Below are 57,671 nucleotides of genomic sequence, written 5' to 3'. Positions count from 1 at the left end.
CACCTTACCAACAAGGAGATTCCACATCATGGCGAAGATCCTCTGTGTTCTGTACGACGACCCGGCGACCGGTTATCCGAAGTCATATGCCCGCGATGACATCCCGGCGATCACCGCGTATCCCGGCGGCCAGACGGCGCCGACCCCGAAGGCGATCGACTTCACACCGGGCGAATTGCTCGGCAGCGTTTCCGGCGAACTCGGCCTGCGCAGCTTCCTGGAAAGTCAGGGGCACACGCTGGTCGTGACGTCGGACAAGGACGGCGACGATTCGGTTCTCGATCGAGAACTGCCGGATGCCGATGTGGTGATCTCGCAACCATTCTGGCCGGCCTATCTGACGGCTGAGCGGATCGCGAAGGCACCGAACCTCAAACTCGCGATCACCGCCGGCATCGGCTCCGACCACGTCGACCTGGATGCGGCGATCCGGCACGGCGTGACCGTTGCCGAGGTCACCTACTGCAACAGCATCAGCGTCGCCGAGCACGTGGTGATGATGATTCTCGGGCTCGTGCGGAACTACATCCCGTCGTACCAGGTCGTGGTCGACGGTGGCTGGAACATCGCGGACTGCGTACAGCGGTCGTACGACCTCGAGGGGATGCACGTCGGTACGGTCGCCGCCGGACGGATCGGTACGGCGGTACTGCGGCGGCTCGCGCCGTTCGACGTGAACCTGCATTACACCGACCGGCACCGGCTGCCGGAGTCGGTCGAGCGCGAACTCAACCTGACGTTCCACGCGAGCGCGGCCGAGATGGTGCCGCACTGTGACGTGGTGACGATCAACGCGCCGCTGCACCCGGAGACGGAGGGGCTCTTCGGGGAGAAGCTGCTGGCGACGATGAAGCGTGGTTCTTACCTGATCAACACCGCCCGGGCGAAGATCGCCGACCGCGACGCGATCGTCAGCGCCCTGGAGAGCGGGCAGCTCGCCGGGTACGCCGGTGATGTCTGGTACCCGCAGCCGGCCCCGGCCGACCACCCGTGGCGGACGATGCCGAACCACGGCATGACCCCGCACATCTCCGGTTCGTCGCTGTCCGCCCAGGCCCGGTACGCCGCGGGTACCCGCGAGATCCTGGAATCGTGGCTGGCGGGGACCCCGATCCGCGACGAATACCTGATTGTTGACGGTGGGCGACTGGCGGGTACCGGAGCGCATTCGTATTCGACCCGTATGTAAGGCGCATCACGTGAGATGCGGGCATAACCGGTCAGTACACCTGGTTGAATGTATACAGAAGCCAGAATTCAAGAAAGCTCCTCTCGGGAGCAGGAAGGGAAAGCAATGATCTTCACCCGTAGGTTCGGTGCTCTGGCGGCGCGCCCGCAGTTTCCGGATGCCCCGGAGCTGCAGCATGAACTGGACACCCCCGTGGACCTGGATGCCGAGCTCGCCGAGCTGACCAGCACCGACGAGAAGAAGCGCGCCGAGGAATCGGCCGCCTGAATCGCTTGACCCAAGGCTGCGACGAAACACTATGTACGGTCATGGCACTTGGTAGACTGTCTACCAAGTGCCATGCTGTTGCCCCAGGCAAACCGGAGGACCTCGATGACGACCATCAGCACAGGAGCGGAACCGGCCGGCGTACGGCACGTCAAGCGGCCGCAACCGTTGCGCGAGTCGGTGTACGAGGCTCTGACCGAGATGATCATCGACGGCACGCTCGAACGCGGCCGGCACCTGGTCGAGGTCGAGCTGGCCGGTCTGCTCGGTGTTTCCCGGCAGCCCGTGCGTGAGGCGCTGCAGCGGCTCAACAACGAAGGCTGGGTGGACCTGCGGCCCGGCTTCGGCGCCATGGTGCACGTCCCGGCCGAAGACGAGGTCGACCAGCTCCTGGCCGCCCGCGCGGCACTGGAGTCCGAGTCCGCTCGCCTGGCCGCTCGGCACGCCACCAAGGAAGACCTGGCCAAGCTCAAAGAGCTCTGCAAGGTCGGTACGGCGTTCCACGAGTCCGGCGACACCGACGGCGCCGTCCGCACGAACGGCGAACTGCACGCCTTCATCACCCAGATGTCCGGCAACCGCTTCCTGATCGACTTCGCCGCTCAGGTCGACCGCCGCGTCCGCTGGTACTACACCCCGCTGGCCCCCGTCCGCGGCGCCGCCTCCTGGCGCGAGCACAGCCGCCTCGTGAAGGCCATCAGCGACGGCGACGAGGACAAGGCCGCCCAGACCATGCGCGAGCACACCGAACACACCCGCAAGGCCTACCACGACCTCCGCGCCGCCGAAGGCCCCACCGAGCCAACCCCCGAACCCGAACCCCGCCGCCGACGCCGCACCCTCACCTGACACGCGGTGTGCCCGCGCGCCGCTTCCTTTTGACTTAAGTGTACAAACGCGGGCGGCGCACCCGGGAAGGTTATCCACAGGCGATCGCCCGCAGGCCCTGGTGGGGTCGGCGGGCGATCGGCAGGGGATGCGGCGTCAGAACTTCAGGGCTACGCCGCGCTTCTTGCGGCCTCGGCCGGTGGCGGCTTTGCGGGCCTCCATGGCGTTGGCGAGGTGGACGTACTGCTCGACCGTACGGCGGGCGTAGCGGTTGTGCTCGAGGATATGTGGCCACCAGTGGCGGCCGATCTGTTCGTGCATCCAGAGGAAGCCGATCGCGAAGCCCATGCTGAGCAGGGCGCGGAACGCGAGGAACTTCCAGGGTTCTGCGGGCAGGCCGGGGGTGCCGGCGATGACCCATTCGGTGGCGATCGCGTGCACCAGCAGGGAGAGCGGGAACGCGACCACCCAGTAGACCGCAGCCGGGGCGAACACCCCGGCCGGGACTTTGCCTAGGGCAACGAGTACGGCGTACCCGGTGCCGAACACGATCAGCGGCAGGCCCAGGCCGAGGCCGGTGACCAGGGCCACGCCGAGGGACTGTCCGGCGACCGAGCCGAGCAGGCCGGCGACCAGCCCGGCCGCGGCACCCACGACCGCGGCCGGGGCCGTGAACTCAGCGAGTTCCTTGACCGAGGTCATGTCAGCCCACTGCCACGCCGAAGCGGAACAGGCAGTAGAACAACATGCCCAGGTAGAACACCGCGCCGAACCCGATGATCACGTTGCGGATCGGACCAGGCCTGATCGGTTTGGGCAGCAGCTTGTTGTTCACCAGGAGCAACACGATGCAGTAGGCGCCCATCGCGAACGTGGACAGGAAGGCGAGCGTGTCCAGGATCCCGGCCGGGCCGTCGGCCGGTCCGAACAGCAGGATCAGGATGCCGAAGACGATCACGCCCCACAGGAACCCGGCGTAGATCCGGGACATCGAGAACTTCTTGGCGCCCGGGACGAAGTAGTACGTCATGTCGGCCTGGCCACGGGAGAACGAGTCGAACAGACCCAGGGTCGCGTTCAGTCCGATCAGCGCGATGAAGGCGAAGAACAACGTACCCAGGATCGGCGAACCCGCGGAGGCGAACGCATCCGACATCGCCTGGAGCGCCGCGGACCGCGAGTCGTCCTCCTGGATGATGCTGGCCAGGTTCGGGTTCGTCCGGGCCGCCGACATGGCCAGCACGGTGAACGAGATCGTCACCAGCATCGTGATACCCCAGAAGAGCAGCAGCGCGTCGAACGTGACCCACTTGCGCCAGCCCTTCCACTTCGCCATCTCGGCCGGGTCCTCGGTGTCGAACATGAAACCCCGCGACGGCATCGCCTCGGCCTCGCCGGAGGCCCGCAGACCGCGGATCTTCGGGATGTGCGCACCCATACCGGCACCGCTGTCGCGCAGTTGCAGCGTGTACCACATCTGCTGCATACCCGACGGTCCGGCAAACGCGATCGATCCGACCACGACCGGGAACCAGACACTCGTCATCGCCTGGTCGGGGAAGTACCCGAAGGCGAACATGCCGGAAATGGTCTTGGCCAGATCGTCCCAGCTACCGACGAGTGCCGCGATGACCGACGTACCGACGACCAGGAAGCCGATCAGCAGGCCGAGGAGTTTCTCGAGGAAGTTGTAGATGACCGACAACATGCTGAACAGGACGCCGACGAACACCAGAGCCACGCACGCCGACACCTGCCAGGGTATTCCGCTCACTTCCTCGAACGCCGCGGCGCCGGCCGACAGGTGACCGGGCCACATGTAGATCAGGATCGCCGCGACGTAGAAGAACCACATCAACGGTTTGAAGATCCGGGCGGCGCCGAAGAAGATGCTCTCCCCGGTCGCCATCGCGTACCGCGCCATCTCCAGCAGCACGAACGCCTGCAGGGTGACGCCGACCATGAACAGCCAGCGGATGTCCGGCCCGAACACCAGGACGAGCCGGGGCCACATGTACGACTCCCCCATGCCCACCCCGAGCGCGACCAGGAACACGGTCGGCCCGAGGATGTGCAGGGACGGTGGTGCGTCCGGAAGTTTCCGGATCGGCATCGGTTCGAGCCGGCCGGCTTTCCAGACCTTCTCGGTGACGGCCGCGGCGGGCTCGTCGGGGACTTCTGAGGTCTTGCTTGTGACGTCCAAGGCGGACTCCTTAGATCGACGCCAGGCACCTGGAATATGAAAAACCCCCGCTGACTTTCCTCCTCGGAGAGTTACGAACCGAGGGGTCCCGCGTTGCGGGCCCAGCGGTACTTGGCGCCGAGCACCTGAACCGGTGTCTCGGTGGTGTACGGATAGGCGACCACGCCGTGCTCGAACAGGTACTGAGCGGCCTCTTCGACCTCGACGTCACCCGACAGCGAGGCGACGACGGGCTTGTCGATACCCTTGGCCCGGTACTCCTCGACCACCTCGGCGACCAGCTTCGCGAACACCATCGGCGGTGTCACGATCGTGTGCCAGTAACCCAGGATCAGCGCATGGATCCGCTCGTCTTCCAGACCGAGCGCGACCGTGTTCCGGTACGTCGACGGTGGCTCACCGCCGGTGATGTCGATCGGGTTGCCGGCGGCACCGAACGGCGGGATGAACTTCTTGAACGCCGCGTCCAGATCCGCCGGGATCGTCATCAGCTGCAGGCCGTTGTCGACACAGGCGTCCGAAAGCAGGACACCGGAACCGCCCGCACCGGTGATGATGACGACGTTCTCACCCTTCGGAGTCGGCAGCAGCGGGATCCCGCGGGCGTACTGGAGCATCTCGTTCAGCCCCGGTGCCCGGACCACACCGCTCTGCCGCAGGATGTCGTCGTACACCTTGTCGTTGCCGGCCAGCGCACCGGTGTGCGAGCTGGCCGCCTTGGCGCCCATGGCGGTGCGGCCGGCCTTGAGCACGACGACCGGCTTCTTCTTCGACACCCGGGCCGCCGTCTCGGCGAACGCCCGGCCGTCCTTCAGATCCTCTAGATGCATGGCGATCAGGTTGGTGTTGTCGTCGTTCTCGAAGAACGTCAGGAGGTCATCCTCGTCGATGTCGGCCTTGTTGCCTACCCCAACGATCGCGGAGACGCCCATCCGGCTGGACCGGCTGAAGCCCAGGATCGCCATCCCGATCCCACCGGACTGTGACGACAACGCAACACTGCCCTGGACGTCGTACGGTGTGCAGAAGGTCGCGCAGAGCTTCTCCGGCAGGTAGTAGTAGCCGTAGATGTTGGGCCCGAGAATCCGGACGTTGTGCTTCCGCGCGATCGCGACGATCTCGTCCTGGAGCTCCTGTTCACCGGTCTCGGCGAACCCGGACGGGATCAGGATCGCCCCGGCCACGCCCTTCTCGCCGCACTGCTCGAGCGCTCCGCCGACGAACTTGGCCGGTACGGCGAACACCGCCACGTCCACGTCACCCGGTACGTCGAGGATGCTCGGGAAGGCCTTGAGCCCAAGGACTTCGCCGCCCTTGGGGTTGATCGGGTAGATGTCGCCGGCGTACCCGCCGTTGACCAGGTTCTTCATCACCGAGTTGCCGATCTTGCCGTCCTCGTTGGACGCCCCGATCACGGCCACTGCCCGCGGTTTCATGATCCGCGTCATCGCCGTCAGGATCTCCTCCTGGCTGTACCGCTCGACCGGTTTGCCGGCCTCGGCGTCGACGATGATCCGGAAGTCCACCGCGGTGGCGCCGTCCGGCCCGGCCAGCACCGGGTTCAGGTCCACCTCGGCGAATTGCGGGAAGTCGGTGACCAGGTCGGACAGTCGCTTGACCAGCTCGCCCAGCGCGTCCTTGTCCACCGGCTTGGCGCCGCGAACACCTTCGAGCATCTCGTGGGCGTTGATCCCGTCGATCATCTCCCGCGCCTCGGCGTCGTTCAGCGGCGCGAGCCGGAAGGTGACGTCCTTCAGCACCTCGACCAGGACTCCGCCGAGGCCGAAGGCGACGATCTTCCCGAAGGTCTGATCCGTCACCGCCCCGACGATGACCTCCTGGACGTCACCGCCGGTGACCAGCATCTTCTGCACCTGGACACCGCTGATCTGCGCGTCCGCCTTGTACGCCTTGGCGTTCGCGATGATCTGCTCGTACGCCGCCTGGGCCGCCTCGGGACTGTCGACCCCGACCACCACGCCACCCGCGTCGGTCTTGTGCAGGATGTCCGGCGAACTGATCTTGAGGACGACCGGGAACCCGATCTCGGCCGCGAGACCGGCGGCTCCCTCGGCAGTCGTGGCCAGCCCCTCACCCGGCGTCGGGATCCCGTACGCGTCCGCGACCAGCTTGGCCTCGGGCGCGCTCAGCGAGGTGCGGCCGTCCGCCAGAGCCTGGTCGAGGATGGTCTGGACTGCTGCCTTGTCATAGGTCATGCCCTGCACTCCATTTCAGAAGATGGTGGCGTCAGACGACGCCGGCGGCCTTGAGTTCGGAGAGTTCGGCGATGTCGATCCCGAGGGATCCGTAGACGGCGGAGTTGTGCTCACCGAGACCGGGTGAGGTCTCGATGTCGACCGGGGAGTCGGACAGCTTGATCGGGCAGCCGACGGTCTTGAAGCTGCCGCGCTGCGGGTGCTCGACCTCGACGACGGCACCGAGCTCGGCCAGCGTCTCGTCCTCGATCAGTTCCCGGGTGGACATGATCGGCCCGCACGGCACGTTCAGCGCGTTGAGCTTGTCCATCACTTCGAACTTGGTGTGCTGCTCGGTCCACTGCTCGATCAGCGCGAACATCTTGTCCAGCTTGTCGAGGCGGGACGCGGGCGTGGCCCAGTCCGGGTCCTCGGCCAGCTCGGGTTTCCCGATCAACTGAGCGATCGGCGCCCATCCCGGCGGCTGGACGATCACGTAGATGTAGTCGTTCGGCCCACCAGGCGCCGTCCGAACCGCCCAGCCGGGCTGGCCGCCGCCGGAGGCGTTCCCGGACCGCGGCACCTCGGTGCCGAAGTTGTCGTTCGGGTACTCCTTCAGCGGGCCGTGCGTGAGCCGCTGCTGGTCGCGCAGCTTGACCCTCGTCAGGTTCAGCACGGCCTCCTGCATCGCCACCGAGACCCGCTGGCCCTTGCCGGTGTGCGTGCGCTGGTAGAGCGCGGCGAGGATGCCGGCGACCAGGTGGATCCCGGTCCCAGAGTCGCCGATCTGGGCGCCGGTCGCGGTCGGCGGGCCCTCTTCGAAGCCCGTCGTACTCATCGCGCCGCCCATCGCCTGGGCGACCACCTCGTAGGCCTTGAAGTTCTCGTACCGGCCCGGGCCGAAGCCCTTGATCGAGGCGAACACCAGCTCTGGGTTGATCTCCTGCAGGCGCTCCCAGGTGAAGCCCATCCGGTCGATCGCGCCGGGGGCGAAGTTCTCCACCAGGACGTCGGAGTTCTTCACCAGGTCGACGAAGATCTCCTTGCCCCGCTCGGATTTCATGTTCAGCGTGATGCTGCGCTTGTTGCAGTTGAGCATCGTGAAGTAGAGGCTGTCGACGTCCGGTACGTCGCGCAGCTGCTGGCGGGTGATGTCACCGGTCGGCGCCTCGAGCTTGATCACATCGGCGCCGAGCCAGGCAAGGATCTGGGTGCAGGAAGGTCCGGACTGTACGTGCGTCATATCCAGTACGCGGACGCCGTCAAGGGCTTTGCTCATGGCGGTCTCCTCTACTTGTACATCGTCTGGTTCATGGTTCCGGGGGCGTAGGCGTCCGGGTCGACCCAGACGTTGATCAGTGACGGCAGGCCGGACTCGCGGGCGCGCTGCATGGCCGGCCCGATGTCCTTGGGGTCGCGGACCTCCTCGCCGTACCCGCCGAGGTTGCGCGCGAACTCGTCGTACTTGACGTCGCCGAGGGTGTTGCCGACCCGGCCGCGGTCGTGGCCGTACTTGACCTCCTGGCCGTAGCGGATCTGGTTCATCGACGAGTTGTTGCCGATGACACCGACGAACGGGAGCTTGAAGCGGACCAGGGTCTCGAAGTCCCAGCCGGTCATCGAGAAGGCGCCGTCACCGAACAGCGCGACGACCTCCTTGTCCGGCCGGGCGTACTTCGCCGCGAGCACGAACGGGACGCCGACACCGAGCGTGCCCAGCGGGCCCGGGTCCATCCAGTGGCCGGGCGACTTCGGCTGGACGACGCCACCGGAGAAGGTGACGATGTCGCCGCCGTCGCCGATGTAGATCGAGTCCTCGGTGAGGAACTCGTTGATCTCGTGCGCGAGCCGCAGCGGGTGGATCGGGTTCGCGTCGGACAGCTGGCGGGGCAACCGCTTCTGGTACGCCGCCTCCTCCTCCGCACGCAGTTCCTTGAACCAGGCCTTGCGATCCGACTTCCGGACGCGACCCGTCGAGGCCTGCGTGACCGCGGCCAGGATGGCACCCGGGTCGCCAACCAGGCCGAGGTCGACATCGCGGTTCTTGCCCACCGTGCGGTAGTCCATGTCGATCTGTACGACGGTCGCCGACTTGGGCAGCCGCCGCCCGTAACCCATCCGGAAGTCGAACGGCGTACCGACGATGATGATCAGGTCGGCGTTGTTGAATCCGTACCGCCGGGACAGGTGGAAGTGGTGCGGGTCGCCGGGGGCGAGCGTGCCGCGGGCGGCGCCGTTCATGAAGGCCGGTACGTCGAGCGCCCGCACGAAGTCGGTGGCCGCGTCGCTGCCGCGCGAGGTCCACACCTGACCACCGAGCAGTACGACGGGCTTCTCGGCGTGCGCGATCAGATCCGCGAGCGCCTCGATCGCGGCCGGGTCGCCGACGCTCTTCGTGGAGGCGCGGTAGTGACCGGCCTCCGGTACCGTCGCGGACTCGACCGGAACCGAGCCGTCCAGGATGTCGCGCGGGATCTCCAGGAACGACGGGCCGAGCGCGCCGTTGTAGCACTCGCGGAACGCCATCGAGACCATGTCGGCGGCACGCGCGGTGTGCGGCACGGTCGCGGCGAACTTGGTGATCGGCGTCATCATGTCGACGTGCGGCAGGTCCTGCAGGGACCCCATCTTGTGCTGGTTCAGTGCGCCCTGGCCGCCGATCAGCAGCATCGGGCTCTCGGCGCGAAAGGCGTTCGCGACACCGGTCACGGCATTCGTCGTACCGGGGCCGGCGGTGACGACCGCGCAACCGGGCTTGCCGGTGATCCGCGCGTAGCCGTCGGCCGCGTGCGCGGCGACCTGCTCGTGCCGGACGTCGACGACCGCGATGCCCTCGTCGACGCAGCCGTCGTAGATGTCGATGATGTGGCCGCCGCAGAGGGTGAAGATCACGTCGACCCCCTCGGCCTTCAGGGCCTTGGCGACCAGGTGACCGCCCGAGATCGTCTCCGGCTCCTTCACCTGCGCGACGGACTGGTTCTCCGACACTGTCTGCGCCATCTGCAGTCATCTCCTCGGAAAGAGCCGGGGTTCGGCTTTTGGGGTCAATGTAGATTGCATACCGTATGTGGTAGTCGTAGTCTTATCCCACGCCACGGTGGTTGTCCAGAGGGAGGACTGCATGACAATTCACGAGGAGCTGCACCGAACCCGGACCGCACTGCTGGCCCTCGAGAAGTCCCTTATGTCGTTGAGGAATCACCTGGGTGAGCATCTCGACGTCCTCCGCCTGCTGGACGATCTCGAACGTTGTACGTCGGACCTGCGCCGGCTCGAGGACCAGGTCCAGGTGCCGGTCCGCGGCGAGCTGATGGTCATCCCCGACGACGACCGCGACCATGGGTTGTGGGGCGCCGGAGATGTGGATCATGAGGGAGTCGGAGCTCCGGGGCGCAGAGCGCCGTGAGCCGCCAGGCACTGCTTGAGCAGCTGCCGTAGTCGTAGATCGCGGTCACCGTTCGCTTGGCGAGCGGTGACCGCGATTGCTTCGGCGACGTGTTCGGTGGCGACGAAGGTCCGGTAGAACGGTTCACTGCAGCCGAACCGGCCGAGGAGAGACAGCCACCAGCGTGGCTCTCCCCGCCCAGTCAGGAGATGCAGCGCGGTCTCGTGCGCTTTGCCGAGCCGCGCTGCCTCGTCTCCAGTCATGTCACCGCCGGCCAGCGCGGTGGATACGCAGAGCGCGACCACGCGGGCCGACACCTCCAGACCGGGGCGAGCGGTGTCGATGAACTTCGGCGCCAGCGGCAGCAGCGCTCGCCGCCCGGCCCGGCTGGAGTGGTCGTGGACGGCCCGGGCCGCCGCGCTCAGAGTCGGATGCACGCAAGACGGCCGATCCGTCCACGGCTCCCGGGCCAGCTTGGACACCAGCTCCATCACACAGGGGTCGGGCCGCACAACGCGCCCGTACTCACTCACTCGTTCGACCCGGCGACCGGCGTACCTAGTTGGGGCCGCACCGGTAGCGCAGGTCGCCCGGGCTGCTTCAGCAATCGCACACTCAGTGCGGCCAGTACGCCGAGCAGTCCCGCGCCGAGGAACAGCGGCCGGTAGCCGACCACCGCGATCACCGAAGCGGCCACTCCGACTCCGACCAGACCGCCGACGGCCTTGGCGGAGTACAGGATCGCCTGGTTCTGAACCAGGCTGTTCTCGCCGAAGAACTCCAGCACCAGGTTGGCCATGATCGCGTAGAACGCGCCACCGCCGAGGCCGGCGAACATCGCGCAGACGACGAACGCCCAACCCACACCCGCCTCACCGGCGACGACCAGGCCGACGTGGGTGAAGCTCTCAACCATCAGTACGGCGGCCAGTACGCGGCGCCGGCCGAATCGGTCGGAGAGCGTGCCGGCGAGTGAGCGACCAAGACCGTTGACTGCGGCAAGCAATCCGGCTGCGAAGCCCGCGACTGCCATCCCGAGTCCGGTCGCTACTGCGAAGCTCACGACGAAGGCGATGCCGAACAACGACAGTGCGGCGCTGATCGCGAGCATGAGCCACATCAGCGGCAGCGCACCGGTACGCATCGCCTCGGCCGGACGGTAGTGCCGTACAGCAGGTGCGTTGTGCGGGATGCTGCGGTTGAGCTTGCGGTCGATTGCCCAGGCCTGCGCGTCAATCGCGGCCGGCCACCAATGCCGCGGCGGATCCTTCAGCAACCCACCGCCGATCGCAGTGGCCAGCACCGCAACAACCGCAGTCAGGTCGAAGACGAGCCTCCGACTACCAGGGCTGTCGGCCAGCGTCAGCAACACGATGCTCGGTACGGCGCCGATCGCGAACCCGCCGGTGACGAATCCGATCGTCGAGGTCCGCCGATCGGGGAACCACCGGGCCGAGGTGGTGATGCATGCGGCGTAGACGATGCCGGCGCCGGTTCCACCGAGCAGGGCGTAGCCGATGACCACGACCGCATAGCTATCCGCGTGCGCGAGGGTCGCAAGGCCGACGGCGGACAGCAGGCCACCGAGAACCACGAGCTGGGTCGGCGATGCCCGCCGTACCCGCTGCACCCAGGCGGCCGGGATGGCGACCAGGGCTTGGCAGGCGACGAAGATCGCCAGCAGCCACAGGGTTTGCACTGCACCCCAACCGCGGTCGGACTCGAGACCGAGCGCCGCCGTACCGAACGAGTACTGCAACGGGCTGATGGCGATCATGCAGGCCCACGCGGCCCACAACTGCCAGCGGCGCGAGTGCCCGGTCAGGTCTTGGGCGTCCTCACCGACCCGGTACCGCCGGCCGTACACATCACGAATGTCCCGAGCGTGATCCATCTCGCGCCTCCTGACTACTGCATACCGTATGAGATCTGTGGTACTCCTCTCCGCCGTCGGTTGTCCAGACCTGGCGTGTTGCAGCTGCCTCTTGTGACCAGATTGCATACCGCATACAGTCGGCACACGACCGCTCGGATCGGAAGGACTGCCCCTGTGGACCTGATGGAGTACCAAGCCAAAGAGCTGTTCGCACGGCACGGCGTCCCGGTGACGCTCGGCCGGGTGATCGAAGATCCGGCCGACGCGGCCGCAGCCGCCGCGGAACTCGGTGGCCGGGTCGTGGTGAAGGCCCAGGTGAAGACCGGTGGCCGCGGCAAGGCCGGCGGGGTCAAACTCGCCGCCTCCCCCGACGAAGCGGTGGCCCGGGCCGGCGAGATCCTCGGCATGGATATCAAGGGCCACACCGTGCACCGGGTGCTGCTCGCGCCGGCCGCCGCGATCGCCGAGGAGTACTACTTCTCCTTCCTGGTCGACCGCGCCAACCGCACGTATCTCTGTATCGCCAGCACCGAAGGCGGTGTGGAGATCGAGGAGGTCGCGCACACCAACCCCGACGCCATCGCCAAGGTGGCTATCGATCCGGCGGTCGGCGTCGACGAGGCGAAGGCTGCCGAGATCGTGGCCGCGGCTGGATTCCCCGCTGGCGCGGAGGACGTCGTACGGCGGCTGTGGGACGTGTTCATCGCCGAGGACGCCACGCTGGTCGAGGTGAACCCGTTGGTGAAACTGGCCGACGGATCGCTGGAGGCGCTGGACGGGAAGGTGACGCTGGACGACAGTACGGCGTACCGGCATCCTGATCATGCCGCCTTCGAGGATCGCGCCTCCGCGGATCCGCTCGAGGCGGCCGCGCACGACAAGGGCCTGAACTACGTCAAGCTCGACGGCTCGGTCGGCATCATCGGGAACGGCGCCGGGCTCGTCATGTCTACCCTCGACGTGGTCGCGTACGCCGGTTCGCAGTACGGCGTGAAACCCGCGAACTTCCTGGACATCGGCGGCGGCGCCTCGGCCGAGGTGATGGCGAACGGGCTCGGGATCATCCTGAGCGATGCGCAGGTGCGCAGCGTGTTCGTGAACGTCTTCGGCGGGATCACCGCCTGCGATGCCGTCTCGAACGGGATCGTCCAGGCACTCGAACTGCTCGGCGCTGCCGCCGACAAGCCACTGGTGGTTCGGCTCGACGGGAACAACGTCGAGGAGGGCCGCCGGATCCTTGCCCAGGCCAACCATCCGCTGGTGACCGTGGTCGACACGATGGACGGCGCCGCGGCCAAGGCCGCCGAGCTCGCCGCCGCTTGAGAGTGAAAGGACATATCTGATGGCGATCTTCCTGACCGAGAAGAGCCGCGTCGTCGTCCAGGGGATGACCGGCGCCGAAGGACAGAAACACACCAGCCGGATGCTTGCCGCCGGCACCGACATCGTCGGCGGTGTGACACCGGGCAAGGGCGGCCAGTCGGTCGACTTCGCGAAGCGCTCGATCCCGGTCTACGGGTCGTGCGCGGACGCGGTCGCGGCGACCGGCGCCGACGTGTCGGTGGTGTTCGTGCCGCCGCGGTTCACCAAGGGTGCGGTGATCGAGGCGGTGGATGCCGGGATACCGCTGGTGGTGGTGATCACCGAGGGCGTGCCGGTCCACGACACGGCCGCCTTCTTCGCCCACGCCCAAGCTGCCGGGGTGCGCGTGATCGGGCCTAACTGCCCAGGGATCATCAGCCCGGGACAGGCGAACGCCGGCATCATCCCGGCCGACATCGCCGGGCCCGGACGGATCGGGCTGGTCTCGAAATCGGGGACGCTGACCTACCAGATGATGTACGAACTGCGGGACTTCGGCTTCTCCACCGCGATCGGGATCGGCGGTGACCCGATCATCGGGACCACCCACATCGACGCCCTGCAAGCGTTTCAGGACGACCCCGACACCGACGCGATCGTGATGATCGGCGAGATCGGCGGCGACGCCGAGGAGCGGGCGGCGGCGTACATCGCGGCCCACGTCACCAAGCCGGTGGTCGGGTACGTTGCCGGCTTCACCGCCCCGGAGGGCAAGACCATGGGGCACGCCGGCGCCATCGTCTCCGGCTCGTCCGGTACGGCGGCGGCCAAGCAGGAGGCGCTTGAGGCGGCCGGCGTTCGCGTCGGCAAGACCCCCACCGAGACCGCCGAACTCCTCCGCTCAGTGCTGGTCGCCGTATGACCGCCATCGGGTTCATCGGCCTCGGGATCATGGGCTCGCACATGGCGGCGAACCTGATTGCCGCGGGACACGCGGTGACCGGGTACGACGTCGTACCGGCTGCTGTGGATCGCCTGGCTCAGGCCGGCGGGAAGCCGGCTCCCGACATCGCCTCGGCCGTCGCCGGGGCGGAGGTCGTGATCACGATGCTGCCGGACTCACCGCAGGTCGCCGAGGTCGTACTCGGCCCGGACGGCGTGCTGTCGGCGATCGAGTCCGGCGTACTGCTGATCGACATGAGCTCGATCGCCCCGGAGACCTCGATCGCGGTCGCCGCGGCCGGTGCCGAGCGCGGCGTACAGGTCCTGGATGCGCCGGTCAGCGGTGGCGAACAAGGAGCCATCAAGGCCTCGCTGTCCATCATGGTCGGCGGTTCGGCCGAGGACTTCGAAACCGCCCGCCCGATCTTCGAGGCCCTCGGCCGCACCATCGTCCACGTCGGCCCGCACGGCTCCGGTCAAACGGTGAAGGCCGCCAACCAGCTGATGGTCGCCGGCATCATCTCGCTGGTGTCCGAAGCCATCGTCCTGCTCGAAGCCTCCGGCGTGGACAGCACTCGGGGTCTCGAAGTCCTCGCCGGTGGCCTGGCCGGCAACCGCATCCTCGACCTCAAGTCGACCACCATGCTGGCCCGCGAGTTCACGCCCGGCTTCCGCATCGACCTCCACCACAAGGACATGGGCATCGCCCTGGCCTCAGCCCGAGCCGCCGGCGTCGCCCTCCCCGTCACCGGCGTAGTAGCCCAACTAGTAGCCGCAACCCGCGCCCAAGGCCACGGCTCCCTGGACCACTCAGCCCTCCTCAAAACCATCGAGTCACTGTCCCGGTGAGGTGGTGCTCGCCCGGATGATCAGTTCGGTCGGTACGGCGATCGGCTGTGGTTCGCCGTTCGCCAAGGTGGTGAGCAGGGACTCGACGGAGTAGCGACCGAGTTCCGCGAAGCACTGGCGGACTGTGGTCAGAGGTGGCCAGAAGTGCGCGGACTCCTCCATGTCGTCGAAACCCACAACACTCACCTGGGTCGGGACCTGACGGTTGTGTTCGTGGAGTGCGCGCAGAACACCTAGCGCCATCTGGTCGTTCGCAGCAAAGACGGCGGTGACCGACGGGTCGGCCGCGAGCGCGCCGCCGGCCTCGTAGCCGGACTGCGCGGTCCAGTCGCCGAAGTGGATCGGGGGCAGCTCGCGACCGTGGTCGATCAGCGTCTGCTCCCAACCATGACGACGATGAGCAGCCGGGTACGACGTCCGCGGGCCACCGACGTGATGAACCGTCTGGTGGCCCAGCTCGAGCAGGTGGACCACGGCCTGCCGAGCGCCATCGAACTGGTCGGTGTCGACGACCGGGTAGTCGTAGTGCGCGCTGGAGTCGACGATCACCACGGGCAGCCCGTGCGGTAGCTGCACGCCGGCCTCGTCGAGCAGGTAGGCCTCGGTCAGGATGATGACGCCGTCGACCGCCTGCGCGCTGAGTCGGTTGAACGCGTCGTTGACCGCGCGCTGGTTGATGTCCAGGACCGGCATCAGGTTGACCGAGTAGCCGCGCTCGGTGGCGGCGGTCGCGATCGCGTCGAGGACGCGCGTCGTACCGAAGGTCGAGAGTTCGAAGACGATCACGCCGATGCCCCGGAACTCGCCGTTCCGCAACGCCCTCGCAGCCCCGTTCGGCCGATAGCCGAGCTCTCGCATCGCCGCCCGGACCCGGGCTCGCGTGGTCGCGTCCACGTTGGTTCGGTTGTTCGCCACTCGGGACACGGTCTGCCCGGAGACGCCTGCGAGGGCGGCGACGTCGGCCATCGAAGGCCCGCGCCGCGGTCGTCCCGTCGTACCCAAACTTCCCCCATCCGGCCGTGTTTACGTGAACACTACGACCGGACAAGGACGTTGAGAAGTGACCGGCGGTTCCGGAACTTGGTGGGTGGTGCAGGTCCGCCCCGGCCGTCGCTGTGGGCCGGAGCGGACCTGATTCAGGAGCGCACCGGGGCGGGTGCGGCAGTGGGTGCGTGGGCGATGGCCGGGCCGGTACCGATCTTGCGGGACAGCAGGTCGGCGACCGCATGGACGGCGCGGAGCGTCGGCGCCGGCGTACCGGTGAGGTCGGCGAGCTCGACGACGGCGGCCAGGATGACGTCGAGTTCGAGCGGCTTGTCCTTCTCGAGGTCCTGCAGCATCGACGTCTTGTGCTCGCCGACCCGCTCGGCGCCGTCGATCCGCTTGTCCACCGAGATCTCCGGCGTGCAACCGACCGCGGCCGCGATCTCCAGCGACTCCTCCATCATCAGCCGGATCATCGCCCGGGTGCCCTGATGCGTCGCGATCTCGACCATCGTCGCCCGGGCCAGCGCGCTGATCGGATTGAACGCCGCATTGCCGAGCAGCTTGATCCAGATGTCCTTGCGGATGTCGTCCTCGACCGGGCACTTCAGCCCGCCCGCGATCATCGCGTCGCTGAACTCCGTGCACCGAGCGGAGATTCCACCGCCGGGCTCACCGATCGAGAACCGGGTGCCCTCCAGATGCCGGACCAGCCCCGGTCCTTCGAGCTCGGTCGAGCAGTACACGACGCACCCGATCGCCCGATCGAGCGAAATCACCTTCGTCACCGAGCCGTCCGGATCCACGGACTCGATCCGGCGACCCTCGTACGGGCCCTTCAGTCCATGGAAGTACCACCACGGGATGCCGTTCTGCGCTGCGATCACCGCGGTCTTGTCGTGCAGCAACGGCTCCAGCAGCGGTCCGGCCGAGGCGTACGAGTTCGCCTTCAAACCGAGGAACACGAAGTCCACCGGCCCGACCTCGGCCGGGTCGTCCGTGGCCGGGGTACGCGCCTCGAAGTCGCCACGTGGGCTGAGGACCCGAACACCGTCGCGCCGGATCGCCTCCAGATGCGCACCGCGCGCGATCAGGTGCACCTCGGTCCCCCCACGGTGCAACGCAGCGCCGACGTACGCACCGATCGCCCCGGCGCCGAGAACCGCAACCTTCATCGTCATCACTCCCTCGGCCCGGACGCCGTCGGCACCGGGTGCCGTACGTCGGTCAGTTCGTCGAACTCGACCACCTTGTCGATCTCGGTGCCCATGGCAACGTTCGTGATGCGCTCGAGGATCACCTCGACGACCACCGGCACCTTGTACTCGGCCAGCAGCTTCTTCGCCTCATCCAGTGCGGGCTGGATGCCGTCGGGTTCGAACACGCGCAACGCCTTGCAGCCAAGGCCCTCGGCCACCTTCACGTGGTCGACGCCGTACCCGGCGAGCTCCGGCGTGTTGATGTTGTCAAAGGCAAGCTGTACGCAGAAGTCCATGTCGAAGTTGCGTTGCGCCTGCCGGATCAGCCCGAGATAGGCGTTGTTCACCACCACATGGATGTACGGAATGTTGAACTGGGCACCGACCGCCAGCTCCTCGATCAGGAACTGGAAGTCGTAGTCGCCCGACAGCGCGACCACCGGCGTCTCCGGATCCGCCACCGCGACGCCGAGCGCGGCCGGCCCGGTCCACCCCAGCGGACCGGCCTGGCCGGCGTTGATCCAGTGCCGCGGCCGATACACGTGCAGCATCTGCGCGGCCTGGATCTGCGACAACCCGATCGTCGACACGTAGCGCGTCTCCGGCCCGAAGGCGTTGTTCATCTCCTGGTACACACGCTGCGGCTTGATCGGCACATCATCGAAGTCGGTACGGCGTCGCAGCCGCGCCTTGCGGTCCCGGCAAGCGGCCGCCCATTCGGAGCGATCATCCAGCGGCGCCTGTTGCCGCGCGACATGGATCAGCACCTCCAGCGCAGCCTTCGCGTCGGACACGATCCCCAGATCCGGCGCGAACACCCGCCCGATCTGCGTCGGCTCGATATCGATGTGCACGAACTTCCGCCCGGCCCGATAGGTGTCGAGCCCACCGGTATGCCGATTGGCCCAGCGGTTTCCGATCCCAATCACCAGGTCGGCCGCCAGCATCGTCTGGTTCCCGTAGCGATGCGACGTCTGCAGACCGACCATCCCGGCCATCAGCCGGTGGTCGTCCGGAATCGTCCCCCAGCCCATCAGGGTCGGTACGACGGGCACGTTCGCCAGCTCGGCGAATTCCACCAGCAGGTCGGCCGCATCCGCGTTGACGATCCCGCCACCGGCCACGATCAACGGCCGTTCCGCCTGCGCGAGCATCTGCAGAACCGCCTTCGCCTGCGCGACGCTTGCCCGTGGTGTTGCCACCGGCAACGGTGTGTACAGCTCCGGGTCGAAGTCGATCTCGGTGAGCTGCACATCGAGCGGCAGGTCGATCAGCACCGGCCCGGGCCGGCCAGACCGCATCAGCTGGAACGCCTTCTGAAACGCGCCCGGTACCTGCGCGGCCTCCATCACCGTGACCGCCCACTTCGCTACGGGGGCAGCGATCGACGAGATGTCGACGGCCTGGAAGTCCTCCTTGTGCAGCTTGGCCACGGGTGCCTGGCCGGTGATGCAGAGGATCGGGATCGAGTCGGCGCTGGCCGAATACAGTCCGGTGATCATGTCGGTTCCGGCCGGTCCCGACGTACCGACGCAGACGCCGATGTTTCCGGCCTGGGCCCGGGTGTAGCCCTCCGCCATGTGCGAGGCGCCCTCGACGTGCCGGGCGAGTACGTGGCGCAACTCGCCCTGGGCGCGGACGGCGGAATAGAACGGGTTGATGGCCGCTCCGGGCAGGCCGAACAGGTGGGTGACGCCTTCGCGGCGGAGGATCTCCACGGCAGCGCGGGCAGCGGTCATTCGGGGCATACCAGCTCCAATCGAGCGGAAGACGCTGTGCTTCAGGCAGACGAAGGGCGATCCGGCTCAGCGGATCCAGTCGAAGCTCTCGGCGGTCGAGCCGGACGGCTTGTACTCCAGGGCGATCCAGCCGTCGTACCCCGCGGTGGCGAGGTCGGCGAGGTGCTGGTCGACCGGGATCTTCCCGGTACCGGGTTCGTTCCGGCCGGGCGCGTCGGCGATCTGTACGTGCGCGATCCGGTCCGCGAACCTGGTGATCGCCGTACTCACGTCGTCCCCGTTGACAGTGAGGTGGTAGATGTCGAGCAGCAGACCGATCGCGCCGGACTGCCGCCGGACCCGATCGACCACCGCGACCGCGTCGGCCGCGGTCTTGAGCGGGTAGCGGTCGACGCCACTGACCGGCTCGACCAGTACGACGCCACCCAGCGCGCCGGCGGCAGTTGCGGCCAGCGCGAGGTTCTCGGCGGCGAGCTCGTCCTGCGCCTCCGGACTGAACCCGTCCACGCGATTGCCGTAGAGCGCGTTGAACGCGCGGCAGCCGAGCCGCTCCCCGATGCCGAGGGCGACCGGGATGTTGTCGCGGAACTCGCGGGCCGTGTCCGGCGACGAGAGCAGACCGCGGTCACCGGCCGGCAGGTCACCGGCCGCGAAGTTCAGCCCGATCAGCTGGACACCGGCGTCGGTGATCGCGCGTTCGAACGCGTCGACCTCGGCATCGCCCGGCAGGTGGGTGTCGAACGGCCACCAGAACTCGACCGCCTCGAACCCAGCCGCCTTGGCCGCCGCCGGGCGCTCCAGCAGCGGCAGTTCGGTGAACAGGATCGAACAGTTGACGGCGAACCGGGCAGTGTTCATCGATCCCACCTTCCCGCAGGGCGTTGTATACCGGATACAGTAGGCCGCCACTGCAGTGCGGTCAAGATCACATTCGACGCCGGATGTTCACGTCGTCCGCCGGTTGCGGACCGGTACCGTGTGCTACTGTCGTTACCGGTTGCAGTTTTTGCAGTTCCTCGATCGTTCATTGACGCCCGCGGATTTGTGATCCGCTGGGCGTTTTTTCTGTCCCGGGCCGGATGACCGCAACCAGTTCATTAATTTCTTTAGAAAGCGGTACATCATGGCCAGCGGTACAGTGAAGTGGTTCAACGGCGAGAAGGGCTTCGGCTTCATCTCCCCGGACGGCGGCGGCGCCGACGTGTTCGTGCACTACTCGGCGATCGCGACCGACGGCTTCCGTAGCCTCGACGAGAACCAGAAGGTCGAGTTCGACCTGACCCAGGGCCAGAAGGGCCCGCAGGCGGAGAACGTTCGCCCGGTCTGAACGACTTAGAAAGGCCCCGGTTGCTTCGGCGACCGGGGCTTTTTCTTATCTATAGCGGTACTCGCCGTCGACCATTTGATCGGTGCGGCTGAGACCGACGGCCGCGGCGACTGCGGCCGAGGCCAGGTGGTCGGGGTGAATGTGGGCAATGATCTGAAGATCCTGAGCCCTCAGCCAATCGGCCAGCCCGATAGCCGCTTCCTTGGCGTAACCGTGGCCATGCCAGGCAGAACCGATCACCCAGGCGATCTCCGCCGTACTGCCGGTCACAGTGCTCTGCACGAAGCCGATGAGCTCGTCACCGGCCCGGATCACCCAGTTGAGCCAGTGCTCGTCCGCACGGCCTGATCCGGCGACCTGACGCTCGTACCGGGCCCGGAGCGCGTCCACGGTCGGCGGCTCACCACCAGTGAAGGAATACAGAGCCGGGTCGGACAGTACGCCGGCCATCTCCTCGGCGTACTGGGGTGTCAGCGGGAGCAGCGTCAGGCGAGACGTGCTGAAAGCGGTTGCGATCACGTAGTCACGGTAGCGCCGGGCGGTTCGGCAGATCCCTCCACTGCCGACTCACCCGGCGCCACCACCCGCATCCGGGCGTTGGTGTGCGTATCGAACTGGGGCTTGCGGTGATCGCCGGCCTGGTACGGCGCGACCCGCTCCTCGTAGTGCAGTGAGGAGTCGGCGGCGCACCCCAGCAGTTCACCCGTTTCGACGGTCTCCCCCTGGCTGACCGTCGGTTCGGACAGCGGCCGGTAGAGGTGCCAGATCGCGTTCGACTCGACCACGACCTGGTCACCGTCCACGTGCACCACCACACCGGCCAAAGTCGCCCGGACCGTTCCTCCGGGCTGGGTGCGGTAGTCACGACCTGAATGGTCCGCGGACTCGTACTCGCGAACCACCACTGGCTTGTGCACCGGTGCTGCCATGACCAGATGGTGCTGGCGGACCTTCAGACAGCCTTAAAGCCGAGCCGGTACGGCGGGGTAGGGTGCGGGCTCGACCTCCAGCTCGCCCATCCGCTGCACGTAGGTCCGGTACGCCCGGTGCGCTTCGCCGTGCGCACCACTCGCCTGGAACGCCGAAACCAGGCCCAGGTGCGCGCGCTCGTCGTACTGGTCCCGCTGGAGGATGCGGAGCAGGTATCCGGCCGTCGCGTCCGGGTCACGCCGTCCTCGCTCGGCCAGGACCCGTGCCACCCGGACATAGAGCGCCCGGGCCTCCTCACGCATCCCTGCGGCCCAGTCGGCGTACACGTCCTCTTCAAGGAAGTCACCGCTGTACGCCGCCTCTGCCGCCCGCAGCAACCGCAGATCGCTGGCGTTGAGCCCCTCACGGGCATCGCGCAGGAACAGCTCGACGTCGACCGCCGTCTGGTCGCCATCGAGCCAGATAGTCGCCCGATCGGCGCCGACGAAGCGGTCCGGCGGGTACTTCTTCTCCGGGTCGAGCACGGACCGCACGGTCGACAGGGCGACCGACAGCCGCGGGGACGCGACCGTTTCGTCCTGGTCCGGCCAGAGCAGGTCCAGCAACTGCACCCGCGCGACCGGTCGGCAGCGGCGGGCGACCAGGATCTTCAGCAGGTCCCGGGCCTTCTTGGACGGCCACTCCCCCAGCTGGACCGCCTTGCCGGCGCGCAGCACCCGGAAGCCGCCCAGACACTCCACCTTCACCGCAGCAGGACCGGTCTGGTCGCTCGTAGCCAGTGCTGCGGCTGCATAGCGCGTCGCACCGGCCGCCAGGAAGCGTTGGTGCGCTCGCATGGCGAGTTCGCGTCCCTCTGCACCACTGGTCCGCTTGGCCAGCATCAGCTCCGCGCGGGCCTCACCCAACTGGTCGCCCAGCTCGCTGCGAATGTTCAGCACCTCGTGGAGGACCGATGCGCCACCAGCCTCGGCGTACAGCTCCAGTGCGTCGGCCAGACCGGCACGGTCGCGCCGCTTCCGACAGAGAGCCGCAGCCTCCTCTGCAGTCGCCGCAGCGTCAGCACGGTTGCCGGCGTGCAGCGTGACCCAGCCCAAGGCGACCAGCGCACCGGAGAGCCCCAGAACCGGGCCATAGGCAACGGCCTGCCTGGCCAACTCAGCCAGCTCCGCTGCGCGCTGCGGCTCCTCTACTGCCAGGACTCGCGCCAGGCCAGCCAGCGACGGGACCAGCGACTGCATGTCCTTGGTCGCCTCACCGATCGCTATGGCCTCCTCAAAACACGCCCTGGCCATCGCACGGTCGCCACGCTGGCGGTAGACCTCGCCAAGCACCGAAAGCGGTTGGGCGACTCGCTTGGAGTCCAGCTTCTGGTAGAGCGCACGGGACGCTTCCAGCTCCCCGATCGCCTCATCCAGCCGGCCACGACGCAGCAGCGCCTCGCCACGGTTGTTGAGGGCGAGTGCACGGAACACTGCGAAGCCGGCGCGATCCGCGAGCTCCAACGCGATGTCCAACTGCTGTAGACCGAGTTCGTAGTCGCCTTCGGCGATGTGGTGCGACGAGCGGTTCACCCGGATCCGGATCGACTGCAGGAGATCACCAGCACGCTCTGCATGGTCCAGCGCATACAGATAGTGCGATGAGTTGCCACTGGGGTCGCTGTCGACCGCAGCCAGCATCGCGAGCACAGTGTGCGAGATAGCCAGGGCCCTGTCATCACCGGACACTTTGGCCGTCTCGTAGGCCGAGTTGATCAGCGCCCTGCACTCTTCGAACTCACCACGCAGCCAGTGCGCACCCGCCCACCACGCCTGCAGTAGAGCCTCGTCAGTCGGCTGCTGACCGTCGATGCGACCACGCTGGTACGTCGCAATCGCCACATCGGTCTGACCACGCAGATGGTGGATGAGCCCCAGCCGCCAAGCCACGCCCACCGGGATCTCGCCGTCCGGCTCGATGATGCGGTCGAAACACTCGACTGCCCCCTGCCAGTCCCCCAGCACCTGTCGGGCTTCCCCTTCGAGCTGGTCCAGCGCGGCACCGCGCAGGTCGGCAGGCAGCGCGGCCACCGCTGCGACCACTACCTCGGCCAGCCCGCCCGCAACCATCGAGTGACCGGTCTCAGTGAGCATCCGAGCCACTCTGGTCGGGTCGACCGACTGATAGCAGGCCAGCGCGTCACGGTGCTCACCGACCGACTCGAACCACTTCCCTGCTCGCAGCGTCAGCTCAGCAAGCTCCGGCTCGTCCACGACCAGCCTGTCGTTGGCGAAGTTCTTGACGAGCGGATTGAGCTCGTAGCCATCCGCCTCACCCGCTGAGACCAGAAGACCCCGGGTCCGCAGTTGGTGCAACGTATCGGCGCTGTCGGTGAGGCCGATCGCCTGACACAGCACAGATCCGAACCTGGGCAGTACCGCAACGCCCGCCACCAGACGACGTACCAATGGAGGCTCGGCGGCGAAGACCTCCTCAGCCAGGTAGTCATAGAGCGGACCGTCCGACCGCAGCGCCCGCCGCAGCCGACCAGCCCGCTCACCCGCCGGTGCAGTCCGCAGTGCCTCAACAGCCAGCCGTACGGCGGCCGGCCAGCCCTGCACCGCCGCCTGCAGCGGCTCAGCGAGGTCCGCCGTACCTTCACCGAGCACCTTCTCCAGTACGGCGACAGTCTCGGGGACTGTGAACGCCAGAGCGGTCGCGTCGATCTCCAGCACCTGCCCCCGGCCCCGCAACCTGTCGATCCCGAACGGCATCGAGGTGCGGGAGGCAACAACTAGGTGGACGTTTGCCGGCGCTATCCGCACCAGGCCCTCGATCAACCGGGTCGCTGGTGCATCTGGGCCCAGCTCGTGCAGATCGTCGAGCACCAGGACCAGGTCCTCGTTGAGGTTGTGATCAAGGGCGTCTGCCAGCAGAGCGGCGTACGCGAGGGCTCTGGTCTCCTGCTCGGCGTCCGCGTCCGGACCGCGCGGGCTCTGCAGCTCAGCCGGGATAGAAGCGAGCGCTGGCACCTGACTGCGCAGAGCGGCCACCAGACGCGCCACCATGCCGGCCAGCGACGCGTCCTCGGCCCGCACGGTGTGCCAGGCGCAAGTGCGTCCAGCCGCCCAGGCGGACAGCAAAGTCGACTTGCCGAAGCCCGCGTCGGCCACCACGGTCAGCAACCGCCGGTGCACGCCCTCGTCCAGCAACGCCGTCAGCCGCGGCCGGCCCACCGTCCCCGCCCCAGGTTCCATCAGCCCCGCACCTCCTCCCCAGCTCCCCGCAACAGGACAGCACCAGCAGCCTCCGGAGCGCAACCAGGTTGTCACCCAACCGTGGTGAATAGTCTCGGATTCTCGCCGTACCGGCAACGGAAACAGCCGCCCCGCGGCCAGCCGGTCACGGGACTGTCCACGGTCAGCCGTAAGGTGGGTGCCCATGAATGACCGGCTGGTGTGGATCGACTGCGAGATGACCGGCCTCGACCTGGCGGCAGACGCCCTGATCGAGGTCGCGGTGCTGGTCACCGACTACGAACTGAACGTGCTCGGTGACGGGATCGACCTGGTGATCAAGCCGCCCGCCGCCGCCCTCGAGCAGATGGGCGACTTCGTCCGCGACATGCACACCGGCTCCGGCCTGCTCGCCGAGCTCGACCAGGGCATCGACCTCGCCGACGCCGAACAACAGGTCCTCGACTTCATCGCCGGCTACGTCAAAGACCCCCGCAAAGCCGCCCTGGCCGGCAACTCCGTCGGCACCGACCGCACCTTCCTGGTCCGCGACATGCCCCGCGTCGAAGCCCACCTGCACTACCGCAACGTCGACGTCAGCTCCATCAAGGAACTCGTCCGCCGCTGGTACCCCCGCGTCTACTACGCCACCCCCGCCAAGACCGGCAACCACCGGGCCCTCGCCGACATCCGCGAAAGCATCTCCGAACTCCGCTACTACCGCCAGACCGTTTTCGTCCCCCAACCCGGCCCGGATTCGGACACCGCCAGAGCCGCCGCAGCCGCCGTCTCGGAGTCCTGAACCCCCGATTTTTAGTAGCAGCACATCATCGCTATGATTACCCAGCCGCCGCAGTACTGAGCGGCAATGGTGGGTGTAGCTCAGCTGGTAGAGCACCTGGTTGTGGTCCAGGTGGTCGCGGGTTCAAGTCCCGTCACTCACCCTCAGGCGAAGGCGACCTGTGTCCGCGGAAAGCGCGGACCGGGTCGCCTTCGGCATTTTGTGCGCCTGCGCTTCGCTTGGCGCGGGCGGGGGCTTCGCCACCCGCACCCCCTTCGCCTTCGCTTCGCTCGGCTGCTGTGGCTTGGGCACGCTTTCGGGCTTGCGCCTTCGCTTCGCTCGGCGGGCAACTAGCTGGTGATCAGCCGCCTAGTTCGGTGACGAGGTTGCGGGCGGCAGTGAGGTGGCCTGAGTAGGTGGGATCGGTTGCGGTTAGTTGTTCGTAGAGCGCTACGGCCTCGCGTGCCGCGCTGAGGGCGGCCGGGCGTTGACCGGCTGCCTTTAGTACGCCGCCTAGGCGGTAGGCGGCATCGGCTGTCAGCGGTCGGTATGCCGGGTTGGCCACGGTCAGTTCCGCGTAGATGTCGCGTGACTCCTGTGCGGCGGCAATCGCCTCCGGAAGCCGGGTGGCGGCCTGAGCCACTGTGCGGAGATTGCCCAGTGCCCAGGCGAGTTGCGGCCGGTCCGCTGCGGACCGGTAGATGTCGATGCCCTCCTGCGTCGCAGCAATGGCTTCGTCGTACTGCGGGATGTGGATCAGCAGTCCGCCGAGCACCACATTCGTCGAGGCCAGGATCGGCCGGTACTTCGGGTCTGTCGCGGCCAGCTCGCGGTAGATCCGCCGGGCCTCGGTCTGTGCGACCACCGCGTCCTGATAGCGGTTGGCCGCTGCACAGTGGCTCGCCAGATTCGTGTTCGCCCAGGCGGTGAGATCCCGGTCGCCAAGTGCCTGGTACAGACCGATGGCGTGCCTGGTGACGGCGACCGCTTCGTCGTACTGGGCGGCACGTGCCAGGTACACACCGAGGAAGACCTCGGCCCGCGCGAGGGTTCCGCGGTACGTCGGGTCGCCGGTGGCGAGATCCGCGTAGATCGTCCGGGCCTGTCGCTGGGCCTCGACCGCGGCGGCCGGTCGTCCCGCGCGGTCCCGGATTGCGGCGAGATTGCCTGCTGCCCAGGCCTCGCGGGGGCGGTCGCCGACCTCCCGGCAGGCCTCGATCGCAGCGATCACGGAATCGGCCGCCTTGTCGTGCTGTCCGGCGTACGAAAGGTAGACGCCGAGGAACACCGCCGAATGTGCCCACCGCCAGGTGTAGGTCGGCGGCTTCGCCCGGCGCAGCCGCAGGAAGAAGACCGCGGCCTTCTGCTCGGCAGCCACCGCGTCTGCTTCGCGTTTCTCCGTGTGATGCACGGCCGCCATCCGTGACCACTCCTCACCCAGCCGGAGCCAGGTATCCAACTCGTCCTGGGTCGGCGGTTGCGGCTCCTGATACGCCCCGAAGGTCTCCGCAGTCACCAGCATCGCGTCGTTGCCTGGTACCGGCAGCGCCGAGCCGGACGACTCGACACCACCGATGGCCAGCGCGCGTCCGTCAGCGAGGGCCAGTAGACCGAAGCCGAACCGGCCGGTGCTCATCGCGGCAACCTGCGTCCACGTGCGCAATCGAGCGTCGTACAGAAGCGTGCTGGGATACCCGGTGACCACATTCGCGGCCTCTGTCCCACCGGTCAGCAGGACCTCGCCGGACTTGAGCCGCACCGCCCTGTGCTGAGCGCGGCCGGCAGGCAAATTGGTGTCCGGTGACCACAGGCCCGTCGCCGGTTCGAAGCGCTCGGCGGACCACAGGCTGTACTCCTGGAAGTTCCAGTCGATCGGGACCTTCGGCGGCCAGCCGCCCGTCACCAGGACCGAACCATCGGCGAGCACTGTCGCCGTATGGGAACCACGCGGCACGGCGAGACTTCCGGTCGGCGTCCATCGACCGGTCCGCACGTCGTACAACTCGCAGAAGCTCAACGTGACGCCATCCCCGCGCTCGGTGGCCAGGAACCCACCTATCACCAGTACTCTGCCGTCGGCCAGCTGCACTGCGGAATGCGAGGTGCGCTGATCGACCATGTCAACGGTCGGCGTCCACTTCTCTGTCTCCGGATCGAAGATCTCCGCCGACGCGAGACTCCGGTACGACTGGGACGTCCGGGCGCCGGCGCCACCGGCGACCAGGACCGTCCCGTTCGGTAGCAGCGTCGCCGTGTGGCCCCAGCGCGCGTCGCGGAGCGAGCCTGTCTCGGTCCAGCTCTCGGATGCCGGGTCCCAGAGCTCGGCGGTCGCGAGTCCATCGAACGGGAACGTCAGGGCGCCGGTCTCACCACCGACCACCAGCACCTTCCCACTCGGTAGAACTGTTGTGGTGTGACTGCGCCGGGCGGTGACGAGTCCGCCGGTCGCCGACCACTGATTCGTGTCCGGGTCGTAGATCGCCGCGTCGTCCAGCGCCGTACGGCGTCCGTCCGCCCCGCCGACCACCATGACGCGGCCGTCCTTCAGGACGGCTGCCTCGTCACCGAACAAGCCGCGGGCGACCGGCAACTCGCCGGCCGGATACCAAGAGGCTGTCGAAGTCTGCATCGCAGTCTCCTCAGATCGTCAGGAGTTCCGACGTCGCGGTCGCGACGTCGGCTCCAGGGTCGAAGGCCGCGGCACCCGAGCGCTTCAGACCGCCGGCGATCAGCACCTTGCCGCCGATCTCGGCGGTGGCGAACCCGAACCGGCCGACAGCCGGCGCAGGTGCTTCACTCCACTCCAGCGTGCCTGGATCGAACATCGCCGCGGTGCGGTAGCCCGTGTCGAAGGTACCGTCGTCCGTCCCACCCACTTGCAGAACCTTTCCGGACGGCAACAGCACATCGCGATGGTGGCTGCGCCCCGACGTCATGTCACCGGCTTGCTTCCAGGTGCCCTGGCCGGGCTCGTACACCTCGGTTGCGTACTGGCTGTAGCGCTCGTACTCCCAATTCACCAGGCCCCGGCCGTCGCCGCCGCTGACCATCACCCGGCCGTCGATCAGCCGGGTCGCCTGATGCCCCTTGCGGGCGACCGCGAGATTCCCGGTCGGAGTCCACTTGCCGGTGCGCGGGTCGTAGAGCTCGCACATCGCCTGAGCGCCGTACGATCCAGGGCCGATCACGACACCGCCGCCGACCATCAGGATCCGGTCGTCGAGCAACGGTACGGCGATCTGCCCGAACCGCGGGTCGGTCATCGCATCCGTCGTCTCCCACAACCCTGTCGACGGTGTGAAGATCTCCACCGACCGGACGGCGTGATGCGAATCGGCAGACCGCCGCGCGATCCCACCGGCCACCAGGACGCGGTCATCGGGCAGCAGCGTCGCCGTGTGCGCGAACCGTCCTTGCCGCAACGATCCGGTGCCCTTCCAGGTCCGTGGTCCCGGATCGAAGATCTCGGCCGTGGCGGTCCCGGCGGCCGGTCGGGCCGGTGGCCCGGTCAAACCGCCGACCACCAGCACGCGCCCGTCCCTCAGCTTCGTCACGCTGCACAATCGGCGCGGCACCACCACCGGACCGGTCTCGGTCCACGTTCCGTCGTACACGAAGCTGCGACCGAGGGGCTTGCGGCGTCCGTCCTCGCCACCGGCCAGCAGGAACTTGCCGTTGCCGAGCGCCACCAGGGAGTACTGCCCGGCCCAGTAGCCAGGGATCGGCAGGTCCGGTCCCGGAGTCCAGGGCTCAGCCATTGGTTGTCGTCAGCTTGTAGTTGCAGACGATCAGCAGGTCCTCGACGACCTCCGGCCGCAGCAGGTTGTCCGCTGTCCGCAACGACGCCGGAAGCTTCGCGACAGCGGTCCGCGGAATCGTCAGCACCCAGTCGGCGCCCGCATCGGTGACAGCCACAGTGAACGCGAACTGGCCACGGGGCTGACCGTCGGCTCCGACCGACAGCGTCGTACTGCCTGGCCCTCCTGGTGCAGCCAGGCTCGCGGTCAACGCCGTACCGGTTGCGTAGGCCTTCAGATGTTCGCGGCTCAGCACCAGAACGGCTTCGGGCTTGACGACATCGAGCTTGTGTCCGTGGAACAAATAGGGGAAGCGATCCTTGCCGATCCGCAGCGTGACGGAGGGGTCGGCGCTCCCGGCCGGGAGCACGAACCGGCTCCACTGGTCGGCGAACTCACGCCGTACGGAGAAGGTGCGGAACAGACCTTGACCACCACCCGCGTGCACCCACTTGTTGAGCGCCTCGGTCAACTGACCGACGGCGTCCTCCGCGAGGCCGCTGCCACCTTGGCGTGCCGTGTAACGCAGGTTCAGCACGACGTCGGTGATCGACTCGTAGTCGAACTGCCGGAACTTGCCGGGCAGACTCAGCTCCCACTCGCTGATGGCACCGGCGCCCTCGAACGGCAGATACCGCTCGTCCCTCAGATTGACCTCGAACAGTCCCGAGTCCTCCTGGCCGGCACTGGTCACGATCGACTGCACGGCTCCGGCCTGGTCGCGGAAGCGCGGATCGGATGGCTTCCGCGGATAGTTCCCGGCCCGCGGATCGACCCGGACCGAGCTGCGCAACAACGTCGCGGTCAGATGAACGCCGGTGTACGGGCCGGCCACGCACGGCACCGTGACGCCGAGACTCTTGATCCGCCGCAGGTAGTGGCCCGGGTTGTCCAGGTCGAACAATGCCTCCGGCAACGAAACGAAACATCGGCCGGTCTGTTTGAGACTCTGCAGCGCCTCGGGGTCCAGCTGGGCGATCGAGATCCGCTTGGTCAGCTCGAACTCGCGCGCGTTCGCCTCCAGGTAGGCCGCATCCATCCGGTTCAGGTCGACCCCCAGCCGCTCGCCGGCCAGCAACCCCTTGTGCAGGCTGTCCCAGTACCCGAACTTCACGAAGTTCGAGTCGTCGACACCGAGCTCGTGCCGGTAGGCCCGCTCGGCCCGCTTGGCCACGTCGTACGCCAGTTGGTAGGCCTGGAAGTAGCTGGTCGACAGCTGCCCGGCCATCCAGTCGTAGAGCTCCTTGTTGGTGAACTTGCTGTGCAGCAGCTCATCGGTCGCCTTCGCGTTCGCGATCTGCAGGTCCTGGTTCTCGACCTCCCGCTGCGCGATCTTCAGCTTGATGATTCCGGCCTGGATCTGCTGTTCCAGTTGTTCGGCCTCGAGTTTCGCCTGCGCCGCCTGGAACTGCCACTCCGCGAACCGATGGTCGTAGCCGCCCAGCGTCGCGGAAAGTCCGGCCTTGCTCTGCGTGATCCCGGCTGCGGTGGACAGCGCCTCGGAGCTCCCCCGGAGACCGGCGATGACGTTGGTGCTTCCCCAGGTCGCCCCGATCGTGGTCGGGAAGCCGATCTTCAGATCGGGGAGCAACGCAATTACGCTGGCGGTTTTGTTCAGCCCACGGGCGGCGTAGAGATCCTCGAAGGTCTCCGTCGTCAGCCGCTGGTGCGCATCTTCCTTGTCATTGGTGAGCTTCTTGTCCTGGTAGTACTGGTGCTTCGCCTCGACGGTGTTCTTCGACTTCATCAGCGCCTCGAGTGACGCTGCGGCCTCGTCGACCCCCTGCTGCTTGACGTCCCGGATCGCCTTCAGCACGGCGACCTCCTGCGTCGACCGCAGGCGGGCCATCACCTCGGCATCGCGCTTGTCCAGCGCGGCGGCCAGCGCCGTACCGAAGGATTTGACCTCGGCCGTCAGTTCCTTGGCCTTCGCGACCATCGAGCCGAACCGGTAGTGCGGCAAGGGCGCGTTGATGTCATCGAGGATCGTGGCGAGGTCGATCCCGGCCGCGGCCGCCTGGGCCAGCAGACTCGGGTCGATCGGAGCCCCGAACAACGGCACCTGCCGGGTGACGCCGTCGATGTTCTGGCAGTGCCTGATCTTGAACAGCCGATCGGCCACCGTGTCCCAGTACCCCAGCAGCTTCTCGTTCCGAGGCAGCCGGAAGTACTTCAGGTACGTCGTACTCACACCCGGCGCGATACTCGGCGCGACGGAACCGGCCACGGGCACCAGCGCCTCGGCCAGCGTGACCGGATCCCGCCCCGGTGGTGTCGCCTCGCGAACCTCCCAGAAGGACTTCGCTGCCGGCTCGGCACGGTCGTCGACCTCGACGGGCTTCGGACCGAGCAGCTCAGCCGCCAGCAGGTACAGCTGGGTCGCCTGGTTGATCGACTCCATCGTGTCCCGCCGGAACTGCTGATCGCCCCACGCGATCAGGTTGTCCAGGTACTTCATCACCACGGCCTTCTGGTACGCCGTAGTCCGCAACCGAGCGACCACATCGGGCTGGAACGGATTGTCGATCCACTCCCGCAGAGCGTGCTGGTCGTCGCTGTTCCGCGGATCGGCAAGCCTCTTGAGAATCTCCTCGATGCGCTGCTTCTGATAGTCCGGCTTGGTCTTCTGCACGAACGGCTTGGTGCGCCAGTACCGCTGCGGCCCCTCTCCCTTGCGCGAGGTCGGGTCGAAGATCCGGTGGAACCACTGCTGCGCTTCCTCGAACCGCTGGTTCGCCGACAACCGCTCGGCAACCATCAGCGGAATCTGGAAGAACAGCTCCCAGTTGTACTCGGCGTACGCGTCGTCCAACTCGAAGGCCACCGGCTCGTCGGGGTACGGCTTCAGCACGCCGCCACCGTCGGCGCCGTACACCGAACCAGGTTCGGTCCCGAAATTGAACCGGGACCCGTAGATGCTCTCCGGGTTCGCCTGAACGATCGGATCGAGCAACGCGTCGATGCCGGAGTTGGCCAGCCTGGAGAGGAACAGTTCGATGTGCGGGTGGTAGAACCTGACGAACTCCGCGTACCAGGTCGGCAAGGGGATCATCAGGTCTGCCCTGGGGGCCTCGGCCCGCGCCGAGCTCGGCACGACGACGGACGTCCCGGTCACCGGCCTGCCGGCGAGGGCAGGCCGCTGCTTGACCGGCAACGGCGGAGGCGTTTCCACCGTCCCGGTGGATCGAGTGGTCAGCTCGTTCGGACCTGGCGGGTCCGGGATGTTGGGGTCGACCAGGCGGGGCTTGATCAGGTAGGTCCGGGTCGCGTCGGTAAAGAACATCATGAAACGTGCGGCATGGTCGACGTACTGATGTGGATACAGCACCCGGAACGGCGTCGCCCCCGGCGTACGTTGCAGCCGGCGTACCATCTGACCCGGGTAATTCTGTGACGGCAGGTGGAGCTGACCGTCGCTGTCCGCGCTCTCCACGAACTCGTTGTTCTGCACGACCGTATTCGTCGGCCACGGAGCAATCGGCGGCATGCGACTCTCGTGCGTCACGACCAGTGACGCGGTGGACACGGTCCCACGCCGGGCACTCAGCTGGAACCCCCCGGCCACACCGAACGTTCCGACCGGGAGCTCCGGGTCGCCCCATCTGTACACGTAGGTCTTGTTCAGCATGACCCAGAGAACCAGGTCTCCGCTTGCCGGATCGATGACAGGTCGGCAGATGTACAGCTCCGGCAGCTTCGCATCATCGTCCGGTGGCAGCAAGTAGATGGGCACCCCTTGAGCGCTGACCCACCAAGTGCCGGAGACCACGGTGGTCAAGGACTGCTGGGACATCTTCTTGGCCTGCCAGTGGCCGTTGACGTACTGGCTCCAGTTGAGCTTGATCTCCCAGTGGGTCTTGGCCGGATGGATCTTCCCGTCGGCAGGCGGATACGTCATGGTCTCCGGTACGGCGACCTCGACGAAGCTCAGCCAGAACACGTAGAGCCGTTCGTTCCACACCATCGGAACGAGCGTCTCGCCCTCGACGTCGAGTTCCACGTGCTCCCACGGCGTCCATCGCCAGCCGTTGATCAACGTGCGGAAGTAGTACTGCCGAGGGGTCGAGTCCGTCCGCGCGAAGATGTAGAGCGTGTGCTCGGATCGCTTCTCGTTGTAGTAGCTGTACATCCCGCACGGCTGAAGCCGGGCGACCTGGTTGAGCTTCTCCAGGTAGGTCAGGAACGCCGTCTCGACGGCCGCGCCGGTCACCTCACCTTGCAGGAGCTCGTTCTCCAGGTCGACGAAGAACGGTGACTTGGTGGCGCGCAGCTCCGGCTCGGTGTAGTTCTCCGGGTAGAGGAAGATCTTCTGGTTCGCCTCCCAGAGGCGGTACTCCTTCAGCCACTCCCAGCGTTTCCAGTAGTACTCGGGGATGTCCCGCACGTTGGGTTCGAGGTTCAGGTGGCATCGCTGGATGAACAGCTGCACGCTGTAGATGGCCTGGGCCAGTCGCGTCGTCTGCTGGCACGGCCCCATCTCGACGTCGAGCAGGAAGTGGTTGTGGATCCCGATCTCGTCGTACCAGGCTCTTCTCCCCTTCCGGTCCTCCAGCGGGTTCGCGACCAGGTACGCGAGCAGAGCCTTGCGCTGTTGCTCGCGAACCTTGTCCTGCAGCGGACCGCCGACCGCCGGCCAGTCCTTCAGCGCGTACTTGGCCTTCGCCGTCTGCCAGGCCGCTTCGGCCGCTTGCGGAGTCGGCTCGGCAACGAGCCAGGTCGCGACCCGGTTGGCCGACACCCCCAGTCGCTGAATCATCCGGACGGCACCGGCCAACGCCAGCAGATTGCGTTCGTCCGCGAACTCGGCCGGTTGGTCAAGGCCGAGAACGCGGGCCAGGTCGGTGATGTCAGCCTGATCCCAGCCGGTGCGCTTGTGCAGCTCGGCCATGACCTTGTCGACTGTCGTCCCAGTGGCGCGTGCCTGCGCGATGACCGGTTCGATCTCCGGTACGGCGCTCCGCAGCCGCAGCACGCCGAGCATCCGGACGAGCGGCGCGAACAACGGCGAGACCCCGCGGACCACGCTCGCCGGGAGTGCGTTGAGGTCCAGCCACCCGGAAGTTGCCGTGTACTTGAACAGCAGGGGCAGGTCCGGAGCGGTGATCCGCGCCCGGATCAGCACCAGCGCGACGCGGTGCAGCCGGGTGAGCGCGGCGAACTGGTTCGGGAAACCGTTCCGGCTGACGACGACAGCGGGGTCACTGCCGACGAACGCGGAATCGAGGAACGTGCCGATCGGGACGGACCGCAACCAGGTCCCCAGCAGGGCCTCGACGACGCCCGCGTCCAGACTGGTCGCAGCGCCGACATGTTGCTTGACGGTGGTATCGGTCAGCAGTCCGTGGATCACCGGGCCGAGCTTCGCTTGCGCCAGCCGGAAGCGACCGGCCGCTCCGAGGTCGGTCGCGAACATCGCTTCCGCCTCCGGCCGCGTGAAGAACTTGTTGCCCTCCGCAACGGGAGTGACCGATTGCAAGCGGCGCAGCTCGGCGACGACGACGGGGAAGGTGAGATCGCCGGAAGCGGCCTGCAGGGCGTCGGCGTCGGCCGCCGACAGGTAGCCCCGGCTGCACAACGCACGGGTGGTGACGTCGTAGTAGACCCGCCCGGTCAACGACTTCGGCAGCACGAAATCGGCCGGCAGAGTCGGCAGCGAGGTCGAGTAGGTCGGCAGCCGCAGTGCCTTCATCCGGCCGGCGACAGCGTCTCGCGGCGCATCCCACAAGGCCAGCACGGCGGCCCGGTAGGTCGCATCCGTGCTCAGGGCCTCGAGTGACTGCCGGACGGCGTCGGTGATCGGCCCGGTCGCGACGAGCTGCTGCTCGACGGCGTCGTACCGCACCGGGATGGTCGGCGGGATCGGCTTCGGCAGCGTCGCAAGGGACACGCGGTAGGTCGTCGTACCGCGCAGTGTCGCGAGGGCGTCGTCCACCGCGGCCGCGCCCCAACCGAGCAGGCCGAGGTTCTTGCGGGTCAGATCACCTTGGTCGTCGTCGGTGCGCGTCGTCTCCTGATAGACATCCCGGAGAGCTGAACGCAGCGCAGTCAGGGTCGATGTCAGTTGTGCATCGTCAGGCAGCCCGGCAGGGGCTCCGGCGATCACCGACTCGACGTCACCGACACCGAAACCGGCCACCGACAGCTCCTGCACAGCATCAGCGAGCCGAACGATCCGGTCCACGACTACGTCGACCGGGAGTGCAGCCACCGCCGCGACCGGTGGGGCGGGCAACCGCGGTAGTGCGCCGGCAGGCAACTCTCCTTCCTGGCCGCTGGGCAAGGCGGGCGGTGGCGGCACCGGGAAGCGCATCAGGTCGCCACCCATCAGCTCCGACTCTGCCGGTGTGACCGCCTGGAGCGCGGCTGTCTGCAGGGCCAGTCCGGACAGTTCTGTCACCCGGAGGAATTCGGTCACGCTCAGCTCGAGCGCGCGGGCCAGTGTCACCGTCCGGAACAGCGAGGTCAGGTTCGCGACCGTCGTCATGCGGTCCGGCGTGACCGAGGCCGGACCGTTCACCATCAGCTGCAGCTCGTCGTCGGTGATCTGCAGTACGGCGAGCAGCGCTGCCGTCACCGTCGATTGCAGCAACGGCCCGACGACCTTGACCTCCGTCCGCGCCTCGTTGAGCTCGAACGGGTTCGGCACGCCGGGCTGGGTGACAACCACCGTCGGGTCGAGGAAGAGCCGATCGTACAGGGGCACTTCGTCCTCGTACCGGAACAGATCCAGCCGTCCGACCAGAGCAAGGACGCGGTCCAACGGCAGGCCGAACCGCGCCTGGAGCTGCCGGACCGCCGCCAACTGCGTCAGGGTGGCACGGTTCAGCCGCCCACCGAGAACGAAGATCGCACGGTCCACATCCCCGGGCGACCAGCCCAGCGCCCGCTGCAGCCTCGCGAAACGGTGCAGCCGGTCGATGGAGTCGGCGGTCAGCCCGTCCATGCGCATCTGCGAGGTGTTGCAGGGTTCGTCGGGATTCACGCTGATCGACAGGTTGACGAACCGGGTCGCCACGATCGCCGTCAGCTCGGCGTAGTCCAGCCCGGAGCGCTGGAGCATGGCCGGCAGCGGAAGGAGCGCTTCGATCAGGTAGTCGATCGGATGGTTCGCGGGGAGCCCCCAGAACTCGGGGAGGGTGCGTGCCGGCGTCAGCGGCTCGCCGGCAACGATCTGCGCCGAGACCTTGCTCAGGTTGAGTGTCTCCTCGACCACGGGCCCGGTCACCGCCCCCGGCACAGACGTTGCCCGCAGCAACGTCTCGCGCGGGATCCCGAGCTGACCGAGCGCAGTGTTCACCTGCTGCCGCCACAGGTCGAACGGGAAGTCCCACGGGTAGACAGCGGCCCGGAGCTTGTCGTACGCACCCTGGTTCACGTGCTGTGGACGGACCCGCAGCTGATCGGCGTCTCCACTCGTCTGGCGCTCGGTGTCCGGGATGGCCGTCTGCGGCGAGACGGCGTTCTCGAGTAGCTCGTTCACCAGGTCGACATAGGGCAGGGCCAGATTCGTGTTGTCGCAACTGAGCTTGAGATCCCACAGATCCGGCCGGCGCCAGTACAGCGGTTCGATCACCTCACTACCCATAGACGTGCCGCCCATATCGACGCCGGTGTCCCACAGGAAGTCCAACAGGTCGGCCAGGTAGGCCGCCTGGCTGTAGAACGAGCGGCACTCCGAGCAGGCGCAGTAGCTGGTCGATCCGAACATCTCTTCCCAGTTCGGGATCCGATCCGTCAGCTCCTCGGCCGGGGCGAGCCACGGTACGTCGATCTGACCGGCGGTCCGCAGATCGGCCACCAGGTTCACGGCCGTGGCGTGGACCTGAACAGCCTGGGCGTGAATGTCCGCGGCCTCGTCGGCGGCCACCGCGCCGGCGACAGCACTGGCGAAGTCCTCCGGCGATCGCGCGGCGACGGCCGCGGCGGAGGACAGTCCTTGCGCGCGCAGTTCCTGCATGGCTTCGAAGCGCGGGGCGATCTTGAGCGTGCGCTGGATCCCGGCCAGCTCGGTCCGTGCTGCCTCGTCGGGCACCGATCGGCCGTCGACCGGCGTCCCGACCAGGTCGAACTCCGGATTGGCGCGCAGGAACTCGACCGCCGGATCGGCAGCTTCGGTTGGCTGACTCGTCAGCCGGTGCGTCGCGTAGGGGCCTGGGTACCGGGCGGCGATTCGATCGCGGACCTCCGGCGGCAGGTCGTCGGCGATCCGGGCCAGATCCTTGGTCGCTGCGATCTCACCGGCTTCGAAGCGCGTCAGGACGTCGTCGAGCACGCCGGAGTCGCCGTTGCTCAAGGCACCGACTTCGAAGGTCAGTCGCAGCCTCGGCACGTACGGCGCATCCCCGGCTGCTGCCCAGAAGTCGGCAAGGTCGCCGCCGCGGGACAGATAGGCCCGAACGGCTGCCGTTCGTTCCTGATCATCCGGGACCCCACGGCTGAACAACTCCCCCAGCGAGCCTGCCCCGGAAGCAACCGAAGCCACCTCGCGCGTCCACAATTCCGTCGCGAACTCGTCGCCCGCCAGGGCCGGGATGACCGCACTCTCCGTGGCTGCGCTCAGCGACTCGGCGATCTCCGCCTGCGGCCTGCGTGCCAGCGCCGACAGTTCGGCAGGTTTGCCGGCGCGCAGCAGCGCGAAGAAGCCGTCGGCAGGCAACGAAGTAGCTTCGGCATGTCGCGATGCCACTGCCAGCGCTTCGACCTGTGCGACGTCCAGAGCGGTTGCGCGGGCCAGGAACTCGTAGTCGGCCGGATCCGTGAGCGAGCTCAGCCGCTGACCATCCAGCGCCGGCTCGACCGCGGCGAGAACGCGTTCGTACTCGGTTCGGTCGTCGCCGAACACCATCAGGTCGACCCGCTCGTGCTGCTGAGCATCCTGCCGGACGACCGCGGCCGGACGACCGTCGACAGCTGTGCTGACGACGAGATCGAAGCTGCGGTCCGGTGCGGTGAACTCGATCCGGTAGCCGCCGGACGCATTGGTCGTCGAGGTCCCGAGTTCGTCGGCGGAACGCAACCGGCGCACCGATGCCTGAACTTCGAGTCCGGTGACACCGGACCCGTCCGGCCGAACGACCCGACCCTCAACGGAGTAAATGACGGACACAGTGCTCCCAGTGGCTATGTGACGACGAACGACCGAACAGCGGCGGCCCAGCTGCCTCGGGCAAGTCTTGTGCGCGGTGGTGGAACTCACCATCACGTCGCGTCAGATGTGCCCTTTCAGGACCGTGGGTGGGCACTTACGAGCGGTAGCAGTGACAAGGGCCGCCGGGATGCCGGACGCTTCCTCCAGTAGCTCAGCCACTGAGGGAGACGTCCGTCGCGTGTACAACGTCGAGCCGAACGCAGACGCGTTCACCAGTTCAGGTCAGCCTGCCGAGCCGCCGGCCCATCGCGACGAGCCGTCGCTGTCGCTGCCGAAGGCCGGTGGCTCGGTCCGTGGAATGGGTGAGAAGTTCGCCGCCAGCCCGGTGACCGGCACCGCGTCGCTGACCGTTCCGATCGTGCTGACTCCGGCCCGGGACGGTGGCAGCCCCCAACTCTCACTGACCTACGACTCAGGAGCTGGGAACGGGCCGTTCGGTCTCGGCTGGTCGCTGGACGTCGCCTCGGTGTCCCGGCGAACCGACAAGGGCGTGCCTCGGTACGTCGACGACGGCCCGGACGCCGATGTGTTCCAGCTCAGCGGCGCCGAGGACCTGGTGCCGGTATCGGGCACGGCGAACTACCGCCCGCGCACGGAAGGACTCTTCTCCCGGATCGAGCGGGTACGGGATGCGGCCACAGGTTCCTTCTCGTGGCGCGTGACCGCGAAGGACAACACCGTCAGCGTCTTCGGGACCAGCAGCGCGGGACGAGTCTCCGATCCGGATGACCCGAGCCGGGTTTTCCGGTGGTTGCTCGAGGAAACCCTGGACGAACTGGGCAACAGGATCCGGTATGAGTACAAGGCCGACGGCGCCCAGCGCTACTTGAAGCGCATCCACTACGGCAACCGCACCGACGTCGGCGACTACTGCTTCGAGCTCGCGCTCGACTACGGCGACCACGACGACACAGCGCCATCTCCGGCCGAGACCCGGACGTGGCCGACCCGACCGGACCGATTCTCTCACCGCCGTTCGGGATTCGAGGTCCGCACCGAACGTCTGTGCCGACGGGTACTGATGTTTCACGACATCCCCGAACTCGGTGCCGGCCCGGTCCTGGTTGCCTCGACCGATCTGGAGCACGCGCTCGACCCAGCCATCACGAAGCTGATGTCGGTCACCCATCGCGGCTATGTCGCCTCGGGTGACGGCTACACCAGCGATCACCTGCCTCCGCTGGCCTTCGGGTACAGCCCGCGGACAGTAGCACCCGTTGCAGGGGTGCTGAAGGGCGCCCGTGGCGACGCGCCACCGCGCGCCGACGGTGTCCACTCCTGGACCGATCTGGACGGCGACGGTGTCGCCGGAATCCTCGCCGAAGAAGGTGGCGCCTGGCATTACCGCCCCAACCTGGGCAACGGAACGCTCGCCTCTCCACACGTCGTCGATCCCCTCCCGGCCGGCACGAGGCTGTCTCGAGACAGCAGGCTCCTGGATCTGGGTGGAGACGGCCGCCAATCACTCACCCGGCTCGGCGGCACCGCGCCCGGCTACCACCGCCGTACCGACGATCGCGGCTGGGCCGGCTTCGTACCGTTCCGGCAACTGCCGCGGGTCGACTGGAACGACCCGAATCTGCGCTTCGTCGATCTGACCGGCGACGGCCTGGCCGACATCCTCAGCACCGAATCCGAGGGCTTCACCTGGTTTCCGTCGCTCGGCCTGTCGGGCTACGCCGACGGCCGCCGGGTTGCCGCCGGGCGTACCGAGGACCACGGCCCGCGGCTCGTGTTCGCCGACCCGGCCCAGAGCATCTACCTCGCCGACCTGACCGGCGACGGTCTGACCGACCTCGTCCGGATCCGCAACGGGGACGTCAGCTATTGGCCCAACCTGGGCCACGGCCGGTTCGGCACCCGGATCACCATGGCGAACGCACCCGTGTTCGACCACCCCGACCGGTTCGACCAGCGCCGGATCCACCTGTCCGATGTGGACGGTAGTGCGCCCGCCGATCTGCTCTACCTCGGCGCCGACGGCGTCCGGGTCTGGTTCAACCAAGCGGGGAACTCGTGGAGCGCCCCCGAGATGCTCGACCACTCCGGTGTTCCGGAAGCGGACGGCGTACAGGTCACCGACCTGCTCGGTACTGGAACGGCATGTCTGGTGCGATCCGAGCAACGGCCCGACGGTGAACCGCAGGTCCGCTACCTGGATCTGATGTCTGCGGGCAAGCCACATCTGCTGACCACCGTGACCAACAGTATGGGACTGACGACGACCGTCCGCTACGCCTCGTCCACCACCCTTTCGATCGCCGACGCCGCTGCCGGCGAACCATGGCTGACCCGGCTTCCGTTCCCGATACTGGTCGTCACCGGCACCACGGTCGAGGACGCCGTCGCGGGCACCACGCTGATCACCACCTATCGGTACCGGCACGGCTTCTACGACGGTGTCGAGCGAGAGTTCCGGGGATTCGCCTACGTCGAGCAGCGGGACGCGCTGTCCTTTACTGGCCCGGCCGACCGGCTCGAGCAGCCGCCGGCGGTGGTGAAGCGCTGGCAGCACACCGGCTGGTACCCCGGTGCCGACGAGATCAGCCGCCGGTTCCTCAAGGAGTACTGGCGCCGAGGCGCCGGCCCGCTGCTCCCTGACACGACCGTTCCCGAGGGCCTGACCGCGGACGAGGAACGGGAAGCCGTGCGTGCGTTGCGCGGGCACGTCCTGAGGGAAGAGGTCTTCTCCGAAGACGACGACGGGAATCTCGGAGATCCCTACACCGTCACCGAGACCAGCTACAGCCTGCGGGTACTACAACCAAAGGCCGCCGCCGCGAATGCCGTCGTACTCGCTCTGCCCGCCGAAACGATCGTCGTCCACACCGAGCGCAATCCGGACGACCCCCGGATCGCGCACGTCGTCACCCTCGCCGTCGACGACTGGGGCAACGTCCGGCAGACCGCGAACATCGCCTACCCACGCCGGAACGCCACCGACCCGGAACAGCAGCGCCAGCATGTCGTCGTGGAAGAGCACGACGTCGTCAACGTGGTCAGCCCGACCGGGGCCTGGCGAATCGGCGTGGGCATCGAGGACCGCAGCTACGAGCTCGGTGGCCTCCAGCGACAGGGCGCTTTGTTCACTGCCGACGAGATCCGGAACGGCCTGCTGATCGCCGAGGACATTCCTTGTCACCAGGACCTCTCGGGCGCGGCTTTGGAGCGCCGTCTGCTCAGCCGGACCCGGCAGACGTACTACGCGGCGGACCTGAACTCCGAACTCGCACTCGGGGTCCTCGCGACGCCACTGCTGCCCTACCGCAGGTATCAGCAGGCGTACGGTCCCGGCCAGCTATCAGTGCTCTACGGCTCTCGTGTCACCGAGGAGATGCTCGGTGCGGCTGGGTACGTCGAAGACGCCGGCGCCTGGTGGGTCCCTTCGGAGCGGGAGATCTTCGACCCCGCGCAGTTCTATCTGCCGACCTCGTCGGTCGATCAGTTCGGTGCGGTCTGGCAGGTGGGTTACGACCGGCACCTGCTGCGCCAGGTCCGCGTCGAGGACCCGCTGGGCAACCTGAACCAGGCCACGCTGAACTATCGGGTGGTCCAGCCCTGGTTGCTCACCGACCCCAATCTGAACCGAACCGGCGTCCGCTTCGACCACGTCGGTGTCGTTGTCGCGACCGCGCTGATGGGCAAGGGGGAAGGCGACGTACTGGAGTTGTCCACAGCGGAGCCTTCCGCAGCGGACAGGCCCACGACCTGGCTGACCTACGACCTCACTACGCAGCCGGTCAGTTTCACCACCTTCGCACGCGAGGTGCACGGAGCGCACGACCCGATCCAGAGGTCGACGACCTACAGCGACGGCACCGGTCGCACCATTCTCACCAAGGTCCAGGCCGAGCCGGTGACCGCTGGGGTACCGCGCTGGGTAGGTACCGGGCGGACGATCTACGACAACAAGGGCAACCCCGTCAAGAAGTACGAACCGTACTTCGCGGACAACGACGGTTTCGATACCGAACCGGAGCAGGTCCTGCACGGGGTGACCACGATCCTGCGGTACGACGCGCTGTCGCGGCTGGTCGCCACCGAGTTCCCGGACGGCACGATCGCCAGGGTGGTCTTCGATGCCTGGGACCGCGAGGACTGGGACCGCAACGACACGATCCTCGAAAGTCCGTGGTACGCGGCCCGATCGGCGTTGCCCGCGGAGGACCCGCGCCGGCAAGCGGCCGACGCCACCGTTCCGCACGCCGGCACTCCAACTCTTTCCTTCTTCGACACCCTCGGCCGTGCGCACGTGGTGCGGGCGGACAACGGCACCGAGCAACTCGACACCACCGTCGACCGCGATGTCCAGGGCAACGAACTGCGCACCACGGATCCGCGCGAGATCCCGGTGCTGCAGCAGAGCTTCGACATGCTCGGTCGAGCCGCCCGCTCGACCAGCCCGGACTCCGGGGAGCAGTGGGTCTTCGCGGATGTCAGCGGCGAACCCTGCTACGGCTGGGACAGCCGCGGCACGCGGACCAGGCTGCGCTACGACGAGTTGCGCCGCCTCACGCACTCCTACGCCACCGCGGCGAACAGCGCCGAACGGCTGCACCTCCGAACTGTCTACGGAGAGCGCGTCGTGGACGCGACGACGCAGAATCTCCGCGGCCGGCCCTACGCGGTCTTCGACGGCGCGGGTGTTCTCCTCACACTTGCGGCCGACTTCAAAGGCAACATCCTGGCCACCGAACGACGGCTGGCCCTCGATCCGCAAGGAGAGCCGGACTGGGCTCCGCTCGACGACGTCGAAGTCCCCGGCGACGTGCTGGCTGCCGCGGCATCGCTGCTGGATACCACGGCACACCGGACCTCAACCGCCTATGACGCACTGAACCGGACCGTCCTGGTCACCAGCGCCGAGGGGACACGGACTCGGAGGCTCTACAACGCCGGAAGACTGCTCGAGTCCGTCGATTCCCAGCTGCGCGGTGATTCGGCCTGGACTCCGTTCGTCACCAATGTGGACTACAACGCCCGTGGTGATCGCGTGCTGCTGGTTCGGGGGAACGGCTCCCGCACTGTCTATGGATACGAGCCGGACACGTTCCGGCTGTCCTCGGTCGACAGCACGGCGGCGGACGGCTCGGCGATCCAGTCGTTGCGCTACACCTACGACCCGGTCGGCAATGTGATCGTCGCGGCCGACCCGTCGCAGGACACCGTGTTCTACCGCAACAACATGGTCACCTCGACGCGCACCTACCGGTACGAGCCGACGTACCGGCTCTCCAGCGCGTCAGGCCGCGAACACGTCGGGCAAACCGGCCAACCGGGCCCTGCCGAACTCGACTTCGGCGACCTGCCGCATGCCAACGACAGTACGGCGCTGCGGTCCTACACCGAGACATACGCCTACGACCACTCCGGCAATCTCACGCAACTCGCACACGTCGCGGCCAACGGGAGTTGGACCCGGCGCCACTCGATCGCCCCGGACAGCAACCGGTTACTGGCCAACAGCATCCCGGGAGATGACGTCGGTGACTTCTCTGCCCATTACAGCTACGACGCCGCCGGCAACACCCTCACCATGCCGCACCTGTCCGCACTGGACTGGAACGTCGACAACCGGCTCGTCCACGCAGGGTTGGACGGTGGAGGCGACGCCTACTACCAGTACGACGCGAGCGGCAACCGTGTCCGCGCAACGGTGGTCCGCAGCGGTACGACCGAGACCCGGATCTATCTGGGTTCGGCCGAGCTGTACCTGCGGCGGACCAGCGGCTCGGTCCGGCTCCGCCGCGAGATCCTGCACGTGGCCGACGGGCCTGTTCTTGTCGAGACCACCACCGTCGACAACGGCGTGACCGTGATGGATCCCACACCTGTTCAGCGCTTCCAGCTCACCGATCATCTCGGCTCCGCCGCGGTGGAGCTCGACGAAGACTCGGCGGTACTGACGTACGAGGAGTACCACCCGTTCGGGACGACGTCCTTCCACGCAGCGCCACGCAATGACATCAGCCGTAAGCGCTACCGGTTCACCGGCAAGGAACGCGACGCCGAAACCGGCTTCTATTACCACGGTGCCCGCTACTACGCGCCGTGGCTCGCCCGGTGGACGATTCCCGACCCAGCCGGCCTCGTGGACGGCCCGGGCCGCTACTCCTACGCCCGCAACAACCCCGTCGTACTGACCGATCCCAACGGCCTGGCCAGCAAGAACCCCGCCGCGAAGACGCCCAAGGCGACACCGAAGCCCTCGTCAGCGTCGAGCAATCCGGGTGACAAGGTTGGGGCCTGGACCGCCAAGATGTACCACCGCTTCTGGCCGTCGAAGAAGATCAAGGACCTGATGGACATCGGGACCCGGATGAGCTGGAACGACGCGAAGAAGGAGATCGCCCGGAGGATGGACCCGCTGGTGAAGACGTCGCGGCGGGCGACCGAGGCGGAGCATCCGGTCGCCCGGGCGCTGGCGAAGGCGATCAACAGCTCCTACGACGAAGGGAAAGCCGGAATCATCGTCATCGAGGAGGAGCTGGCCCGCCTGAAGACACCCGGCGACAACCGGATCACCGAGCTGTTCAAGTCCGGGAAGATCAGTGCGGAAGAAGCGCTCACGATGTCCAAGGAGAACTTCCTGACCGCCTTCGACAACTTCAAGGAGCAGGGCAAGACCGCACTGACCCGTCCCGAGGTCGAAGCCGCGATCGACGCCTCGATTCATGAGGTGGCCCCCGACATCGCCAAGAATCTGAAGAGCGGCGCGCAGGCGGCCGCTGCGACCGGCAAGGCTGCCGCTCCGCTGGAGAAAGCCGGCGCCTCAGCTCTGTCCGCGCTGGGAAAGGCAGCGACCCCGGACGCCGGCAAAACCGCATCGACGGTCGTCAAGAACAGCAAGGGCGCCATCAGCATGGGAGGCCTGGCGACCGGCGCCGGCATGGTGCTGAACATCAGTTCCGCACTCGACAACATCAAGAAGGAGAACTACATCGATGCCGGGGTGGACACCCTCAGCCTGGCACCAGGCGTGGGCTGGATCGTCGGGATCACCAAATTCGCTGTCGACCAACTCGTCGAGCACGTGGGGATCCCGCTCAAGCAACGCTCGACTGGCTTCGCGAACCACGTCGACTGGGTGAACGCGCAATTCGACAAGGTCGGCCTGTGACCGTCGGACGCACACCTCAGTCGGCTCGCGCGTTGGCGCCACCGGCCCCCACCGGAGTGTGTTCCCGTGGGGGCTGGGGTTGGTTGTTGGGGTCAGGCGCACATGCCGTCGCATTCTTCTTGCCAGAAGGTGCCGCAGCCGGAGTCGTCCCAGACGCAGCCGCGGGGGGCGCAGTACGAGGGGCCGTTGCAGTAGTCGTCGTGCTTGCAGCAGTTGCAGTCGGGGTCCGGAATTCTGTCGGTCTGTCGGGCGGCTGATCCGAGGGAGGAGAGTAGTTGGGCTGTTTCGCGGTCGCCGAAGGCTGCGGTGACTTGGGACTTCAGGGCCTTGGTGTCTTGCTTTGGGGCGGTCAGGTCGAAGGTGGAATCGTTGGCGATGACGTTGTCCAGCGCGGCTAGGGCCTGGTGCTGAGCGGGTGTCAGGGACCTGTGCTCTGCGCGATAGCGGAGGATGTGTTCGCGCCACAGGGTGGCTCGGGCGGTGGGCGGGAGCTTGCGGAAGATCTCCTTGCGGAATGCCAGCTGGTAGCGGCTGAACTCGCCGTACGTGCGGGGGAGGTTGTTCCGGTTGGCGGCGACCCAGTTCTTGGCGGCGGTGGCTCGCTCAGCCGCGAAGGCGGGGGCTGCTCCGCCTAGCACGACGCCACCGGCGAGCATCGCACCTAGGCGAAGGAACTGTGCTCGGCTGACGCCGGTCGGGCGCGTGGCCGTCTGGAGCGGCTCGCGGACCTTTGCCTGGAGCCGGCCCAGGGCGTCGAGTACGCGGATGGTCCGGCTCATGCCCAGCCGGCTGACGAGTGGTGCAACGAGCCGGCGTCCGGTCCAGCCCCGCACCTGCTGTCCATCGCGCCGGATCCGCAGCAGCGTAGGCCCGAACGGCGGCTCCGCGCCGAAGGCAGTCGCGCGCCAGCGCTCCACTTGCGAATCCTTCAACGGCAACACCTGCAGACGTCCGCCCGCAGCGGACTCCGCCGCCCGCGCGATCTCGTCACAAGTACTGCACGCCGCGTCGAAGGCGAGTACCCAGCGTTCGTTTTCCCCAGTCTCAACCATGAACACTTAGTACGTCGCCGCTGTCCCAGGAGCCATCTTTTCGACGACGATCGACGACCACAGGGTCCGGGGGTCGCCGCCTTTTCGATCTGGGCGAAAAGGCGGCGGAAAGACACCGCCCAGATCTCCGGCAGTAGGGTCTGCCCGTTCGGCTGCTCGTTTCGGTCGCGAATTCGCGGGCGGCTCGGTCCTACGCTGGCGCCATGATCTTGGGATGGCGCCGGCGGCGCAGCGTGCTCGCGACCGGTTTGGCCGCGCTGCTGATCGGTGTCAGCGGCTGCTCCGGCGGGGATTCCGCGCCGGAGTCCGGTGCCTCGAACTCGCAGCCCCCGGTGCCACCTTCTGCAACACCGCCGCCTTCAACAGTCCGGCCCGCGGAGGTGACGCAACGGAACCCGGGGTGGGCGCTGGACCGGATCGACCAGCACCAGCGGCCGCTGAACCAGCGCTTCAGCACCGTCGGTGAAGGACAGGGTGTGACGGTCTACGTCGTCGACGGGCTCTTCGACGTACGCCACTCCGACTTCGGCGGCCGGGCATCGGTGGGCCTCAAAGCCGGTGTGGCGTGCAGTTTGGAGGACGGCATTGACCACGGGCTGTTCGTGGCCGGGCTGGTGGCCGGCCGGCGTACCGGTGTCGCCAAGCAGGCAAAGGTCGTCTCGGTCGGTTCGAGCTACGGCTGCGAGGGCGGCGAAGGGGAGGTGACCGAGGCCCAGCGGGTGGCGCGGCTCGCCAAGGCTCTCAATTGGGTGGCCGACCACGCGACCAAGCCCGCGGTGGTGAATCTGTCCTTCAACGTGAGTCCGCCGGTACCCGCGATCACCGCTTCCGTGCAGCGGATCGTCGACGCCGGCCTCACGGTTGTCGCCTCGGCCGGTAACGACGGCGAGGACGCCTGCAAGCATCCCCCGGCCGGCCTGCCCAAGGTCGTCACGGTGGCCGCGTCGACCGAGGCCGACGAAGACGCCGGCCTGAACCATGGCCGCTGTGTGGACCTTTTCGCCCCCGCCGAGAACATCACCTCACTGGTGGACAAAACCCTCGTCCCGAGCGGCATCGCCCCCTCGGAGGGCGCCGCGACGTCCTGGGCAGCTCCGATCGTCAGCGGCGCGGCCGCCCTCTACCTCTCCGTCCACAGGACAGCCACGCCGGAGGAAGTCCGCGCCTGGCTGATCAAGAACGCCACCCAAGGCGCTCTGAAGGGTCCCCTCCAGGGCTCCCCCAACCGCCTCCTCTTCACCGGCGGCCCCCGCTGACTATCGTCAGAAGACGAGGCTGAGCACCCAGACGGTGAACGCCACCAGCGCCACGGCGAACGTCACGGCGACGACTACTGCGTAGGCGAACCAGGAGCTTCCATTCACGGTCTTATCTTGCCAGGGGTGTGACCCAGCGAGGTCTTGGGTGCGTCTAGGGGGTGTAGGCGACCTGGTGGAGGGTGGATGAAGGGGATTGCGGAGTTCGAGGAGTTCGCTCGGGCTCGGGTAGGGCCTTTGTACCGGACTGCTTGGTTGTTGTGCGGGGATCGGCATCATGCCGAGGATCTGGTGCAGGAGACCTTGGCGAACATGCTGAAGGCCTGGAACCGGATCGACAGTCCGGAGGCTTACGCGCGGACTGCGCTGGTGCGGACCTTTGTTTCGCAGCGGCGGCGGAAGAGCTGGTCGGAGCGGCCTACGTCGGCGCTGCCAGAGAGCGCCGGACCTGGTGTGGATGTCGAGCTGCGGGTGGCTTTGCAGGGGGCGCTTCGGGAGTTGCTTCCGTTGGATCGGGCGGTGTTGGTGCTGCGGTACTTCGAAGATCGCAGCGTCGAGCAGGTGGCGCTGGATCTGGGGAAGAAGCCGAGTGCGATCACCACCCGGACGGCGCGGGCGCTCGAGCGATTGCGCGCGGTGCTCGGGGACGACGTCGGACAGTTGATCGCTCAGTGAACAGGAGAAGGTGTGAACAAGCTTGATGGTCAGCTGCCCGGCTTGATGGCGCGGGCGACCGACGGGCTGGAGCCGGAGTCGGTTGATCTGGTGGAGCGTAGTCTGGCGCAGGGGGTTCGATTGCGGCGCCGGCGTAGTACGGCTGCCGGCGTGGCCGCGGGAGGCGCCGTACTGGTGACGATGGGGCTGGTGGTCGCCGGTTTCCAGCATTTCGATCACCGCGGGGACGCCGGGCCGATGGTGGCCGGTCCGCCGGTGGCGTCCACCAAGCCGACCAACACTCTGTCCGGTCTGCCGTCGACGCAGCCGACGAAGATTCCGAAGCCGAAGCCCGGCGGCCCGACGTTGGCCACCTTGCGGTCGTTGCTGAAGGCACCTGGACGGACGCTGAGTGCGCCGGAGTCCTGGGGTAGCGAGAACGACGGGTTCTTCGCCGCCGCGTCGGTGGTCGACGACGGCAAGGGGAAGTCGCAGGTCCAGGTGCTCACCCAGCGGATGCTGCTGAACAGGCCGGTGAGCTGCAAGGACCTCCCCGGCTGCACGATGCGGCCGGACGGTTCCACGATCAGGTCGCAGCAGCTCGGTCAGGAGGGCAACGGAATCATCTCGAACTTCGTCGAGATCACCCGGAAGGACGGCAGGTTCATCGGGTTGACCAGCTACAACGCGGCCGGCGAGAAGGACACCAAGCCGACCCGTACCGCGCCGATCCTCAGCGTCGCGCAGCTGACCGAGCTCGCCGAGAGCAAGCTGTGGACGTACCCGGCCAAGGCCTCCAAGTAGGGGCTCAGGTCAGGCAGCGCGACGGCAGGTCGAACCAGCGCAGGTGGTCGAAGTCGGAGTTGACCGTGCCTTCGGTGTCGGCCTTGCGGTCCTGGCAGGTCGAGAGCAGTTCGCGGGCCTCGGCCAGGTAGTCCTGAAGCGCCGACTCGGGGGCGGTGTGGTCGTGCCGCGGGTACCGCAGTTTGCCGTCGGCGTCGTACCCGACCGCGGACAGCCGCATCGGCGGTTCCACCGGTCCACGGTGGTGCCGCCACAGGCCGGTCGCCGGGTCGAAACGGTAGTCGCCGAGCAACCGCGCGCCGCCCTCGGCAACCAGCTTGACCGCCTCCACGACGTACTCGAAGACGGGCTCGGAGATGAAGTAGTTGAAGTTGACCCGCACCCAGCCGGGCTTGATGCCCTCGCACCCGTGCATGATCTCCTCGGCGAACTCCGCCGAGCGTTCCAGGTCGATACCGAGCAGAGTGTGACCATAGGGGCCGGCACAGGAACAGCCGCCGCGGGACTGGATCCCGAACAGATCGTTGAGCAGGGCAACGACGAAGTTGTGGTGCAGATAGCGGCCGCTCGGCGCCTTGACCACGAACGACACGATCGAGAGCCGCTCGGAGTCCAGGTTGCCGAGGATCTCGATATTCGGTTCGCTGCGCCACGCCTCGACCGCGCGCCGCAGGTACGAGTCCTCGTGCGCCCGGATCACGTCGATCCCGACCGCCTGCTTCAGCTGGAACGCCAGTCCGGCCCGGATCGACCCGATGATGTCCGGCGTCCCGCCCTCCTCGCGATGGACCGGGTCGTCGAGGTAGCGGTGCGCGGTCGGGTTCACGAACGCGACCGTGCCACCACCCGGTACGTCGGGCACCCGGTTCCGCAGGAGTTCTCGCCGGGCGACCAGCACGCCCGGGGTTCCGGGACCGCCGATCAGCTTGTGCGGGCTGAGGAAGATCGCGTCCTTGTACGACAACGGGTCCTCGTCGCGACCGCCGTACATGTCGATCTCGACGTACGGCGCAGCGGCGGCACAGTCCCAGAACGACAACGCACCGTAGCGATGCAGTAGCGCGGAGATGCGGTGGGTGTTGGTGACGATCCCGGTGACGTTGCTCGCGGCTGAGAACGACCCGATCTTCAGCGGACGATCGGCGTACTCGATCAGTCGCGCTTCGAGCTGCGGGATGTCGATGTGCCCGTCGGCGTCCTGGCTGATCGTCACCACATCGGCGATCGACTCCCGCCAGGGCAACTCGTTCGAGTGGTGCTCATACGGCCCGATGAAGACCACCGGCCGCTGCTCAGCCGGGATCTGCTCGCTCAAATGATGCTCGTCGTCCAACTGAGCCGGCACCCGCAACCCCAGCACACCAACCAGCTTGTCGATGGCCCCAGTCGCTCCCGACCCACAGAAGATCAACGCAGTCTCGGCGTCGCCACCCACACTCTCGTGGATGATCCGCCGCGCATCCTCGCGTAACCGAGTCGTCTGCAGCCCGGTCCCGCTCGACTCGGTGTGCGTGTTCGCGTACCGCGGCAGGACCTCCTCCCGAATGAAGTCCTCGAGGAACGTCAACGCCCGCCCCGACGCGGTGTAGTCGGCATACGTCACCCGCCGCGGCCCGTACGGCCCCGGCATCACCTGGTCGTCACCGATCACCGAAGCGCGGATCCGCCGCAGCAACGGCGACTCCGGCGGCGCCTCCACGCGTTCCCCCTGGATGGTCATGGGGCCAGCGTAGATCCGCGAGCGGCTAGTCCGGTAACACTTCTCCAGGTGCCGTCCGGGGCCCCTGTGGATAGGGTCGGGGCCATGACGTTTTCCGGTGAGTTGTGGGCTCGCGGCGGAGCCGGTGTGTACGACGAGATCGTGCGGCATCCGTTCATCACCGGGCTGACGGACGGGACGCTCGACCACGATGCGTTCCGCTACTTCATCGTTCAGGACAGTCACTACCTGCGTGCGTACTCGCGGGCGCTCAGTCTGGTTGCGGGGCGGGCGACTGACGAGGATGCGGTCAGCATGTTCGCGCTGCACGCCGCCAACGCCATTGCGGTCGAGCGGGAGCTCCACAGCACACTGCTGACCGACTTGGGGCTCACCACGGCAGATGTCGAGGCGGCTGGGTCCAAGCCGACCACTACGGCGTACATGTCCTACCTGACCGCAGTCTGCGCCACCGGGACGTACGCCGAGGCCGTGGCCGCCGTACTGCCCTGCTACTGGATCTATCGGGACGTCGGGCGCGAGCTGCTGAAGCGGTCGTCGCCGGACCCGGTCTACCGGCAGTGGATCGAGACATACGGTTCGGACGAGTTCGATGCGGTGGTCGAGTCCGTGCTGGCGGTGACCGACGTACTGGACGTCGGAGCGTCGGAGCGGGAACGTTGTCACCAGCACTTCGCGACCACGTGTCGCTACGAATGGATGTTCTGGGACGCCGCGTACACCAAGCTGGATTGGCCGGTCTGAACAATGGACTTCTATGACGTCGTGATCGTCGGTGGCGGGCATAACGGCCTCGTCGCCGCCACCTACCTGGCCCAGGCCGGCATGTCCACGCTCGTTCTCGAGCAGCAGCCCCACACCGGTGGCGCAGCGGTCAGCCAGCAGGTGTTCCCCGGCGTCGACGCACGCCTGTCGCGGTACTCATACCTGGTCAGCCTGCTGCCCGACAAGATCGTGGCCGACCTGGGCCTGTCCCTGGAACTCCGCTCGCGCGCAGTGGCGTCATACACACCTGTACGTCGTTCCGGTCGCGACGTCGGCCTCATGGTCGAGCGCCCGGAGGGTGCGGCGACCCGGGAGTCGTTCGCGCGGCTCACTGGCAGCGACGCCGAGTACGACGCGTGGACCGCCTTCTACGGCGCAGTCGGCACACTGGCCGGAGCCATAGCGCCGACCCTGCTCGAACCACTGCAGTCCGCTTCTGCTTTGCGCTCCCGCGTCGACCCGGCGCTCTGGGACGAGCTGATCGAGCGCCCCTTCGGTGAATCCGTCGAACGCCGCTTCACCGACGACACCGTCCGCGGCGTAGTCGCAACCGACTCCGTCATCGGCACCTTCGCCGGACTGCACGACCCGTCCCTGATCCAGAACCGCTGCTTCCTCTACCACCTGATCGGCAACGGCACCGGCGAGTGGCGAGTACCCGTAGGCGGCATGGGCGCCGTCACCGACGCCCTGGCCGCCGCAGCCCGCCGCGCCGGCGCCTCCCTCATCACCAACGCCTCCGTGACCTCGGTCGAGGTCGACGGCGTACGCGGCTCAGTCACCTGGCTCGGCGGCGACGGAGAGCGCTCGGTCGACTGCTCCTACGTACTCGCCAACGTCGCCCCGGCAACCCTGGACACTCTGCGTGGCCGTGAGGTCTCGGTGAAGCCTGAGGGTTCGCAGCTCAAGATCAACCTGCTGCTCTCCCGCCTCCCCGCCCTGCGCTCCGGCGACGACCCCACCCGCGCCTTCGCCGGCACCTTCCACATCGACGAGGACTACACCCAACTCGAAACCGCCTACCGCTCCGCAGCCGGCGGCACCCTCCCCGCCGTACCGCCCTCAGAGGTCTACTGCCACTCCCTGACCGACCCGTCCATCCTGTCCCCCGACCTGATTGCCTCCGGCCACCACACCCTGACCGTCTTCGGCGTCCACTTCCCCGCCCGTTTGTTTGCCTCCGACAACGAATCGGCCCGCGCCGAAGCCACCCGCCGTACCCTCGCCGGCCTCGAGTCCTACCTCGCCGAACCCCTCGCCGACTGCATCGCCCACGACGCCGACGGCAACCCCTGCATCGAGGCCAAAACGCCGTACGACATCGAGGAATCCGTCGGCATGCCCGGCGGCCACATCTTCCACGGCGACCTCCAATGGCCCTGGTCCACCGACGACACCACCATCGGCCGCTGGGGCACCGAAACCGACACCGCCAACCTCCTCATCTGCGGCTCCGGCGCCCGCCGCGGCGGCGCCGTCTCCGGCCTCGGCGGCCACAACGCAGCCATGACGATCCTGACCCGCTAACCGATTTCGCATCTCCCCAAATCCCCTGCTAAGCTCCTCTTCGTTCGCAAGCAAGACCACAAAAGAACATGCGCCGCTAGCTCAATTGGCAGAGCAGCTGACTCTTAATCAGCGGGTTCGGGGTTCGAGTCCCTGGCGGCGCACAAACATGCAGGCCCGGGCACACATCGCAATGTGCACCGGGCCTTCGCGTGTCTCCGTGCACCTTTTCTGCACCTCTTATCCCCGGACCGCACCAGGATCCTCTTTACGTGATCGTGACTGTGCGTCAGATCACATCACTTCGCATCCTTGCCGCGATCGCGGATCCGAGCACTCGAGATCCGTTGAGTAGCCAGTTCCAACACGGACTGGAGGCTTGAGATGGGATCCGGACGACCACCGCTACCGATCGGCACCTGGGGGAGGATCTCGTCCCGGGTGCTGAAGACCGACCTGGCCAGCCCCGAGGCCGATCGACCGGCCAGCATCGCAGAAGAGATCATCATCCGCGCGATCTGTAGGTACGCCTACGCGTTGATGGACGAAGCCGATCTCGACTACGACGATGTTCTGGAGGACCTCCTCCTGGAGGACGCCGATTTCGAGTTGGTCTTCAGCATGGACATGGACGGCTTCGAAGACGACCCCGCGATGCAACGCTCCCTCGGCATGTGGGTACCACCGGTCGAAGGCTGGTTCACGCCGTTCAACGACAGCCGCGTCGTACATCCCTACGCGGAGACCAGCACAACGGCCGCGCGAGTACACGATCTCTTCCACCTGCTGGACACCGACGAACTGCAGGTCGCATCCCAAAACCCTGCCGTGGTCGACGCCCCCCGAGCCGATCACCGGACTGTCACCAATCAGCGAAGTTGTCCGCCTCGCACGTCAGCCATCAACCTCAGACCCCGAGACCTGGGTCGCCGACGGCTCCGCCCAGGTCAGGCTGGCTCACCTGGGAACCCCACGAAGACGCCGACATTGTCCGCACCGATCCCGTCATCCGATTCGTCCCCCACCGCACCATCCAGTCGCCCCAGATCAGCCCTGGGCCGAGATCGCGATGACCAGCGGCACCATCATGTATGTCCCGCTCTCATCAGCGGTCTCCTACCGTCCAGACCCAGACATCTACGACCAATGGAACTCAAGATTCGCACCACCCGAGCAGTGACCACCAGACCCGACCGACCCAGCCCCGACGAAGATCCGTCAGAGAGGGCGGTTGAGACGTCGGAGGTTGTGCATCAATCGGTGTACTGCAGGCTGCGGCTTGAGCTTGTCGCCCAGCAGCGTCAGGTAGCCGACCGGCGAATCGGAACGACGCTCCGATGACGCCTGGCGCGCGCCTTGCGCGATTCCGACGAGACCCGCGGCGACGGCGGCACCGCCAGCCAGCAGCGGCTCCTTTGCGAGCAGCCCGCCGGCCACCACGCCCGCGAGTGTCGGCAGCTCGTATTTGAAGGTCATGGTCGCCATTGCCGTCTTGACATGCATCCGGCGAAGGTCCGCGCGAAGCACTTTGGCCGGGCCAACGAGCCGATCATTCGCCTCCTGCTCGACATAGGCGCGAAACACTTTCGGATCCTGCACCGACGCCAACATCTCCTCAAGGTCTGCCGCGACCGAGTCCGCCAGCCGCCGAAAGGCCAAGAACTGCGGTCCGAACTCCTTGCGAATCTCGATGATCCTGGACGCCGGGATCCGCTCCAGATCCCGAGGCACTACAGCCCGGACCGCAACCAGCCCCACAGGCACTGGCAACCGCAAGGAGCGCTGCTCGAAAGTCTCCACGTTGCCCATCAACTTTCGCGCAGCTTCGGGGAGCAAAAGATTCATCATCCGCTGATGCGTCCAACCCGCCGCGACCGCAAACGCCTCCGCATCATCGGTGACCGGCTGCAGCTGGTTCGCCGCCGCGACATCCTCGGCGAGCGCTGACATGTACACGCGGGCCAGACTCTGATGCATCCACAAACCATGGCCGTCCATACGCGCAAGACCATGCCGGGTCAGGACGTTGACCAATTTCGGCGACACCTTCGACGTCCTCACAAAGTCACCCGAGGAATAGTCGCTCGATGAAACGTCGCCCGATGACGCGACCGTCAGGTACGGAGGCCCGGCCACCGCCCGGAAGCTCCTTGCCAAGTGGTTGGGAGCCATCTCCACACGGTAGCAATCGAGCACGCGGAAGTACCTCTGCACGAAATGCTGGAAGACATCGCATGCCGCCCGGGAGCGAACACCGACCCAGTACGGATCGACGTCCAACACGAAGTCGAGCCCATCCCGCAATGCGCACACCACGTCACTGTCACGCAGCGGATACTCCTCAGGGACGATCCGCCCGACCTTCGTCCAATACAACGCCGCGGTCTTGATCCAGGCATCTGACGGGAACTGAATGTTCGGGTGGTACAAGGCGATCTGATGCATCGGCAATCTCCAGCCACCTGACGCTGTTACCTATGACGAGCCACGCGTTCGACAAAGGGGTGCAAGGAGACTACCGACAGTTGCCTGTCGTACTCGACCACCACACGCCGCTCGCAACCTGTCGCCGTACTGCTGGATTCCAGGACCGGCGGCTCTGGCGAAGCCGTCGTCACCTCGTTCCTCGGTCTCCCGAACGTCAAATTGTTCGGGACCAACTCGGCCGGCTATTCCTCCGCCAACGTGAAGGTCAACCTGGACGACGGAGCATCGTTCCTGCCGACGACCTCCGTATACGCCGATCGCACCGGCAAGCGCTACGGCGGCGTCATCAGACCTGACGTCGCTACGAAGCCTGAAGCACCCGACGAGGCAGCAACCCAATGGCTACGGAACAGGTGCTCGTGACGGCCCCATCGCGGCCAACTGGCTAACTAGCCAGTTCCAGTGCCGGTGCGGAGCACGGCGTGGAGTAGCGCGTCGGCGGCCGACCGGTTCCGGTAGCACGGATGGACGTCTTTGTCGTCTCGTCGTGCACATCTCAGCTGGACGTGCACAGACCGAGCATCGAGCCCGCGGTCCGGACGCATTGTGGCCCGAAAGCCTGCACGGACTGGAGACGAACCATGACATCGCCTGCACGGACAGCGGTCCATTGGGACACCTTGGAGCTGACGAACGACGAGAACCGCATCCTCTCGCAACGCGCCGAAGCGATCGCGAGCAACCCGTACGACGACCTGCGTGCGTTCCAGGCGGCAGCCGGTCACGCTTGGTCGGAGCTTCGCGTGGAGACCCACGAGCGGGTGGCGGCACTCGCCAACGGGACCAGCCATCGGCCGGAGTTACACATCACGAACCTTCCGGCGTACCAGGAGCTGGATGCTACGCCGAGCAGGCATGTGCCGGGGCGCCGCACAGCCGACGGGTTCCTCAGCGAGTTCTTGACGCTGGTCTTCACCGCGGAACTCGGAGCCCCAGTCTCGTACCGGGACCAGCGCGAGGGTGCACTCTTCCACGACGTGTTCCCGACCCGCGTCCATTCGGCCGCCGTGTCGAGCTACAGCTCAGCCGTCCCGCTCGGGTTCCACACGGAGATGTTCTTCCACCCGGCACCACCAGACTTTCTAGTGCTGCATTGCCTTCGCGAGGGACCTGCCGCGACTCGCATCGCCGCGTTCAAAGACATGGTGGCCACCCTCGACACCGATGTCGCAAAGCTGCTTACGCAACCACGCTTCGCCATCGACCTGGCTCGCCTGCACGGCTCATACCGGCATCACGGCCGACCGATCGCCGAGCACGACCCACGTCCGGTCATCGCGATCAGTACTCCCAGCCGGCTTCGCTTCGAAGCGGGTCTGATGACAGCCATCGATCAAGCGGCGGCGCGGGCCATGCACCACGCCGAACAGGCGGCTGACAGTGCCTCGGTGGACGGCGTACTGCGGCAAGGCAGTCTGCTTCTCCTGGACAACCGACGGGCGGTACATGCGCGGTCGCCGTTCGATGCGCGCTTCGACGGAAACGATCGCTGGCTGCGGCGAACCATGGTCCGCGCCGGAACCCCGACCATCGGGTATCACGCGCACCCCGATCTCGAACTGACCGCGGCCTGGGCGCAAATGGGCGCACTGGTCACCGACGTGCCGTACCTCCCGAGGACGGCCTGAGATGGACATCACACTTCCCGAGCCCATCTACGCGGGCGAGCTGAGCCAGGCCGAGCTCGTCGGTGCGGCGCGCAGAACATTACGCGAGCACCACCTGGCTCGAATTTCGGGATACCGCGCGACCGCGACCCAGTTCATCGCCTTCGTCTCCGAGTTCGGTTACCCACTCACCTACTACGGTGACACGGCCGGCTCGCATCCGGATCACCAAGCGATCCATCGTGTGCGCTACGAGCACGACGGCTCCGAGCGCGGCGAGCTCCACGCCAGCGACGGCCCTCTGACCGTTCACTCCGCGCAGTCGCTGCGCGATCCCAGGCCGCCGTACTTCTGCATGTACATGGTCGATGCCGGCTGGCAGGACCGCGCGTTCGGGCTGAACGGCGAGTCGATACTCACTCGCTGGGAGAAGGTATTCGAACTCATCGGCGTCAGTCATCCGCACGAGTTCGAACAGCTGCGAGCAGCCGTGACGGCCGAGATTCCCTTCCCGGACGGCGTCTCCCGGGCGCTCGCCTATCCG

General features: G+C 67.1%; 39 protein-coding genes and 2 tRNA genes (1 of these 41 cut by a window edge). 20 read left to right on the top strand and 21 right to left on the bottom strand.

What is annotated here, in order from left to right; translation table 11 throughout:
• Positions 1–28 precede the first annotated feature (28 nt).
• From ABD231_RS29835 to ABD231_RS29825, 3 genes are all read left to right on the top strand, one after another.
• A complete protein-coding gene (locus tag ABD231_RS29835) occupies positions 29–1,189 on the top strand; it encodes an NAD-dependent formate dehydrogenase (RefSeq protein ID WP_344159109.1) in 1,161 nt (386 codons plus the stop codon).
• Between the two features lie 105 nt (positions 1,190–1,294).
• Positions 1,295–1,456, top strand: coding sequence for a hypothetical protein (locus ABD231_RS29830; protein WP_344159107.1), 162 nt, complete (start codon positions 1,295–1,297; stop codon positions 1,454–1,456).
• A 105-nt stretch (positions 1,457–1,561) separates the two neighbouring features.
• The gene (locus ABD231_RS29825) at positions 1,562–2,305 is read left to right on the top strand and encodes a GntR family transcriptional regulator (protein WP_344159105.1); all 744 of its coding nucleotides are present in this window, start codon (positions 1,562–1,564) and stop codon (positions 2,303–2,305) included.
• Between the two features lie 135 nt (positions 2,306–2,440).
• Here ABD231_RS29825 and ABD231_RS29820 read toward each other — a convergent pair whose 3' ends face one another.
• From ABD231_RS29820 to ABD231_RS29800, 5 genes are all read right to left on the bottom strand, one after another.
• Positions 2,441–2,986 carry a hypothetical protein gene (locus ABD231_RS29820; protein ID WP_344159103.1) on the bottom strand — a complete coding sequence of 182 codons (546 nt, stop codon included), beginning with the start codon at positions 2,984–2,986 and terminating at the stop codon, positions 2,441–2,443.
• 1 nt (position 2,987) lies between these two features.
• Complete coding sequence (locus ABD231_RS29815; RefSeq protein ID WP_344159101.1) at positions 2,988–4,487, bottom strand: Nramp family divalent metal transporter; 1,500 nt, start codon at positions 4,485–4,487, stop codon at positions 2,988–2,990.
• 71 nt (positions 4,488–4,558) lie between these two features.
• Entirely contained in the window at positions 4,559–6,703 is a 2,145-nt protein-coding gene (locus ABD231_RS29810) for an acetate--CoA ligase family protein (RefSeq protein WP_344159099.1), read from the bottom strand.
• A 31-nt stretch (positions 6,704–6,734) separates the two neighbouring features.
• Positions 6,735–7,961, bottom strand: a complete 1,227-nt coding sequence (frc, locus tag ABD231_RS29805; protein WP_344159097.1) for a formyl-CoA transferase — start codon at positions 7,959–7,961, stop codon at positions 6,735–6,737.
• Between the two features lie 11 nt (positions 7,962–7,972).
• The gene (locus ABD231_RS29800; RefSeq protein WP_344159095.1) at positions 7,973–9,682 is read right to left on the bottom strand and encodes a thiamine pyrophosphate-binding protein; all 1,710 of its coding nucleotides are present in this window, start codon (positions 9,680–9,682) and stop codon (positions 7,973–7,975) included.
• A 121-nt stretch (positions 9,683–9,803) separates the two neighbouring features.
• On the opposite strand from ABD231_RS29800, the gene ABD231_RS29795 reads away from it, so the two are divergent.
• Positions 9,804–10,088, top strand: a complete 285-nt coding sequence (locus tag ABD231_RS29795; protein ID WP_344159093.1) for a hypothetical protein — start codon at positions 9,804–9,806, stop codon at positions 10,086–10,088.
• Here ABD231_RS29795 and ABD231_RS29790 read toward each other — a convergent pair.
• Together ABD231_RS29790 and ABD231_RS29785 are read right to left on the bottom strand one after the other, a co-directional pair.
• The gene (locus ABD231_RS29790; RefSeq protein ID WP_344159091.1) at positions 10,049–10,600 is read right to left on the bottom strand and encodes a hypothetical protein; all 552 of its coding nucleotides are present in this window, start codon (positions 10,598–10,600) and stop codon (positions 10,049–10,051) included. The genes ABD231_RS29795 and ABD231_RS29790 overlap by 40 nt on opposite strands.
• On the bottom strand, positions 10,597–11,961 hold the full coding sequence (locus ABD231_RS29785; RefSeq protein WP_344159089.1) for an OFA family MFS transporter: 1,365 nt from the start codon (positions 11,959–11,961) through the stop codon (positions 10,597–10,599). The genes ABD231_RS29790 and ABD231_RS29785 overlap by 4 nt, the downstream gene beginning before the upstream one ends.
• Before the next feature lie 156 nt (positions 11,962–12,117).
• Between ABD231_RS29785 and sucC the strand changes: the two genes are divergently transcribed.
• Genes sucC through ABD231_RS29770 form a run of 3 tightly spaced genes read left to right on the top strand, consistent with a single transcriptional unit; the run spans position 12,118 to position 15,036 of the window.
• Complete coding sequence (sucC, locus tag ABD231_RS29780) at positions 12,118–13,266, top strand: ADP-forming succinate--CoA ligase subunit beta (RefSeq protein WP_344159087.1); 1,149 nt, start codon at positions 12,118–12,120, stop codon at positions 13,264–13,266.
• A 19-nt stretch (positions 13,267–13,285) separates the two neighbouring features.
• Positions 13,286–14,167, top strand: coding sequence for a succinate--CoA ligase subunit alpha (sucD, locus tag ABD231_RS29775; protein ID WP_344159085.1), 882 nt, complete (start codon positions 13,286–13,288; stop codon positions 14,165–14,167).
• A complete protein-coding gene (locus tag ABD231_RS29770; protein WP_344159083.1) occupies positions 14,164–15,036 on the top strand; it encodes a 2-hydroxy-3-oxopropionate reductase in 873 nt (290 codons plus the stop codon). The genes sucD and ABD231_RS29770 overlap by 4 nt, the downstream gene beginning before the upstream one ends.
• Here ABD231_RS29770 and ABD231_RS29765 read toward each other — a convergent pair.
• The 4 genes from ABD231_RS29765 to ABD231_RS29750 form a co-directional block, all read right to left on the bottom strand.
• Positions 15,022–16,002: a LacI family DNA-binding transcriptional regulator gene (locus ABD231_RS29765; protein ID WP_344159081.1), complete on the bottom strand. Its 981-nt coding sequence runs from the start codon at positions 16,000–16,002 to the stop codon at positions 15,022–15,024. The two genes, ABD231_RS29770 and ABD231_RS29765, sit on opposite strands and share 15 nt — an antisense overlap.
• Positions 16,003–16,172: 170 nt before the next feature.
• A complete protein-coding gene (locus tag ABD231_RS29760) occupies positions 16,173–17,195 on the bottom strand; it encodes a 2-dehydropantoate 2-reductase (protein ID WP_344159079.1) in 1,023 nt (340 codons plus the stop codon).
• Positions 17,196–17,200: 5 nt separating this feature from the next.
• Positions 17,201–18,967, bottom strand: coding sequence for a glyoxylate carboligase (gcl, locus tag ABD231_RS29755; RefSeq protein ID WP_344159077.1), 1,767 nt, complete (start codon positions 18,965–18,967; stop codon positions 17,201–17,203).
• 57 nt (positions 18,968–19,024) lie between these two features.
• Complete coding sequence (locus ABD231_RS29750) at positions 19,025–19,816, bottom strand: hydroxypyruvate isomerase family protein (protein WP_344159075.1); 792 nt, start codon at positions 19,814–19,816, stop codon at positions 19,025–19,027.
• 265 nt (positions 19,817–20,081) lie between these two features.
• Between ABD231_RS29750 and ABD231_RS29745 the strand changes: the two genes are divergently transcribed.
• Positions 20,082–20,285: a cold-shock protein gene (locus tag ABD231_RS29745; RefSeq protein WP_132164162.1), complete on the top strand. Its 204-nt coding sequence runs from the start codon at positions 20,082–20,084 to the stop codon at positions 20,283–20,285.
• 45 nt (positions 20,286–20,330) lie between these two features.
• On the opposite strand, the gene ABD231_RS29740 is transcribed toward ABD231_RS29745, so the two are convergent.
• The 3 genes from ABD231_RS29740 to ABD231_RS29730 are packed head-to-tail and all read right to left on the bottom strand — an operon-like array spanning position 20,331 to position 24,451.
• Positions 20,331–20,804 carry a GNAT family N-acetyltransferase gene (locus ABD231_RS29740; RefSeq protein WP_344159070.1) on the bottom strand — a complete coding sequence of 158 codons (474 nt, stop codon included), beginning with the start codon at positions 20,802–20,804 and terminating at the stop codon, positions 20,331–20,333.
• On the bottom strand, positions 20,801–21,214 hold the full coding sequence (locus ABD231_RS29735) for a peptidoglycan DD-metalloendopeptidase family protein (RefSeq protein WP_344159068.1): 414 nt from the start codon (positions 21,212–21,214) through the stop codon (positions 20,801–20,803). Before ABD231_RS29735 ends, ABD231_RS29740 begins: the two co-directional genes overlap by 4 nt.
• A gap of 33 nt (positions 21,215–21,247) precedes the next feature.
• Entirely contained in the window at positions 21,248–24,451 is a 3,204-nt protein-coding gene (locus tag ABD231_RS29730; protein WP_344159066.1) for an AfsR/SARP family transcriptional regulator, read from the bottom strand.
• A 184-nt stretch (positions 24,452–24,635) separates the two neighbouring features.
• Here ABD231_RS29730 and orn point away from each other — a divergent pair, with 184 nt between their 5' ends.
• Together orn and ABD231_RS29720 are read left to right on the top strand one after the other, a co-directional pair.
• A complete protein-coding gene (gene orn / locus ABD231_RS29725; RefSeq protein WP_344159064.1) occupies positions 24,636–25,232 on the top strand; it encodes an oligoribonuclease in 597 nt (198 codons plus the stop codon).
• A 69-nt stretch (positions 25,233–25,301) separates the two neighbouring features.
• Positions 25,302–25,374: transfer RNA gene (locus tag ABD231_RS29720), tRNA-His, on the top strand.
• Between the two features lie 198 nt (positions 25,375–25,572).
• Here ABD231_RS29720 and ABD231_RS29715 read toward each other — a convergent pair.
• Genes ABD231_RS29715 through ABD231_RS29705 form a run of 3 tightly spaced genes read right to left on the bottom strand, consistent with a single transcriptional unit; the run spans position 25,573 to position 38,114 of the window.
• On the bottom strand, positions 25,573–27,840 hold the full coding sequence (locus tag ABD231_RS29715; protein WP_344159062.1) for a Kelch repeat-containing protein: 2,268 nt from the start codon (positions 27,838–27,840) through the stop codon (positions 25,573–25,575).
• A 10-nt stretch (positions 27,841–27,850) separates the two neighbouring features.
• A complete protein-coding gene (locus tag ABD231_RS29710) occupies positions 27,851–28,969 on the bottom strand; it encodes a Kelch repeat-containing protein (protein ID WP_344159060.1) in 1,119 nt (372 codons plus the stop codon).
• Positions 28,962–38,114: a Tc toxin subunit A-related protein gene (locus tag ABD231_RS29705; protein WP_344159058.1), complete on the bottom strand. Its 9,153-nt coding sequence runs from the start codon at positions 38,112–38,114 to the stop codon at positions 28,962–28,964. Before ABD231_RS29705 ends, ABD231_RS29710 begins: the two co-directional genes overlap by 8 nt.
• Before the next feature lie 220 nt (positions 38,115–38,334).
• Here ABD231_RS29705 and ABD231_RS29700 point away from each other — a divergent pair, with 220 nt between their 5' ends.
• Positions 38,335–45,276 carry a SpvB/TcaC N-terminal domain-containing protein gene (locus ABD231_RS29700; protein WP_344159056.1) on the top strand — a complete coding sequence of 2,314 codons (6,942 nt, stop codon included), beginning with the start codon at positions 38,335–38,337 and terminating at the stop codon, positions 45,274–45,276.
• A gap of 92 nt (positions 45,277–45,368) precedes the next feature.
• Here the strand turns inward: ABD231_RS29700 and ABD231_RS29695 are convergent, their stop codons facing one another.
• Entirely contained in the window at positions 45,369–46,328 is a 960-nt protein-coding gene (locus ABD231_RS29695; protein WP_344159054.1) for a bacteriocin fulvocin C-related protein, read from the bottom strand.
• A gap of 203 nt (positions 46,329–46,531) precedes the next feature.
• On the opposite strand from ABD231_RS29695, the gene ABD231_RS29690 reads away from it, so the two are divergent.
• From ABD231_RS29690 to ABD231_RS29680, 3 genes are all read left to right on the top strand, one after another.
• Positions 46,532–47,584: a S8 family peptidase gene (locus tag ABD231_RS29690; RefSeq protein ID WP_344159052.1), complete on the top strand. Its 1,053-nt coding sequence runs from the start codon at positions 46,532–46,534 to the stop codon at positions 47,582–47,584.
• A gap of 186 nt (positions 47,585–47,770) precedes the next feature.
• Positions 47,771–48,259, top strand: a complete 489-nt coding sequence (locus tag ABD231_RS29685; protein ID WP_344159050.1) for a SigE family RNA polymerase sigma factor — start codon at positions 47,771–47,773, stop codon at positions 48,257–48,259.
• A gap of 12 nt (positions 48,260–48,271) precedes the next feature.
• The gene (locus ABD231_RS29680) at positions 48,272–49,042 is read left to right on the top strand and encodes a hypothetical protein (RefSeq protein WP_344159048.1); all 771 of its coding nucleotides are present in this window, start codon (positions 48,272–48,274) and stop codon (positions 49,040–49,042) included.
• A 4-nt stretch (positions 49,043–49,046) separates the two neighbouring features.
• Here the strand turns inward: ABD231_RS29680 and ABD231_RS29675 are convergent, their stop codons facing one another.
• Positions 49,047–50,762 (bottom strand): aminotransferase class V-fold PLP-dependent enzyme, encoded by a 1,716-nt coding sequence (locus ABD231_RS29675; RefSeq protein WP_344159046.1) that lies wholly within the window; start codon positions 50,760–50,762, stop codon positions 49,047–49,049.
• Between the two features lie 84 nt (positions 50,763–50,846).
• On the opposite strand from ABD231_RS29675, the gene tenA reads away from it, so the two are divergent.
• The 3 genes from tenA to ABD231_RS29660 all read left to right on the top strand — a co-directional run bounded on the left by tenA (position 50,847) and on the right by ABD231_RS29660 (position 53,197).
• A complete protein-coding gene (gene tenA / locus ABD231_RS29670) occupies positions 50,847–51,506 on the top strand; it encodes a thiaminase II (RefSeq protein ID WP_344159045.1) in 660 nt (219 codons plus the stop codon).
• A 3-nt stretch (positions 51,507–51,509) separates the two neighbouring features.
• Positions 51,510–53,054, top strand: a complete 1,545-nt coding sequence (locus ABD231_RS29665; protein WP_344159044.1) for a phytoene desaturase family protein — start codon at positions 51,510–51,512, stop codon at positions 53,052–53,054.
• Between the two features lie 70 nt (positions 53,055–53,124).
• Positions 53,125–53,197 (top strand) — tRNA-Lys (locus ABD231_RS29660).
• Positions 53,198–53,332: 135 nt separating this feature from the next.
• On the opposite strand, the gene ABD231_RS29655 is transcribed toward ABD231_RS29660, so the two are convergent.
• Both ABD231_RS29655 and ABD231_RS29650 read right to left on the bottom strand, forming a co-directional pair.
• The gene (locus ABD231_RS29655) at positions 53,333–53,542 is read right to left on the bottom strand and encodes a hypothetical protein (protein WP_344159042.1); all 210 of its coding nucleotides are present in this window, start codon (positions 53,540–53,542) and stop codon (positions 53,333–53,335) included.
• Between the two features lie 709 nt (positions 53,543–54,251).
• Positions 54,252–55,478 (bottom strand): DUF6236 family protein, encoded by a 1,227-nt coding sequence (locus ABD231_RS29650; protein WP_344159041.1) that lies wholly within the window; start codon positions 55,476–55,478, stop codon positions 54,252–54,254.
• Positions 55,479–55,562: 84 nt separating this feature from the next.
• Here ABD231_RS29650 and ABD231_RS42260 point away from each other — a divergent pair, with 84 nt between their 5' ends.
• The 3 genes from ABD231_RS42260 to ABD231_RS29640 form a co-directional block, all read left to right on the top strand.
• Positions 55,563–55,883, top strand: coding sequence for a S41 family peptidase (locus ABD231_RS42260; RefSeq protein ID WP_425554222.1), 321 nt, complete (start codon positions 55,563–55,565; stop codon positions 55,881–55,883).
• Between the two features lie 218 nt (positions 55,884–56,101).
• Positions 56,102–57,148 carry a TauD/TfdA family dioxygenase gene (locus tag ABD231_RS29645; RefSeq protein WP_344159040.1) on the top strand — a complete coding sequence of 349 codons (1,047 nt, stop codon included), beginning with the start codon at positions 56,102–56,104 and terminating at the stop codon, positions 57,146–57,148.
• Position 57,149: 1 nt separating this feature from the next.
• Positions 57,150–57,671 carry the 5' portion of a TauD/TfdA dioxygenase family protein gene (locus ABD231_RS29640; RefSeq protein ID WP_344159038.1) on the top strand. It continues 285 nt past the right edge of the window, so the window shows 522 of its 807 coding nt (coding positions 1–522); its start codon is at positions 57,150–57,152; the stop codon falls past the right edge of the window.

This window comes from Kribbella yunnanensis, from assembly GCF_039529655.1.
Taxonomy (GTDB): Bacteria; Actinomycetota; Actinomycetes; order Propionibacteriales; family Kribbellaceae; genus Kribbella; species Kribbella yunnanensis.
Note: the sequence above shows the minus strand (reverse complement) of the source record. Positions and strands in the feature narration are given on the sequence as shown.

Coding starts and splice junctions, on each gene's coding strand:
- ABD231_RS29745 (WP_132164162.1), top strand. CDS start 20,082: ATGGCCAGCGGTACAGTGAAGTGGTTCAACGGCGAGAAGGGCTTCGGC.
- ABD231_RS29770 (WP_344159083.1), top strand. CDS start 14,164: ATGACCGCCATCGGGTTCATCGGCCTCGGGATCATGGGCTCGCACATG.
- ABD231_RS29760 (WP_344159079.1), bottom strand. CDS start 17,195: ATGAAGGTTGCGGTTCTCGGCGCCGGGGCGATCGGTGCGTACGTCGGC.
- gcl (WP_344159077.1), bottom strand. CDS start 18,967: ATGCCCCGAATGACCGCTGCCCGCGCTGCCGTGGAGATCCTCCGCCGC.
- ABD231_RS29820 (WP_344159103.1), bottom strand. CDS start 2,986: ATGACCTCGGTCAAGGAACTCGCTGAGTTCACGGCCCCGGCCGCGGTC.
- ABD231_RS29730 (WP_344159066.1), bottom strand. CDS start 24,451: ATGGAACCTGGGGCGGGGACGGTGGGCCGGCCGCGGCTGACGGCGTTG.
- ABD231_RS29690 (WP_344159052.1), top strand. CDS start 46,532: ATGATCTTGGGATGGCGCCGGCGGCGCAGCGTGCTCGCGACCGGTTTG.
- frc (WP_344159097.1), bottom strand. CDS start 7,961: ATGAGCAAAGCCCTTGACGGCGTCCGCGTACTGGATATGACGCACGTA.
- ABD231_RS29830 (WP_344159107.1), top strand. CDS start 1,295: ATGATCTTCACCCGTAGGTTCGGTGCTCTGGCGGCGCGCCCGCAGTTT.
- ABD231_RS29665 (WP_344159044.1), top strand. CDS start 51,510: ATGGACTTCTATGACGTCGTGATCGTCGGTGGCGGGCATAACGGCCTC.
- ABD231_RS29655 (WP_344159042.1), bottom strand. CDS start 53,542: ATGATGATCTCTTCTGCGATGCTGGCCGGTCGATCGGCCTCGGGGCTG.
- ABD231_RS29750 (WP_344159075.1), bottom strand. CDS start 19,816: ATGAACACTGCCCGGTTCGCCGTCAACTGTTCGATCCTGTTCACCGAA.
- ABD231_RS29765 (WP_344159081.1), bottom strand. CDS start 16,002: ATGGCCGACGTCGCCGCCCTCGCAGGCGTCTCCGGGCAGACCGTGTCC.
- ABD231_RS29645 (WP_344159040.1), top strand. CDS start 56,102: ATGACATCGCCTGCACGGACAGCGGTCCATTGGGACACCTTGGAGCTG.
- sucD (WP_344159085.1), top strand. CDS start 13,286: ATGGCGATCTTCCTGACCGAGAAGAGCCGCGTCGTCGTCCAGGGGATG.
- ABD231_RS29710 (WP_344159060.1), bottom strand. CDS start 28,969: ATGGCTGAGCCCTGGACTCCGGGACCGGACCTGCCGATCCCTGGCTAC.
- ABD231_RS29800 (WP_344159095.1), bottom strand. CDS start 9,682: ATGGCGCAGACAGTGTCGGAGAACCAGTCCGTCGCGCAGGTGAAGGAG.
- ABD231_RS29675 (WP_344159046.1), bottom strand. CDS start 50,762: ATGACCATCCAGGGGGAACGCGTGGAGGCGCCGCCGGAGTCGCCGTTG.
- ABD231_RS29810 (WP_344159099.1), bottom strand. CDS start 6,703: ATGACCTATGACAAGGCAGCAGTCCAGACCATCCTCGACCAGGCTCTG.
- ABD231_RS29825 (WP_344159105.1), top strand. CDS start 1,562: ATGACGACCATCAGCACAGGAGCGGAACCGGCCGGCGTACGGCACGTC.
- ABD231_RS29795 (WP_344159093.1), top strand. CDS start 9,804: ATGACAATTCACGAGGAGCTGCACCGAACCCGGACCGCACTGCTGGCC.
- ABD231_RS29650 (WP_344159041.1), bottom strand. CDS start 55,478: ATGCATCAGATCGCCTTGTACCACCCGAACATTCAGTTCCCGTCAGAT.
- ABD231_RS29685 (WP_344159050.1), top strand. CDS start 47,771: ATGAAGGGGATTGCGGAGTTCGAGGAGTTCGCTCGGGCTCGGGTAGGG.
- ABD231_RS29715 (WP_344159062.1), bottom strand. CDS start 27,840: ATGCAGACTTCGACAGCCTCTTGGTATCCGGCCGGCGAGTTGCCGGTC.
- tenA (WP_344159045.1), top strand. CDS start 50,847: ATGACGTTTTCCGGTGAGTTGTGGGCTCGCGGCGGAGCCGGTGTGTAC.
- ABD231_RS29785 (WP_344159089.1), bottom strand. CDS start 11,961: ATGGATCACGCTCGGGACATTCGTGATGTGTACGGCCGGCGGTACCGG.
- ABD231_RS29695 (WP_344159054.1), bottom strand. CDS start 46,328: ATGGTTGAGACTGGGGAAAACGAACGCTGGGTACTCGCCTTCGACGCG.
- orn (WP_344159064.1), top strand. CDS start 24,636: ATGAATGACCGGCTGGTGTGGATCGACTGCGAGATGACCGGCCTCGAC.
- ABD231_RS29735 (WP_344159068.1), bottom strand. CDS start 21,214: ATGGCAGCACCGGTGCACAAGCCAGTGGTGGTTCGCGAGTACGAGTCC.
- ABD231_RS29835 (WP_344159109.1), top strand. CDS start 29: ATGGCGAAGATCCTCTGTGTTCTGTACGACGACCCGGCGACCGGTTAT.